The sequence below is a fragment of the Leisingera sp. ABM4_103 genome (assembly GCF_056158685.1).
On sequence record NZ_JBSWTU010000003.1, the window covers coordinates 57,672 to 102,558 of the forward strand.

A 44,887-nucleotide genomic window follows, 5' to 3' on the forward strand; every position below is an offset into this window, starting at 1 on the left:
GAAATAGGAGCAATGCTCGAAGTAGATGTCCCAGAAGGCGCCTTCCTGCAGCACCCGCTGCACATCCGGGGTTTCGAAAAAGATGCCCGCAGCGGCGTCCCCGTCCACGACCTGCGCGATGTCCTGCATGAAGCGGCCGACCTCGGGGATATGCTCCAGCGTGTGGCGGCAGACGACGAAATCGGGCGGCTCGGAGATGGTGCCGGGATCGAAGAATTCCCGCTGGAACCTGATCTCCTGGCCCTGCGCCCCGGGCAGGCGCTCGGGGATGAACCCGGGGTCGATCCCCAGCCCGATGGTGCCGGTCTGGCGGGCAAGCTCCTGCAGGAACTCCCCCTTGCCGCAGCCGATTTCCAGGGTCCGCTTGCCCTTCAGGTCGTAAAGGGACGCCACTTCCGCCGCCAGATCCCGGGCAAACCGGTTGAAGGTGCCGGAGAAATGCTGGCTCTCCTCGGTGGCGGAAGCATAGTCGACAAGCGGCAGGTCGAACACGGAATTGAAGATGAAGCCGCAGCTTTCGCAGAACATCAGCACCAGCGGATGGCGCGGAAACTGCCGCGCCTCCTCCGCGCTCTCCAGCAGGATGCAGCTTTGCACCGGGATGGCGTCCAGCCGGTAGATCTCTGTCAGGTCCCGGCTGCTGCAGGCCGGGCAGGCGCTCTTGCCGCTCATCTGCCGCTGTCCTGTTCCGGGGCGCTGACAATTTCGAGGTCGGGGATCGGGACGACGAATTTCCCGCCCGCCTCCAGAAAGGCGCGCTGCTGGCGGATGATTTCATCGCGGAAATTCCACGGCAGGATCATCACGTAATCCGGCTTGTCCTCCATCAGCTTCTCCGGCTCGTCGATCCGGATCCGGACACCGGGCATGTATTTGCCCTGCTTGTGGACGTTCTTGTCCACCGCATATTCGATGGCGCGGTCGTTCAGGTTCAGGAAGTTGAGCATGATGGTGCCCTTGGCGGCGGCGCCATAGGCCGCGATGCGCTTGCCGTCGGCCTTCAGGGTGCCCACCAGCTTGCGGGCCTGGTCGCGGAAGGCGCGCACCCGGGCGCCGAAGGTCTTGTAGTACTCGAACCGGTCGAGCCCAAGCGCGTGCTCTTCCGCCAGAATGCCCTGCACCGCGTCCGTGACCGCGGCGCATTTGCTGAAATAGAGCCGCAGCGAGCCGCCGTGGATCGGCAGGCGGCGGACGTCGTTCAGGTAGAGCCCGTGCCGCTCGAACAGCGCCTTGGCGGAGCCCACCGAGAAGTAGCACAGATGCTCGTGGTAGATGGTGTCGAATTCGATGAAGTCGATCATGTCGCGGACATAGGGAAACTCGACGACAACGGTGCCGTTGTCGGCCAGCAGGTCCGCCATCCCGGCCACCAGGTCGTTCTGGTCGGCGACATGGGCCACCACGTTGTTGGCGATGATCACATCCGCCCGCTTGCCCTGCGCGCGCAGGCCGGCGGCAACACGGGTGCCGAAGAAGTCGACGACCGTCTCGATCCCCTTTTCGCGCGCCGCCCTGGCAGGCTGGCTGGCCGGGTCGATCCCCAGGACCTGGATGCCCTGCGCCTGGAAATTCTGCAGCATGTAGCCGTCATTGGAAGCGATCTCGGCCACCAGGCTGTCCGGCCCCAGGCCGCGCATCCTGATCAGCTCCTCCGCGTTCTTGCGGGAATGCTTCAGCAAATCCTCGGAATAGGAGGAGAAATAGACATAGTCGTCGCCGAACATCTCTTCGGCCGGGCGGGTTTCCAGCAGCTGCACCAGCGTGCAGCCCGGGCAATAGCCCAGCCGCAGCGGCACCAGGGTTTCCTGCTGCGGCGGCCCGGCGGCCTCCAGCAGCCCGTCCGAGCGCGGCATCCGCCCCAGATCGAGGATCGGCTCCAGCCCCTGATGGCCGCAGGAGATGCACTGCGCCCGGGTGCTGTCGGAGGAAAACTCCGATTGCTCTGCGTCCGGGGCCTCCTGGCTGCGGGCGGCTTCGCCCGACGGAGTATGCTTCAGGGTGACATCAATGATGTTTTCGGAAATCAGCTTCTTGATATGGCCGATGCGCTGATAGCGCGGCCCCTCGAACTCCTCCAGCGTCAGCTTCCGGGCCTGGTAGGCGTCAAAAAGCGACTGCGCCCCGCGGCGCGCATCCCACTGCGGCTTGAACTGCGGCATGACGCGCTGGATCTTGTCGCAGTTCACCCGGTAGGACCGCTTGTCCGGCCCGGCGCCCTCGGCAAAGGTGACCTTGCAGCCCGGCACCACATCCGCGACGATCTCCGCCAGCTCGCGGATCTGGTAATTGTGCCCGGTCACGCCGACATTGAACGCCTCGTTGCGGATTTTCTCAGGCGCCGTTTCGAGGGTGGCCAGGAAGGCGCGGCTGATGTCCTCGATATGGGTGATCGGCCGCCACGGCGTGCCGTCCGACTTCATGTGGATATTGCCGGTTGTCACCGCCCAGGCGACAAGGTTGTTCAGCACCAGATCGAACCGGATGCGCGGGCTGACGCCATAGGCCGTGGCAGAGCGCATGAAGGTCGGGCAGAAGCCGTCATCGGCCAGCTCCGCCAGCGCCAGCTCCGATTTCACCTTGCTTTCGCCGTAGGGCGTCACCGGGTTGAAGGCGCCGTTTTCGTCGATGAAGTCCTCCCCCGATGCGCCGTAGTTGGAGCAGGAGGAGGAAAACACAAACCGCTGCACGCCCGCTGCCTTGGCAGCGCGGGCCACTTTCATGGTGCCTTCGAAATTGATGTCATAGGTGGTTTCCGGGCGGAAATCGCCCAGCGGATCGTTCGAGAGCGCCGCCAGATGCAGAACCGCATCGAACCCCAGCAGATCCGCGGCCTCGACATCGCGGATGTCCTTGAGGATCGCCGGCACATGCGGCATCTCCCCGCCCGGCTCAAAGGTGCAGCGCTCATAAAGATCGCTGTCAAGGCCGGTCACCTCATGCCCCGCCGCCATCAGCATCGGGGTCAGCACGGTTCCGATATAGCCCCGGTGGCCTGTCACCAATACGCGCATGTTCACTTCTCCCAAACCGCCCAGGGGCGCTGACCGGAATTCCAGAGTTTCTGCAGGATGTGCTTGTCGCGCAGCGTGTCCATCGCCGCCCAGAAGCCGTCGTGGCGGTAGGCCATCAGCTGGCCGTCCCTGGCCAGGTTTTCCAAAGGCGCATGCTCGAACATCACCATGTCGCCTTCGATGTAGTCGAACACCTGCGGCTCCAGCACGAAGAAGGCGCCGTTGATCCAGCCCTCGGCGGTCTGCGGCTTTTCCTCGAAGGCGGTGACCTGGTCGCCTTCAAACCGCATGTGGCCATAGCGGGCGGGCGGGCGCACCGCGGTGATGGTCGCCAGCTTGCCGTGATAGCGGTGGAAGGCCAGCAGCTTGTCCAGATCCACATCGGACACCCCGTCGCCCCAGGTCAGCATGAAGGTTTCGTTGCCCAGGTGCGGCTGCAGCCGCTTGACCCGGCCGCCGGTCAGCGTCTCATCGCCGGTTTCGATCAGGTCGACGGTCCAGGGGGCATGCTCCTGGTCATGGCGCACAACCGGATCGGGGCGCCCCATATTGACGGTGATACTGCCCGCCAGCGTCCCGTATTCGGCAAAGTAGCGTTTGATGTAATCGCCCTTGTAGCCCAGAGCGACAGAGAAATCGTTATACCCGTAGTGGGAGTATATCATCATAATATGCCAGAGGATGGGCATCCCGCCGATTTCGACCATCGGCTTCGGCCTGACTGAAGTCTCTTCCGCCAGACGGGTCCCCTTGCCTCCGGCAAGAATAGCCACTTTCATAAAACTTCTCCTTTGATGGAGTTACTGGAAACACTGGTATCCTGGCCGGGCACGGGCCGGGCAGTTTCTGCAGGGGCTCCCCGCAAGGCGAAGGCACGACGGCATGGCGCCCCCCTCCCCTTTTCGTGGAAGGCGGCGAGACAGGAACGCTGGCAGCGGGCTGAGCCGGAACAAATTCTTCCGGCATTTCGCAACACAGCATACGGATCAATCTCGACCTTGGCAGAACCACTTAGACCCCCGGCGGGGGCAGAATATTTACCCCCTTGACGGAACGGTAATCCGAAACCTTCACAAGTAAAGGCCCGCACAGGTTCCCGGGCTTTCCGGCCGCAGCCTGCGGGGGGCCGAAACCCGTCATGCAGGCGGCCCGCCAGCAGCAGGCGCCGCTGAGGAAAGCGCTTGCGGCAGTCTCAGAACAGAAAATCATCCGCGTCCAGCTGGCCGGGGCGCAGGTCCTCCAGAAAGATCCAGCCCGACCCGGTGCCGATCAGCGTGCCGCCGTCCGCCCGGCTGATCTCCAGGCTATCAAATCCATCCGCCGCCGCCCCGCCCAGGCCGATCAGATCCGTGCCCGGCACGAAATCCGTGACCGTGTCGCGGCCGTGGCCGCCGGCAAAGACAAAGACATCGGCGCCGCCCTGCCCGGTCAGCTTGTCCTTGCCGCCGCCGCCCTCCAGCCGGTCATCGCCGCTGCCGCCCTTGAGGGTGTCACGGCCGCCGCCGCCCTTGAGGCTGTCGCTGCCGCTGCCGCCGATCAGCCGGCCGCCGCCGCTGCCGCCTTTCAGCAGGTCGCTGCCGCCGCCGCCCTTGAGGGTGTCGCGGCCGCCGCCGCCCATCAGCCGGTCATCGCTGCTGCCGCCCTTCAGCAGGTCGCTGCCGCCGTTGCCCTTGAGGGTGTCGGCGCCGCCGCCGCCCATCAGCCGGTCATCGCCGCTGCGGCCTTTCAGCAGGTCATTGCTGCTGCCGCCCCTGAGGGTGTCGGTGCCGCTGCCGCCGTCCAGCCGGTCGTTGCCGCTGCCGCCCTTCAGCAGGTCATTGCCGCTGCCGCCCTTGAGGGTGTCGGTGCCGCGGCCGCCCTTCAGCTGGTCGCCGCCCGCCAGCCCGTCCAGCAGGTCGTTGCCGCCGGTGCCCGCGATCCGGTCGCTGCCGCGGCCGCCGTAAAACCCGCCGCCGGGCAGGGTCACGCCGGGCTCCTGCCGCTCCGGGAAGGCAAACTGCAGGGCCGGGCCGAACACCTCCTCCAGCTCCATCCGGCCGCCGCCCTCCTGCACCAGCAGGATCCGGGTCTCCCCCGCTTCGATCTCGATGCCGAAGCTGCGCCCGCGGGCGTCCAGCTGGGCGGCGCTGCGGAGGTCCTCGAACAGTGACAGGTCGAGCCGGTCCTCGCCGGGGGTGAAGCCGCGCACCGTCACCGCTCCGGCCGCCGGGTTGATGACAAAGACATCGGCGCCGCTGCCGCCGTCCAGTTCGCCGCCGCGGGCGCCTGCCACCAGCACGTCGTCGCCGGCCCCGCCAGAAATGTCCGCGCCGCTCTCACCGCCGTCCAGCACGTCATTGCCGGCGCTGCCGCCCAGCCGGGCGGTGCCCGCCGCCGCCAGCCGCACCTCCCCCAGATCCGCCAGCGGCAGGGTGAACTGGCTGATGCCGCCTGTCGCGCCGGAGGCGGCAAAGACCTGCAGCGCGCCGCCCGCAACCGCCGCTTTCAGCGCGGTCACGTTCTGCAGCCCCAGCCCGGGCAAATGCTCCAGGCTCTGCAGGTGAATGAGCCCCGCGCCCGGCGCCAGGGTGAACAGGCTCAGGCCGCCGTCATTGCCCGCCGCCAGCACCAGGAGATGGCCCTCCGCCTCCACCACCTCCAGCGCCGCGACGCCGCCAAAGCGGGTCATTGCCGTGTCCATCAGCTGGGCCTCGAGGCGCAGGTCCCCGTCCGCCGCCACCTGCACCAGGGTGAGCGAGCTGCTGCCCGCGGCACCGATCAGCGCCCAGGATTTGCCGCCGGCCTCAAAGCTTTCCAGCGCGGTGATGCCGGAGACGGACAGCCCCTGCGCCGCGCCCAGATCATCTGCCGGGCTCAAGGCGCCGGTGGCGGCATCGGCGCGGTAGCTGTGCAGCCCTTGCGCATCCGCCGCCAGCAGCACCGGGCCGCCCGGCGCCTGCACCGTGGCCAAGAGCGCCGCCGGATCCAGCCGGTATGCACTGCTGCCGCCCGCTGCGGCGGTCTGGCCCTGCACACCGCCTGCCGCATCCAGCTGCCAGCCCTGCAGCCCGCCGCTGGCGGCCCCCACCGCGTAAAACGCCGATTTGCCGCCCGCCAGCTCCAGCAGCGCCACCGCGCCAAAGCCGCCCGCATCGGCGCCTGCCAGCGCGTCGCGCTGCTGGCCGCCCAGGCTGCCGCCGCCCGACAGCTCATAATAGGTCAGTTCGCCCTGGCTGGTCTGGCCCTGCACCAGCCGCACCGCACCGCCCGCCCCGGCCAGCTGGAACGGGCCGGTGCGCAAGGATGCCTCGCTATGCAGCAGCTGGCCCGCCAGCTGCGGCAGGCTGCCATCGGCTGCCAGCCGCCAGCGGCTGATGCCGCCGTTCAGGCCGGTGATGGCATAAAGCGTGGCCTGGCCGTCCTGCACCGCGATTTCCAGATCACGCAGACCGGTGCCGAAAATCAGATCCTCCGTGCCGAACCGTCCGGTGAATGCCAGTGCCATGACCCGCTCCTTTGCGCTTGCGATCCGGGGCTGAACGTGACCGGGCCGCCGGGCGCAAAGCGGGAAGCAAAACGGGCGAAATCAGGGACATTGTTTACAGATTGACGACAATTGCGCGAACAGGCCGGGAACGGGGCAGGAACAGGCGCCCCCGCCTGCAGCCGTTGCGTCCCCGGCGCACGCCCCGTTAGCCTGCGCTTGACCCGGCTCTGGCACTCTGGCGCGGATCCCGTTTCCCGCCACTGCCGGAGCCCGCTTCCCATGACCCAGTCCTCGCCGATCCTTGCCCTGCCCTATCTGATGCCGTCCCAGGCGCAGAAACATGTGACCCACAACGAAGCGCTGCAGCTTTTGGATGCGCTGGTGCAGCTCAGCGTCGAAGGATTCGATGCCGCCACCCCGCCCGCCACCCCGGCCCCGGGCGAGACCCATGCGCTGGGGGCGGCGCCGCAGGCGGCCTGGGCCGGCCATGCCGGCAGGATCGCGGTCTGGCAGGGCGAGGGCTGGCTGTTCCTTGCCCCCCTGCCCGGCTGGCGCGCCTGGAGCCTGGCGGATGCGGAGCTGCGGGTGTGGGACGGCAGCGCCTGGGTGCTGCCGCCTGCCGAAACCCAGAATCTGGCCCGGGTCGGGGTGGGCACCGCGGCCGATGCCGCCAACCCGCTGTCGGTGTCCGGCCCGGCGACACTGCTGACCCATGCCGGGGCCGGCCATCAGCTCAAGGTGAACAAGGCCGCCGGCAGCGACACCGCCTCCCTGCTGTTCCAATCGGGCTGGAGCGGCCGCGCCGAGATGGGGCTGGCGGGCAATGATGACTTCTCGGTGAAACTCTCCGCCGATGGCAGCAGCTGGAGCACCGCGCTGGCCTTGACGCCAAACGGGCGCGCGGGCCTTGGCACCGCCAGCCCGGCGGCGCAGCTGGAGATCCAGGGCAGCAGCGGCGACTACCTGCTGGCAGGCGGCGGCAGCGCCGGTTTCCGGCTTGGGGCAGACGGCAACGGCAGCTGCTCCGGCGCCTGGTCCGGCGGCGGGGCCGATTACGCGGAATGGTTCGAATGGGCCGACGGCAACCCGGACGCCGAGGACCGCCGCGGCCTCAGCGTGGTGCTGGAAGGCGCCAAAATCCGCCCCGCTGAAACCGGCGAGACGCCCATCGGCGTGATCAGCGCCAGCCCGGCAGTGATTGGCGACGGCGACCTGGGGGAATGGAAACACCGCTGGCAGCGCGACGCCTATGGCGGCCTGCTGCGCGGCGCCGCAGGACAGCCGCAGGAAAACCCCGCCTATGACCCGTCACAGCCTTACGTGCCGCGCAGCCAGCGCCCGGAATGGGCGCTGGCGGGCCTTCTGGGCAAGCTCCGGCTGCGCCGGGGCCAGCCCGCGGCGCCGGGCTGGATCCGGATGCGCGCGGTGTCGGAACAGGTGGAGGAATGGCTGATCCGCTGAGGCCCCGGCCGGTGCCTTGGCCCGCGGTGCCTTGGCCCTCGGCACCGCCCCCTGTGCATCCGGCCCCGCTTGCCGCAACTTGAAAACCGTGCGGAGTTTTCCGGACTCAGGCACCGGCATCTGCGCCGTGCTCCCCTGTGCGGATCTGCTCCCGGAACAGGCGTACTTCCGCCGCTGCACCGGACCGGTGCGGATATCTGCAGGGCCGCTTCGCCCTTTCAGGTTTCATAGATTTTCCCTAAAGGCTATGACGCAATAAAATCGGGATCACAAAACGGAAGGCCGCAGTTGTATGCCCCTGTACCGGAATGGCAGCAAAGTCATACTTTTCATTCATATTCCCAAGACCGGCGGTTCTACAGTCGAAGAAGTGCTGAAAGCCTCTGGAGCCCCGCAAGCCCTGAAGTACCACAAGCGGCTGGGCTATTCGAACGCCACACCGCAGCATATGCATTGGGAGGTGCTCAAGCATTGGGTGCCGGTCAGCTTTTGCGACTATATCTTTGCGGTCATCCGCCATCCGGTGGCCCGGATCGCCAGCGAATACCGCTGGCGCAAGGAGATCAGCGAGCAGGAGCTGCCGGAATTCGACACCTGGATCAGCCGGCAAATGGCCCGGTACCAGAACAACCCCTTTATTCTGGACAACCACATCCGCCCGCAGAGTGAATTCACCGGCCCGAAAACCAGGATCTTCCGCCTGGAAGACGGCATTGAAGATCCAATCCGCGCAGCACTGCAGCAGCTCGGCCTGCCGGCGGACAATCTCAGCATTCACCATGCCCGCAAATCCGAACGCAGCACGCTCACCCTGACAGAGCCTACATTGCAGAACATACGCAGTTTCTACGCTGCCGACTTCGAACGCTTCGGCTATGACCCGAACACCCTCCCGAAGGGGCTGCAAGTCCTGTAGCCTGCCTGACACTATCCGCTCCCGGGTGGTCATTTTACCTGGAGATATCCAATGCCCATGAAATCCCTCCTGCGCCTGGCCTATAACAGGCTTTACTGGACCAGCGGCTATATGCCGGCAGGACTCCGGCGCAGGATCGGGGCCTTCTACCGTTCCACGACCGAAACGCCCAAATCGCGCAAGGCTCCGGAAACCCTTTTCATCCGGGCTCTGGAACAGGAGCCTCTCCGCTCCGGTGTCATTCTTTACGAAAGCTTTCACGGCAGTTCGATGAATTGCAGCCCGCGGGCCATCTTCGATGCGCTGCTGGCGGACCCGGAACGGCAGGATCTGGAGCATGTCTGGTCGCTGAAGACGCCCGGCGCGGCGCCGGAGTTTCTGCAGAATCTGCCGAATGTGCGCTTTGTGAAACCCGGCTCCGCCGGGTATGCGCAGCTGCTGGCCACTGCCGGCACGATCATTTCGAACAGCACCCTGCCGACCTGGTACCTGCGCCGGGACGGGCAATCCTATGTGAACACGTGGCACGGCGTGCCGTTGAAGCGGATGTTCAAGCATGAGGACGCCCTGCACCCGACCGTGCACCGCAACAGCCAGCGCAATTTCCTGCAGGCCACGCATGTGCTCTTGCAAAACAGCTTTACCGCCGAGGCCTTGCTCGGCGCCGCCGATGTGGCTGAAGCGGTGGCAGGGCGGCTCATCTGCACCGGCGCCCCCCGGGTGGACGAAACACTGAATACAGACCGCGCCGCGCTGCGTGCCGAACTGGGGGTGGCTGACAGCCAGAAGCTGATTTTCATCGCGCCCACATGGCGCGGCAAACTGGGCAAGGTGGAAAAGACAGCCCCCATGCTGGAGGCTCTTCTGGACGCCTTGAACGAGCTGCCTTGCGAAGAATATGCCGTGTTTGTCCAGATGCATGACTTCACCGGCACCCGGCTGCCGAACGCCCGTCCCCTGCCTGAAGGGATGTCCACCAACCGCTTCATGGCTGCCGTGGACGTGCTGGTCAGCGATTATTCCAGCATCATGTTCGACTACATGGCCACCGGGCGGCAACTGATCCTCTATGTGTATGACCGCACGGAATACGAGGAGCTGCGCGGCCTGAACGCCCCTCTGGAGACGCTGCCCGCGCAGCTGTGCATCCGGCCGCAGGACGTGATCGAAGCCATCCGCGGCGGCCAGCGCGGCGATGCTCTGCCGCAGTATGCCGCAGCCCGGGAGCGGTTTTTCCCGCTGGAGGACGGCCAGGCCACCGCCCGCGCCGTGGCGGCGATTGCTGAAGTGCCGCAACGGCAGCGCTTGCGCCCCCGGATCGCGTTCTTTGGCGGCGGCTGGAAGAACAACGGCATCACCTCCTCCCTGCTGAACCTTCTGGCTGCCCTGCAGCAATATGATCTCGACATCTATGTGCTGACCGAAGGCAAGCCGCTGGAAGCCACCGAAGAGCTGCGGTCGAACCTGCTGCGGGCCGGACCGCGGGTGCGGCTGCTGCACCGGGCCGGCGCCATGCCCCGCACCCCGGAGGAGAACAGGGCCCTGGAGCGGTTTTACGCCCAAAACGGATTTGACGGCCCGGACCATGAAGCTGCGGTCACCGCCCTGTTCCGGCGGGAGGCACGGCGCCTGACCGGGGATCTGGAATTCGACGCCGCCATCGACTTCAGCGGCTACGCCCGCTATTGGAGCATGCTGCTGGCCATGCTGCCTGCCAAAAGGCACGCGATCTACCAGCACAATGATATGCGCTCGGAAGCGGACAAGCGCTTTGACGTTCTGAACGGCGTCTTTGCCACCTACAAATGGTATGATGCGGTGGCCAGCGTTTCCGATGAAACCCGGCAGGTGAATGCCGCCAGCCTGAGCGCCTGCTACGCATCTCCCGGGGCCGCTGTCACCGTACGCAATGTGATCCTGCCGGACCGTATCCGGGAACAGGCCGCAGCCCCGATGCCCGCAGATCTGGTCCTGCCCAAGGACAAGCCGGTCTTCGTGATGGCGGGGCGGCTGTCGCCGGAGAAGGCCCAGGACCGGGCAATCCGGGCCTTGGCCGAACTGCGGGCCGGCGGCCATGAAGCGGCGCTGGTTCTGATGGGCACCGGGCCGCTTGAGGAGCAGCTGAAAGCCGAGGCCCGCGCTTGCGGCGTTGAGGATCTCGTCATTTTTGCAGGCCATGTCAGCAATCCCTTCCCGGTCATTGCCCAAGGCAGCTGCTTCCTGCTCAGCTCCGATTATGAAGGCCAGCCGATGGTGCTTCTGGAAGCGCTCACCCTTGGCAAACCAGTCATCGCCACAGACATTCCCGGCGCCCGCAGCGTCCTGGGAGACACCCATGGCCACCTGGTTCCCCCCAGCGATGCCGGGGTCGCCGCAGGCATGCGACACTTTATCGGCAAAAAAATTCCGAAGGCGGAATTCGACACCGAGCGCTATTGTGAAGACGCTTTGCAGGATTTTTTCAAACAGGTGCTTGGGTTTACACCGGACCGCCTGCCGCAGCCGCCGCAATGACCGGGACAGGGGAAGCCGCAAACAGGTGACTTTTCGATAATTGCTGCCCGAACAGTCTACCCAAAAGGCACTCAAGCCGTTATGGACTCAACTACAATAACTGAACCTTCCCGGCCGAGCAGCCACTTCAGGAAAGATACGGAAATGCGGTTGCACGAAGCCGGGTGCAGGTTTTTGGCCTGATCGGCGTAGAACATGGAGTTTTTGATGCGGCGTGTGATTACCTACGGCACTTTTGACACTCTTCACTTCGGGCACATCCGCCTGCTTCGCAGGGCCCGGGCATTGGGTGACTATCTGGTCGTCGCGCTCTCCACTGATGACTTCAACGCGCTCAAGGGCAAGACCTCGAAATTCTCCTGGGAAGAACGCAAGCGCGACCTCGAGGCCATCCGCTATGTGGATCTGGTGGTCCCGGAGAACAACTGGGAACAGAAACGCCAGGACGTGATCGAGAACAAGATCGACGTCTTCACCATGGGCGATGACTGGACCGGGAAATTCGACTTCCTGTCGGACCTGTGCCAAGTCATTTACATGCCGCGCACCCCGGAGATTTCGAGCACGATGATCCGCAGCAAGATGCAGGATTTGAGCACCGCTGCCGAATAACCCCGCGCTGGGGTTCTCCAGGCGGCAGCCTAGCGTGCCTGCCTTGCTTATGAGCCGCCAGAGGGGCCTGATCCCGCCGCTGGCGGTTCTTGGCATTTTGCACCGCCCGCATTCCGGTGTGCCGCTCATCCTTGCTCTCCGTACGACAAAAACCGCAACCGCAACCCTGCAACTGCGCGTGCAGTTAACCGGAAAACCACAACAGAAACATGACAAACATGCCGTCTCTCGAAGCCCGCCAGCCGCAGCATGAGAACGCCCCCGCCGTTTCCGGACAGGACCGTGTTGCCCCTTCCCGCCCCCTCCTGACGGATCCCCTGGCCGCCCCCGCCCCCCAGCTGCCAATCGAAGGCGGCGCCGGCTCTGTGACCATCCGCCCGGCAGAAACAGGCACCCCGTTCAAGGCAGCCCTGGGGGCCCAGCTCTGGGCCGCCCTGTCGGCAGCGGCGGCCGCCCCGGCTGAACATGCCCCGGAACTGAGCCTCTCTTTCTTCCGCGAGGCCCAGGCCGATGTCTTGCTGCCGCACGCGCTGTCCGACAGGGGCTACCATTTCGGCCGCGACGGCAGCACCCGCTATTACAGCCGCTTCCGCCATCTCTTCCTGCCCGGCAACTGGCACCGCCGCCGGGTGTTCGAAATGCAGCAGGTCTGCAAAAGCGTCGACAGCATTCAGACGGTCGGTTCCGTCCGGGTCGATATCCTGCGGGAGCTGCGCCGCAGCCATGTCAGGGAACGGCGCGGCGGGCATCAGCTGACGGTGCTGATTGCGCCGGGCAACGGGCGCTGGAAAAGTACCGCCGGGCAGCCGCTTGGCCTCAGCAAGCCCGGCCTGCAAGCGCTGAAGGAGCTGCTGGCGCCGCATTGCGATCTGCGGATCAGCCTCCATCCGAACAACCGCCGCAACAAGACCCCGGTGACCGGCGACCTGCTGGATGCGGATCTGGTGATTTCCGATTACAGCTCTGTCCTCTACGAAGCCTGGGCGATCGGCAAGCCGGTGGTCTTCCCGCGCTGGCTGTTCGGTGAGGAGCTCATCACCCATGCGCCGCAGTCTGCCGAAGGCCATATTATGCAGCACCGGATCGGGCTGCACCCGGACACGCCTGAGGATCTGCTCGCCCTGCTGCAGGCGCCGCCTGTGATGCCTGGCAGCGACGTCGACAGTTTCATGGAAGACTATCTGGACAACTACCGCGGCGGATCCGCTGTCCAGCGCGTGCTGTCATTGCTCGGGCTCTTGGGCGATCCCGCAGCCGCCGCCTATGCGGAAGATCAGAAGCAGCAACTGGCACAGCTGACCGGGGCACGCGATTGGGAACAGACTGAAGAATGCGCCCGGCACATGATCCAGCTGCTGGGCGATGTCCCGGAAGCCCATGATGCGCTGGCTGCCAGCCTGCACGGCCGGGGCAAATGGTGGCAGGAAGCTGCCGCACTGGAAACGCTGATCAGCCTCACCCCCCGGCCCAAGGCAGATTACTGGCTGCGCCTCGGCAAGGCACAGGAGACCATGCGCCGCCCGGCAGAGGCGGCTGTCTCCTACCGGAACGCCATCGCCCGCGCAGGCAGGACCGCGCCCGCGGAGTGGCATTACCGGCTGGGGCACGCCCTTGAGACCGCGGCCCGCGAGGCCGGCAGCAGCAGGCCGGCGGACGCCGCCCAAAGCGCCTATGCGCAGGCTATTGCCGCTGACGGGAGACTGTCCGCCAAACGGTTCGGGATTGGCGTCTTCCATGCCGCCCGCGGCAATTGGCCGGCCGCAGCCGCGGCCTATCTCGACAGGCTCGCCGCCGCCCCCGGCGATGCCGAGCTGTGCTACCGCACCGGCATGGCCCATGACCGCTGCTATGACTGGGCCGCCGCCGAACGGTTCTATTGCATGGCCATCGCCGCCAATCCACAGGTGGCAAGCTGGCATTTCCGCCTTGGCTTCGTGCGGGAACGGCAGCAGAAGTTTCAGGAGGCCGCCGCCGCCTATGAGGCCGCGGTGCAGCGAACTGCCAAACACATCCCCTATTGGAACTACCGGCTGGGCTATGTGCTGGAAAAAGCCGGCGATCCGGAAGCGGCCTGCCAGGCCTTCCTTGGCCTGATGCCCGCGCCCGAAGCGGAGCAGGAGCAGCCGGAGCAGCCGGAGGCGCAGGACAGTGCCTATGCGCGCGCCATCCTGCGAAGCGCCGAAGAGGACTGCCGCAGCTTCCTGCAACAGAATGTTGCCCAGTCCGGCCCCTGGCAGGCCCTGGCCGCGCAGTTCCTGGAGCCGGCCGGGAAATGGGAAGAGGCGGCCCAGGCCTATGCCGCCGCCATCGCCCGCAGCAGCCGCCACGACCCGGCCCTCTATCACGGGCTGGGCCGGGCGCTGACCCGTCTGGGGCGCCATGCGGAAGCCTGTGACGCCTTCCGCAGCTTCCGTATCCTGCAGCGCCCGCACGGGCTGAACGAGGCCGCAATGCTCGACGGTGTAGGCCGCCGCCGGCTGAACAGCTATATCGAATACTGTGAAGTGCTGCCGCTGGCGCCGCGGACCATTCTGTATGAAACCTTTCACGGCGCCTCGGTGTCCTGCAGCCCCTATGCCATCTGCCTGCATCTGCTGAGCCTGCCGGAATTTGCCGATTACACCCACATCTGGACGGTCACCGATCATACCCGCATTCCCGACAGCCTGCGCGGCCTGGACAATGTGGTTTTTGTCAAACGCTACAGCGACGGCTACATGCGGGCCCTGGCGACGGCCGGCCATCTGCTGAGCAACGTCTCCTTCGCGCAGTTCTTCTGCCGCCGCGAAGGCCAGAAATACCTCAACACCTGGCATGGCACCCCGATCAAATATCTGGGGGAGGACATCAAGGAAGGCATGTTCGCGCACCGCAACGTCGCCCGCAACTTCCTGCAAGCGACCCATATCACCAGCCAGAACAGCCATACGAACGATATTCTTCTGGACCGCTACGGGGTGTCGCATCTCTTTGACGGGGAGGCCCGGGTGTTCGGCTACCCGCGCACCGATCTCACCCTGAACCTGCCGGCGGACAGGCAGGCCGCGCTGCGCAGCACGCTTGGCCTGTCCGAAGACGACCCGCGGAAACTGGTCCTTTATGCACCGACCTGGCGCGGCACCCATGGCGACCCGGGGATTGACCTGCACCAGCTGCTGTCCGATCTGAAAAAAATGCGCGAGGCAGGCCATTTCGTGGTCTTCCGGGCCCACCACATGGTGGAGCAGATGGCCGCAAGCATGGCTGGCCCGGACCTCTGCATCGCGCCCTCCAGCCTGGATACAAATGAGCTGCTGGCCGTCACCGATATCCTGGTCACCGACTATTCCAGCATCTGCTTCGACTTTTTCCCGCTGCAGCGCCCGGTCATCTATTACGCCTATGACGAGGCCCGCTACCAAAAGGAACGCGGGCTCTACATGGAGCTGTCCGGCCTGCCCGGCACGGTCTGCCGCACAGCGGCGGAACTGGGGAAGGTGCTGTCAGACACCGGCCAGCTGGCCGCAGCCTGCCCCTCGGCAGAGGATGTCCGCCAGTTTCTGCCGGCCGACAACGGGCGCAGTGCCGCCCGGGTTTCCGACTGGTTCTTCAACGGCGTTCAGCCCGCGGATGCGCCGCTGCCTGCGGAAACCGCCAAACGCCCCAAGGCGCTGGTCTTCAGCGGGCCGCTGCTGGCCAACGGGATCGGCACATCCTTCGTCAATCTGATGCGGGAGTTCGACCCGGGCCTTTACGATATCTCCCTGCTGCTGCCGGACCGGGCAGCGCAGGAAGCCGACCCTGGCATCCTGCAGCGCCTGCCGGACACGCTGAAGCATGTCAGCATCGGCAATGAATACATGCAGACGCTGGAAGAAGCCTGGATCCGTGAGAAGTTCCGCAACTGGGGCATGCTGCCCTCCAAAGAGATGCAGCAGATCCTGGAGCGCCAGGCCGATCGGGATTTCGCCACTTACCTGGGCCGGGCGCCAATTGATCTGGCTTTGAACTTTGAAGCCTATGATGGCCGTTTCACCGCCTTGTTCGCGAAGTCCCCGGGGCGCCCGATCCGCCGGAACAGCATTATCCTGCATAACAATATGAAAGAGGAAACCGCGCAGCGCTTCCCCTATCTGATCCGCAACCTGCAGTATTTGCACAATTTCGACACCGTCCTGTCGGTCTCCCGCGCGACCGCGGATCTGAACGCAGAGTTCCTGCAGCAGCAGTTTGCGGTACCGCAAGAGAAGCTTGGCCATTTCGACAACCTGCAGGACCCGGATGCGGTCCGCGCCCAGGCCGGCAAGCCGCTGCCGGAAGAGATGGCGCCGCTCTTTGACGGCCCGGGGCCGGTCTTCATCACCCTGGGGCGGCTGTCGGTGGAGAAGGATCACGCCAAGCTGATCCGCGCCTTCCGCGGGATTCTGAAGGACGCCCCCGGCGCCCAGCTGGTGATCCTCGGCGAAGGGCCGCTGCGCAGCAGCCTGGAGCAGCAGGTGCGCCGCCTCGGCCTGACCGGCCATGTGCATCTGCCCGGCCATACCGCCAACCCCTTCCCGCTGCTGAAACAAGCGGATTGCTTTGTGCTGTCTTCCAACCACGAAGGCCAGCCGATGGTGCTGTTTGAGGCGATGATCCTGCAGAAACCGATCGTCGCCACCGATATCACCGGCAACCGCGGCGTGCTGGACGGCCGCGCAGGCCTGCTGATCCCCAATTCGGCCGAGGGGCTGGAAGAAGGGATGCGGGCTTTCCTGAACGGGAAGCTGCCGCCCGCGGAATTTGATGCCGCCAGCTATCAGGCCCAGGCGCTGGAAGCGTTCTACCGCAAGGTCTGCGGCCTGCAATCCGGGCCGGCAGCATGAAACTCATCTGGCCCCGGCAGCCGGCAGCTGGCAAACAGGGAACCGGTGACAGGCCGGACCGCAGCCAGTCAGCCCTACCAGTCAGTCAGCAAGGGAACAGCATGCCTGAAAACAAATCACGCTCAGACGGTTTTGCCCTGGTGCATGTCGGCAAGACCGGCGGCACCAGCCTGCGGCTGCTGATCAAGGAGCTTCGCTCGGCCGGCTTCAAGCTGCCCTTGAACAAGCTGCGGCACAGGGTGACCGCCGGCGAGGCTCTGGAAGAGCAGCCCGGCCTGCAGCTGGGCTTTGTCTACCGGGATCCCGCCGCCCGGTTCGTGTCGGGCTTCAACAGCCGCCTGCGCAATGGGCGCCCGACCCATAACAGCCTGTGGACACCCGCCGAAGCTGCCGCCTTTTCCTGGTTTGCCGACGCCAACAGCCTTGCCGAAGCCCTCTATGCGGAAGATCCGCGCTTGCAGTCTGCCGCGCATTTCGCGATGGACAGCATCCGCCATCTTGCCCGCGGGTATGCTTTCTACTTTCAGTCCCCGGCCTATTTCCAAAGCCTCCAGGAGCAGATCTACTGCCTCTGCGAACTGAGCGACCTCAACACCCGTGCCGCAGAGTTCTTTGCGCCTTTCGGCGTGCCGGAGGAAGCCGTGCTCAGCCGCATGAAGCAGAGCCACAGCGCCCCCAGCGCCCCTCAGCCTCTGTCGCCGCTGGCCCTGGAGAATCTGCGCCGGTTCTGGGACATGGAATACCAGCTTTACGACTGTTTCCGGGAAACCGACGCGAAACGCCGCCAGCACGGGGCCGCGTGACAGGCGGCCCCTGTTCAGGCGGCCGGTCCCGGGGAGAACTGCGATGAATATTCTATGCGTGGGCGCCGGGCTTTCCGGCGCCGTGATCGGACGGCATCTGGCGGAAGCGGGCCATCAGATCACCGTGGTGGACAGCCGCCCCCACATCGGCGGCAACTGCCATACCGAGCGCGACGCCGGGACCGGCGTGATGGTGCATGTCTACGGGCCGCATATCTTCCACACCGACGACGAAGAGGTCTGGGACTATGTGAACCGGTTTGCGGCCTTCAAGCCCTACAGGAACCGGGTGAAATCGACCACCCGCGGGCTTTCGGGCGCTAGGGAAGTGTTCTCGCTGCCGGTGAACCTGCACACCATCAACCAGTTCTTCCGCAAGACGATGCGCCCGGAAGAGGCGCACCGCTTCATCACAGAGGAACAGGCCGACACCTCGATCGAAAACCCGCAAACCTTCGAAGAGCAGGCGATGCGCTTTGTCGGCAAGGATCTCTATGAAGCCTTCTTCAAGGGCTACACCATCAAGCAGTGGGGCATGCACCCGTCCGAACTGCCCGCCTCGATCCTCAAGCGGCTGCCGGTCCGCTTCAACTACGACGACAACTATTTCTTCCACCGGTTCCAGGGGATGCCGGCAGACGGCTACACGGCGATGATCGAAAAGATCCTCGAACATGAAAACATCACCGTGAAGCTGGAGACCGGATTCACCCCGGAGACGGGCGCATCTTATGACCACGTGTTCTACTCCGGGCCGCTGGACGGCTATTTCGGCTACCGGCTCGGCCGCCTCGGCTACCGGACGCTGGATTTCGAGCGGTTCACCCACCAGGGCGACTACCAGGGCTGCGCGGTGATGAACTACGGCGAGGAAGAGGTGCCGTACACCCGCATCACCGAGCACAAGCATTTCGCGCCCTGGGAAGAGCATGAAGGCTCGGTCTTGTACCGCGAGTTCTCCCGCCTGGCCGGGCCCGGCGACATTCCCTATTACCCGATCCGCCAGGTGAAGGAGAAGGCGCTGCTGGCCGGTTACGTCAAGCTGGCCGAACAGACCGCGGGCGTCACTTTCGTGGGCCGCCTGGCGACCTACCGCTATCTCGACATGGACGTGACCATCCGGGAAGGCCTGGACGCGGCGCGCGGCTTTGCCGCCTGCCTGGAAAAAGGCGAGACCCCGCCTGCGTTTTTCACCGCGCCGCTGTAATCCCCTGGCGGGGTTACAGAAAAGCATTCCAGCATATACTGCTGCACTTGCTCCTCCACACTGCATGAGGCCAATTTGGAACATCAAAACACTGCAACCGTGAAGCATGTCGGATTCCCGATGCCGGTTTCTGATTTGAAGCGGCTTCTCGATGATGAGCCCCGGATCAATTTCATCCACATTCACCACGGCAGCAGCGGCCAGCCGGGCACCCCGAACATCATCGACCTGGCCCGCAAAGATGCTGCTGCCAAGGACATGCTGGTTCTCCTCGCCAATGCAGGCTTTCATTTATATGTCCTGCGCGACGGTGTTTCCTCGATGGTCCGGCACCGGCGGATTGCAACCCTGTGGCGGAAAGTTGAGCGGGGCGAGGTGCAGGCCGACAGCAACGGCATCTTCTACGAGCATCAGCCCGCCGCGGGGGCCGGTGCCCCGAAGCTGCTGGTTGTCTTCTCATCCGTTGCAGGGAAGATGTATCAGGCGAGCCTGATGCGGCATTTCGAACGGAACTTTTCCTCTATCGGAAAATACGTCCCTCACAACACCCATATCCTGCGCATTGCAGATTTTGGCAGTGTCCTCGGCTCTTTTTACCTGAACTCCCATGCCCTGCCGCACAATGAAGCCAATATCTGGAACCGGATCCGGGAGACCGCGGCCAGCATTGGCGCAGACCGGAACAGCACCGTGCTTTACGGTGTCTCCAAAGGCGGAACCGCCGCCGCCTTTTACGCGCTGCGCCATGGCCTCAGGGCTGTTGCCGTCGACCCGATCCTGTCTGACGAGCATTACATCACGGAACACGGCGACTTGCATTTCACGCAGGGCACGTTTCCCGCAACCAAGCAGGAGCGCTTTGCCAGCCTGCTTCAGGACGTGCATCCGGATGCCCGGCTGTCACTGATTTGCTCATCCCGCTCGCCGCAGTACAAGTATATCGAACCCGCGCTGATCCGCCCCTTCCAGGACCGTTTCACGATCCTGAACTCAGAGAACCCGGCGATCAAAAGCCACCCGGATGTCGGTCCGCGAACCATTTCCCATATGACGGCACAATTGAACCTGCATCTTGCAGGCCTGACGCTCCCCGGCGGGTTTCATACGGTCTGGTAACCGCAGCCCGGCCCTGGCGGGCCGGGGCTGATCCGCCAGGCGGGAGCCGGGGTCCGGCGCTCTCGGTCAGGCCGTCAGCTGTTCCGCCAAGCGGATCAGGGTCCGCGGCGCCACCTCGGGCTGCGGCGCGGAGACATCGAAGGCGCTCCAGTCGACCTCCAGCGCCTCTGGACAGCTGGCAAAATAGCGGGCCGTCACCCAATCGTTAGAGCTGGCAAAGCTCTTCTGGAAGGCGCGCGCGGTTTCCGGATCCGGGCGCACCTTGCCGGGCGGCACTTCCTCGCGCAGCCAGCGGCGCAGCAGCTTCCGGGACTCCGGAGCAAGGCTGCAGCCTTCGGTTTCGCTGTTCAGAAGCCGCAGCACTTCAGCGGCCCAGCTGCCCATGCTGCTGTTTTCCCGTTCCGGGAACTGCAGCTCCGGCTCTGTCATCTGCAGCCCAAGCACTGGCCCGAAATCTGACAGCACCCCGTGCGGCAGCCCTTTCACGGCCGAAAACGGCCGCACGTCCAGCGCCTCCTCGCCGAACTCCCGGGCCCACATGCGCAGGATCTTGCGGAAATCGAAATAGCGGCGCTTGGCGCCCCGCGCCATGCGCCGTTTCAGGAAACTGTTGATATCCTCATCCAGCCCATGCCGCAGCATCGTCGAATACAGGGCAATGGCATGATGTATCTGCGGCCGCAAGTAGACCACGACACGGACCTCCCGCCCCTGCAGGGCAGGCGCCAGCAGCTCCTTGAGCCGCGCGAACTGCTCAGGCTCCGCGCAGCGCGAGTGCATATGCTCGCTGGAAATCACAATCTGCTCCGCCGGAGCAGTCCCGATTTCCGCCGCCAGCGCGGCTGGCAGCTGCTGTTCGAAGGCCGCGTAATCCTGCTCTGTGCGGATGCCGTGCTTGCGCTGCATCTGGGACTGCGTCAGCCGTCCCTGCAGATAGGCTGGTATCTTGTTATGCGAAACCTCCCCCAGCGCTTCCGGGTAGCAGATCCCCTTCTCCGCCAGCAGTTTCCGGTTGCCCGAGAGAAATTTCTGGATACTCGTCGAACCGGTTTTGGTTGTCCCGATGTGCAAGATCGTCCGTTTCATTACGCGCTTTCATCACTGGTTCAGATGTACAGGCCGCCCCAAATTTACGATGCTCTAACGACGGCCCGGAGATACTAGGGGCACTTTCCGGGAGATGCCACAGAGGTTTTCGCTGCGCTCCGGGAAAATGGCTACCCAACCCGGCGGGAGTCGGCTATCTACCCCCCGCAACGCAGTATTCGCCACTGCCCCCGCGAACGAACGGAGCTCCATGCGGCCTAAGATCCCCTACCGCCCTTTCCGCCCGGCTTGCCCGCCGCAAAACGGCAGGGGAACCGCCTGATGCCATCCCACAGCGCCCTGACCGGCCTCCCTGCCCGCCTTGCGGCCCGGACGGCAAGAAAGCTGCTGCCCGGCCGCGTCCTAACCCGCAAGCACAATGCCGTGACCCGCCATGCCGCGGCCTTTGCCGGCGCGGCCCTGGCCCTGGCGCTCACCTTCTCGCCAGTGCTGGCGCGCGAGATGTTCCGGCGGCTGCTCAGCGGCCAGTTCCTCACCGGGATGCGGAGACTGTCCTGGTACATGCGCCGCGGCTGGCCCGGCATTGATATTTCCCGGGATCCGGTTCCGGTCTTCTTTCAGGATCTGACGCTGCCGGAACTGTCGGCCCAGCGGCGCTTCCTGCACCGCCGCGCCAGCAGGCTGGCCCCTGGCACGCTGGCCGGCGAACTGTGTTTCATCTCCGCTTGCGAAACCCTGTCGGCCTTTGACACCCCGGACTATGACAGCTGCCTGGACCGCTTCCGCAGCGACGCCGCAGCCGCGTTGCAGCACGCGCTGCAAACACCGCCGCCGGCAGCGCCCCCGGCGGCAGCCGCACCGCCGCCGATCCGCCAGGAGTTCAGCCGCCCGGCCGCAGAGCTGGCACTGCGGGACACCCTGGCCCTGCTGGAACGCAACGGCATCCAAGCGTTCATCCTGTCCGGCACCTTCCTTGGCGCGGTCCGGGAGCAGGCCATCCTGGAGCATGATTACGACATTGACCTTGGCGTGATGGCCGATGGCGTCTGCGCCCGGACCCTGGAGGCGCTGCTGCGCAGCTCACCGCCCTTCCACTGCATTGCAGCGGTCCGCCAGATCCGGCTGGAACGGACCCCCGGCGGCCGGCTGGAGCAGCGCAGCATCCCGGTGCTCTACAAGCTGCGCCACGAAAACGGCATCGTGGCGGACATCTTTCTGCACTACCGTGAAAACGGCGTGTTGTGGCATGGCTCTTCGCAATACCGCTGGGACAACGCCGAATTCGCGCTTGCCCCCTGCCGGCTGGCCGGGCTGCAAGTCCTGGGCCCGGATGACCCGGACCGCTATCTGACCGAAAACTATGGCAACTGGCGTGTGCCGAAACACGATTTCCACTGCGGCACGGATACGCCGAACCTGCAGTTGCTGCCCAACCCCCACTCCCTGGCCCTGTCGCTGTGGCAGCTGCGGCTGTTCGCCGGCCCTGCCGCCGCCGCCGCCCGCGCGGACCTGCTGGAGCGGATGCACCGTGCCGGGCATCTTGAACAGCCCGCTGCAGGAGAATGGCGCATCCGCGAGGGTCTTTTCGCTCGTTGAGCGGGCTGAGCAGGCTGAAGTTCCGCTACTCCAGCATCGCCTCATGCACGGCGATCGCGGCTTCCAGGTCTTCGAAATAGCGGATCCTGCCGCGCTCCAGCACCAGGCCTGCATTGCAGAACTGGCGCACCTGGTTCATCGAGTGATTGACCATGATGGCGCTGGAATGCTTCATCCGGTCGGCAAAGACCGCGCGGCTCTTGCGCTTGAAGGCACGGTCGCCCACCGCGGTCACCTCATCGACCAGATAGGTGTCGAAACGGATCCCCATCGAGGCGCCGAAGGTGAGCCGCGACTTCATGCCGGAGGAATAGCTGCGCACCGGCATGTGGTAGAATTTGCCCAGCTCGGCAAAGTCTTCGACGAAATTCACCAGGTCATCGGTGTCCACCCCGTAGATCCGGGCGATGAAGCGGACATTCTCCGCCCCGGTCAGCTCGCGGTGGAAGGAGCCGCCCAGCCCCACCGGCCAGGAAATGGTGCCATCGCTGACCACCCGGCCGTGGTCGGGGCGCAGGGTGCCGGCGATGATCTGCAGCAGCGTCGACTTGCCGGCGCCGTTGCGGCCCAGAAGCGCCAGCGACTTGCCCGCGGGCAGCGTCAGGTTCAGGTTGTCGATCACCACCTTGCGCTCGCCCTTGAGCCGGAAGCTCTTGGTCAGGTTCTCGAACCGGATCATGGCCCGCCCCTCAGCTGCGGTCGCGGATCGAATAATAGATCAGCGCCCCGATCGACCAGGCGAGCAGCAGGAACAGCCCGGCCAGCGCGCTGAGCACGAAGCGGCGCGGGTATTCCGCCTCCTCGGCCAGGGCCGGCTTGATATAGGTGGCCAGATAACGGCTCTGGCGGGCGGCATCGTCGCGCGCCACCTCCAGCGCCGCCAGCGCCGCGCGGTAGGTTTCCTCGGCAAACTCCCGGTCCACCGTCAGCCGCTCGAATTCCGAGATCAGCGTCGGGTAATCCTCGCCGACGCCGCCGGTGTCGGTGTTGCTGGAGGCAAAGGTCTGGCGTTCGATGTTGATGCGCTCGCGGATCACATCGATCTGCTGCTGCGCCTGCTTCAGCCGCACGTCGCCCGGCGCCACCGTGCCGGCCAGCAGATCGTATTCAATGAGCGCCTCGGCCAGCTGCTGCTGCAGGTTGTTCATCACCCCCATGCGGCCCTGGATATCGGCCTCGGGGTCGACGATGCGGGTGCGGGTGCGGAACCGGGTCAGCTCCTCGCGCGCCGCCTTCAGCCGCTCCACCGCCTCCGCCAGGTCCGCCTCGGCATAGCGCATCGCGTCAGTACGGGCCTGATCGTTGAGCGCGTTGATGCGGATCTGGCTTTCCTCGATGATGGCCTGGGCAATGGCCTGGGCGGTCTGCGCATCAAAGGCGGTGACCTGCACCTCGGTCAGCCCCGAGCCGCTGTCATAGGAGATGCGGGCGATGCGCTGCCAGAACCAGACCAGCTCCTCCAGGGTGGCATCCGGCCACAGCGCAAACACCCAGTCGCCGGGCCAGTGCCGGCTGTAATGGGCGCGCAGATCCACCCGCTTGCTGACCGCCGCGGCCATCTCCTTGCTCTGGATGAACTCATAGAGGATGTCGCTGTCCGAGGCGGTGGTGTTGCCGGCGAAACTGGCCAGCCCGCCCAGCAGGTCATTGGCGCCGGAGCTCTCCTGGCTGCGCACGGTGAAGCCGGTGGTGGAGGCATACTGATCCTCGGCCACCGCGAACAGATAGAACACCGCCGCCGCCAGCGGCAGCAGCACCAGGGCTGCGAAACTGGCGATCAGCCCGCGGTGGCGCCCCTTGATACTGGCCGGCCGGGCCACCGGATAGGCCGGGGTTTCGGCCATCTGCGCCTCCAGCGCCGCATGGGCCGCCTGGGCCTCCTGCATCTTGCGGCGCAGTTTCCTGAGCTTCTTGCCGCCGCCCTTGCCGCCTTTGCCGCCCTGACGGTCCGGCGTGCCGGGCAGCTGTTCCACATTGGCCGCCTCCTGGCCGGGCGCGGCGGGTTGGGTCCGGCCGCTGCCGTCCGCCTCTTCCGGGATGGGGGAGCCAGAGCTTTTCCGGCCGGTGCGGAATTGGGCGGCAGCCTTCCGGCGCGCCGCCGGGCGATCCTGTGTCATAATCTGCTTATCCCGGCTTGCAGCCGTTTGTAATTGCCTCGTCTTTCTTTCATATTATCGCCTGCACAGCGCATATTCACAATGGGTATTCATGACCAGCACCCCGCCCGCAGCGGCCCCTGCCCTGCCCTCCGCCCAGCCGCCTGCCCAGATACCTGCCCTGCGGCCTGCCTCTGGCCGCGCGCGCCGCTTTGCCAGCCTGCGCACGGTGGCGGCGCTGGTGCTGCGCGAGATGTCGACCCGCTACGGCCGCACCCCCGGCGGTTATCTGTGGGCGGTGCTGGAGCCGCTGGCAGCGATCCTGTTCCTCTCCATCGGCTTCTCGCTGGTGATCCGCAGCCCGTCGCTGGGCACCAGCTTCCTGCTGTTCTACGCCACCGGCTATCTGGCCTTCGATCTCTACAACGCGGTTGCCAACACCACCGCCCGGGCGCTGAATTTCTCCAAGCCGCTGCTGCAATTCCCGGCGGTGACCTGGGTGGACGCGATTCTGGCGCGGTTTATCCTCAACAGCCTGACCGGCAGCCTGGTGGCGATCCTGCTGCTCACCGGCATTCTCTCGGCCATCGACAGCCGCACGGTGCTGGACCTGCCGCCGGCGGTGCTGGCGATGGCGCTGACGATGCTGCTGGGCCTCGGGATGGGGACACTCAACTGCGTGCTGATGGGGCTCTATCCCTTGTGGGAGGTGGCCTGGTCGGTGATCACCCGGCCCTTATTCCTCGCCTCGGGGATCTTCTTCCTCTATGAGGACCTGCCGCCCCTGGCGCAGGAGATCCTGTGGTACAACCCGCTGATGCATATCACCGGGCTGATGCGCACCGGCTTCTACCCCACTTATGCCGCCTCTTATGCCAGCGTGACCTATGTGCTGCTCACCAGCCTGATCCTGCTGGCGCTGGGGCTGGTGCTGATGGGCCGCTACCACCGCGATCTGCTGAACCGCTGAGCCCGGCGCGGGCCTTGCGCCGGCTCAGTCTTCGCCCGCCAGCTCCAGCACCCTGGCATGGCTCACCGCAGTGCGCCGCAGCAGCCCGTCGCGGATGGCATGCGCCATCAGCCGGGCAAAGGCGCGCCGGTCGCCGCGGTGGTGGCGCAGCTTCATCAGCCACTTCGGCACGATCACCAGGAGCACCGGCCAGAACAGCCAGCCCGCCGCCATCCGGTACAGAAGCAGCAGGTTGCGGTGGTAGTAATAGGCCTTCCACAGCGGCACGAAGCGGCCGCGCTGCGCCGCATCCGGCTTGCCCCCGGATTTGCCCTGCGCCTCTGACGTGCCCTGGAAGGTGGAGAGGTCATGCTCGAACCGCACGGAGGGCTCAAAGCCGATCCGGCCGCCCGATTTGGTCAGCCCCAGCGTATAAAGCCCGTCATCGCCATAGATGAACAGCTCCGGATCCGGATAGCCGATGCGCCGCACCGCCGCTGCCGAGATGAAGAAGCCGACAAAAGACGTGACATCGATCTGCATCCCCGGCCCCTCGTAATCCGAAGGCTGCACGTGAAAGCCGGAGCGGCCGCCGCCAAAGAGGGTGCGCAGGAACTCGCGCCCATGCCAGAACGGGTTGCGCGAGGGGCGGTTCATCTCGCAGATGCGGCCGTCGGGGAAATAGACCGCCGCCGCCACCGCGTCCCATTTGCCGCCCGCCGCCGTGCCCGCCTGCTGATGCATGGGCAGCGCATGGAAGGCCGCCAGCCCGCCCGGGGCGGGCCGCCCGTCGTCATCCATCACCGCCAGCCAGCCGGGGGCGTGATGCTCCATCGCCCGGCGCATGCCCATCTCGAACCCGCCGGCGCCGCCGCGGTTGGTTTCGCTGGTGCAGATGTCGAGCCGCGGATCATCCTGCGCCGCCAGCCAGGCGCCGGTGCCGTCCGAGGAGGCGTTGTCGGCCACCACCACCGCCGCCAGCTCCGCCTCCGGGCTCTCCAGGAGCCGCGCCAGCGTTGCCTTCAGCTTGTCCAGCCGGTTGTGGGTCACCACCACCGCCACCAGCCGCCCTGCCCCTGCCGGGGCCGCTGCCGGTGTTCCGGTGCCGATTGCCTGTGCCGTGTTCACCGCCGGGTGCTCCTTCGCCTGTCCTGTGAATCCTGTGCCGCATCTGCGGCCCCGAAAGCTCATAAATCCCCGGCACTGTCAAACCCTTTACCGCCGCCGCGGCGGGACCGGGCGGATTTCCGGCCCGGCCCCGGCGCGCCCGCCTCCGGGCTGCGGCCTGCAGATCCGCCGGCCGCGAAAAAGGTCAGCATTTATGACCAAATGTTTCGCGCGCGAAACATTTGGTCCGGACCGGACCTATTTTCCCCTCCCCCAGCGAGCCCCCGGCCAGCCCTGCGGCCTCTGCCCCGGAGACCGCAAAAAAGCCGGGCTCCGCCCTGTCCGGCGCGGTTTATTCCGCTAATCTCATCACAAGGGCTGCGGCACAGCAGCCGTAAAGGGATTGAGAAAAGGGTATTCCATGCGCATTGCGATGATTGGCACCGGCTATGTCGGACTGGTGTCCGGCGTCTGTTTTTCGGATTTCGGCCATGACGTGATCTGCGTCGACAAGGACGCGGGGAAGATCGCCCGGCTGAACCAGGGCGAGGTGCCGATCTACGAGCCGGGCCTTGATCAGCTGATGGAAAAGAACGTGAAGGCGGGCCGCCTCAGCTTTACCGATGATCTGGCGGCGGCGGTGGACGGGGCCGAAGCGGTGTTCATTGCGGTGGGCACCCCGACCCGGCGCGGCGACGGCCATGCGGATCTGACCTATGTGATGGCCGCCGCCGAGGAGATTGCCGCGGCGCTGACGGATTACGCGGTGGTGGTGACCAAATCCACCGTGCCGGTGGGCACCAACCGCCAGGTGCAGCAGGTGATCGCCAAGGCAAATCCGCAGGCAGACTTCGACGTCGCCTCCAACCCCGAGTTCCTGCGCGAAGGCGCGGCGATCGAGGATTTCATGAAACCCGACCGGGTGGTGGTCGGCGTCCAGAATGAGCGCGCGGCGGAGGTGATGGCGGAGATCTACCGCCCCCTCTACCTGCGCGACTTCCCGATCCTGACCACCGACCTGGAATCGGCGGAGCTGATCAAATACGCGGCCAATGCGTTTCTGGCCGCCAAGATCACCTTCATCAATGAAATCGCCGGCCTCTGCGAGCGGGTGGGGGCGGACGTCAAGGAAGTCTCCCGCGGCATCGGGTTCGACGGGCGCATCGGCAACAAGTTTCTGCACGCAGGCCCGGGCTACGGCGGGTCCTGTTTCCCCAAGGACACCGCGGCGCTGGCGCGGATCGGCCAGGACCATGCCTTTCCCTTGCGGATCACCGAGACGGTGATGCGGGTCAATGACGAGGTGAAAAACCGCATGGTCGAAAAGCTGCGCGATGCCTGCGAAGGCTCGTTCAACGGCAAGACCGTGGCGGTGCTGGGCGTCACCTTCAAGCCCAACACCGATGACATGCGCGAGGCGCCGAGCCTGACCATCGTGCCCGCCCTGATCGGCGGCGGCGCCAGGGTGCGGGTGGTGGACCCGCAAGGCAAGGCCGAGGGCGAGGCGCTGCTGCCCGGGGCCGCCTGGATGGACGACCCCTATGAGGCGGCGCAGAACGCCGACCTGGTGGTGCTTCTGACCGAGTGGAACGAGTTCCGCGCCCTGGATCTCAAGAAACTGGCCCGCCTGATGGCAGTGCCGCGGATGGCGGACCTGCGCAACATCTACTCTCCCAAAACCGCCAAACAGGCCGGGTTTGAGACCTATACGGCAGTGGGGCGGGGCGCTTGAGCGGCCCCGGAAACGGCGCTGCAGAATAGGTCCGGACCGGACCAAATGTTTCGCGCGCGAAACATTTGGTCAAACGTACTGACCTAATCAGAACTCTCCCGCGCGGTCAGATATCAGACACTAAAAAGGGCTTCTCCGAAGAAAAGCCCTTTGCCTCCGGCGCGGAGCGAGAAAGCTTCCTGGCAACCGTCCGGGGGACGGTTTCGCTTTCGAACGGGCGGAGCCCTCGGGGAAAGATGAAAGGCGGCAGGCTCTGGTCAGAGCTTTTTCAGCCAGGCCTCCAGCGTCTTGGCCAGGGATGCGCCAACAGCCTCGCCGCTGATTTCGATCTTCTTTTCGCTGGGCGTGTAGGTCAGCCGCACGCCGCGGGGCGCGTTCAGAACGATCCGCTCGCCGGGCTGGTGCGCCGCGTCCCAGTCATCGGCGCCGCGCACCCGCGGGCCCTTGACCAGCGGCGGCACCGGGGGCGGGGACTGTTCCGCATCCCGGCCTGCATTCCGCTCCTTAGCCTGTGCCGCCAGTTGTTCCAGGGAGGGCGGGGCAGGGGGCACATCAGGCTCTGACTTGGGCATTTGGGGCGCATCCCCCTCGACCAGCCGGGTCAGCACCGCCAATTCCGCCTCCGGTGTGCTGCGGTCGGCGGCCTGCAGTGCCTGTTTCGCACGCTCCGCAAAGCCCTCATCCGCCTCGATCCCGCGCACCAGCGCCAGGCCCAGTTTCTCGCTGATGGCAGTGGGGTAGAACAGCACCGCATCCAGCGCCTCGACCAGGGTGACGAAGCTGCCGATCTTGGAGCGCTTGGCGCGGGTGGCGTTGCCGAACAGCGCCTGCAGCGCGTATTTGCGGCGGGTGAAGACGCCTTCCTTATACGCGCGCACGGCAATGCGGGCGCGCTCGTAATGGGAGAGATTCACCCGGATCTCGTTTTCCTCGACCATCGCCACATAAGACGCCTCGGCGCTGCCGGGCTTGATCACCAGCGCCTTCAATGTGGCGAACTGCGGGTCTGATGTCTCTTCATAGAGCCGCTTGAGCGCGGTCAGGCGGCGCCAGCCGGAGATCAGCCCGTGGGTGCGGCCGCCAAAAGTATCCTCCAGCGGCACCACTTCCGCCGGGGTCTGCTGGCCGCGGGCGCGGATCGAGGCGATCAGCGATTGCAGCTCTTCTTCATCCTGTTCGATGCGGTCGCGCACCAGGTGGTTCTCGTCGATGGCCGCCAGCGGCAGCTCCTCGATCATCAGCCCCTTGGCGCGGGCGTTTTCCAGAACGCCGGACAATTCCTGCAGCGCCGCCTGGGCAGAGGCGTCGGAGGCCACCTGGGCAATCGGCGCAGCACCGACGCTGGAGGGGCCGCCAAGCGCCGGTTTGGCCGCGGGCGCCGCCGTCAGGTAACCGGCCTGTGCCGGGGAAAGCCGTTTGCGTTTTGCCATGTCCTGTCCTTCGTGCCTCAGTTGCAGGATGCGTCTGTCCTGGACGGGGCCGCATCCTGCCCCAAATTTCTTGCCGGGGCCTTATTCGGCCGCACGCTGCTCCTGCAACGCCTCGCGCCGCCAGACCCCGATCAGGAGCTTCTTGAAGGCCGCGTAGGTCTCGTCGAAGGTCTCGCGCCCGCGGGCATAGGTCTCGCGGTTGAAGTCGCGGTAGTCGGCCTCGTAGATGCCGCTCACCTGCTCCCCGGCCTGGCCGATCAGCGCGGTGTAATCCTGTTTGTGGGGGGAGAGCACCCGGCCCATGTAGGCCTGCATCAGCGCCGCCAGCTCGCCCTGCTGGGCGCCGTCATAGCGGGTGATGACGGTGCGCACCGCGTCCCATTCAAACGCCAGCCCGGGGCGGCCCAGGGCGCGGGCGGCGAGGTTCTCGCCCTCCTCGATCGAGGCGAAGGTGGAATGCAGCATGTCAAAGAAGCGGCCCGTCGAGTTGAACTCCAGGAACGACGCCCCCATCGGCACCAGCAGGATGTCGGCAGCTGACAGCCCGTTGATGGTCAGGTAGCCAAGCGCCGGCGGGGTGTCGATGAAGATCACGTCGTAGGCGTCCAGCACCCCGTCGGCCTCCAGCCGCTCGGTGAGCGCATCCCACAGCTTCCAGGACCGCGCCGCCATCCGCCAGACCGGGATCTGGAATTCCGCCCAGTAGAGGTTCAGCTGGGCGCCGATCAGGTCGATGCTGGGCCAGTGGGTGTTCTGAATGACATCCTGGGCGGTCATCTCCATCGCCGCATCCAGCGCCTCGTCCAGCGGCTGCGGGGCGTCGCCGCGGTCGAGCCGGCGCTGGTTCTCCAGCCGCAGATGCTCGCCGTAGTGGCGCGCCAGCAGCGGGAAGGCGGTCTGCCATTCATCCTCGGCGCGGCCGCCGAAGATCGAGGTCATCGAGCCCTGGCTGTCCAGATCAATCACCAGCACCTTGTAGCCGTCGAGCGCCGCCGACATCGCCAGATGCGCCGCGGTCGAGGTCTTGCCGACGCCGCCCTTGAAGTTGGCAACCGCGACCATCTTGGCGGGCAGGCCTTCGGGGCGGTAGGGCTGGTAGTCCTTGGCCTTGGAGCCTTGCGCCGCGAAGAAGGCGCGCAGACGCAAGACCTCATCGAGGGTGAACCACTTGGCGCCGCCCTCGGTCTCACTGCGGCCCTGGGGCAGATCGGGGTTGGCTTTCAGCACCCGGCGGAAATGGGCCTGGGCGACCGGGATCAGGTAGCGGGTGATCTCCCAGGTGGAGAACAGGCGCAGCTCCTTCCTGCCCTCCTCGTTCATGCCGCGGCTGGCCAGGTCGGCCCGGCCCTGCGCGCAGGCCGCGGCAATCTCGGCAAAGCCTGCGGTGCTGGTGGGGGCATCAAGCTCCGCCAAAGCGGCGTCGGGGTCGATGCTGAAATAGGGGGGAAGGCTGCTGCCTGCCCTAGGAGATTCTTTCCTGTGGATATCTCGCGCCATGAGGTCTGCCTGCTGTCCTTGGGCCGTTGCGGCCCTGCCCGTGTGTGAGGCTGCTGTTCTGCTGCTCCGCAGCCTGATGTGCTGCCTTTTCGACAGAATACGCAAAAACGCAGCACATGGAAGCAAAATGCGCATCCCTCCTGGTTTTTCTAAGCAAATCCGGCAGTTGCGGCAGGGGAAAGCGGGAGGGATGCAGAGCGTCCAAAAAAATCTGCTCTGTTATAAATGAGTTATTTATTAGTTACAGGGGGAAGGGCGCCTGCGCAAAGCCCTTTTTTTATTGGCGATCGGGGCGGATTTTCCGCAGGCAGTGACTCTGAAACCCCGATCAAATGACTCCAAACCCCCGACGAAACGATTCCGAACCCCCGTTGCCGGGGCATGTGGATAACCCTAGGGTGGGCGTAATCAAAACCACGATAAAACGAGTCGCCAAACAGGGGCAGCAGATCCCGGCGGGCGGCAGAGCAGACGGCGGACAGGCATATGGCAGCAGAGCTGACGGCGGGGGGACTCCCTCCGGAAGGGCAGGGGGATTTCTTCCTCTGCGATATCTTCGGGGCGATCCCCAAGAACGACCTGGCGTCGATGGAGCATCCGCTGTTCAGCTTGGGCACAAGGCCGGACCGGCGGATCCTGAACTACCAGCACAACGGCGCCGAGATCACCGTGACGCCCTCGGTCAAGGGGCTGGCGACGATCCACGACAAGGACATCCTGATCTTCTGCATCAGCCAGCTGATGGCGGCGCTGAATGCCGGGCGGCAGGTGAGCCGGGTGCTGCACCTGAAGGCGCATGACCTGCTGGTCGCCTGCAACCGCGAGACCTCGGGCGATGCCTACCGGCGCCTGCGCGAGGCGTTCGAGCGGCTGGCGGGCACCCGCATCACCACCAATATCGTGACCGGGGGCCAGGAGGTGACCACCGGCTTCGGCCTCATCGAGAAATGGGAGATCGTCCGCAAGGCCCGCGGCGGCAAGATGGTCAGCGTGGCGGTGACGCTGTCGGACTGGCTCTACCGGGCGGTCTTGTCGAAATCGGTGCTGACGCTCAGCCGCGATTACTTCCGGCTCCGGAAACCGCTGGAGCGGCGGATCTATGAGCTGGCGCGCAAGCACTGCGGGCGGCAGAACAGCTGGCAGGTCTCGGTGGAAACCCTCTTGAAGAAATCCGGTTCCGCCTCGCCGCGCCGGGTGTTCCGCAAGATGATCCGCGACATGATTGAGGCGCAGCCCTTGCCCGATTACGCGCTGGAGGAGCTGGAGGGCGATGTGATCCGCTTCAGCCAGAAGGCCGCCGTCACCGAGGCGGTGCTGAACGCGCCCAGCCTGAAGCCCGCAACGCTGGAGGAGGCCCGCGCCCTGATCCCCGGCGCCGACGCCTATGCGCTGGAGGCGGAGTGGCGCGCCATGTGGGTGCGTTCCGGCAGCCCCAGATTGCGGATGCCGGATGCGGCCTTCCTCGGCTGGGTCAGGAAACGCGCCGCGGAGTAGGCGCCCCCTTTCATCTTTCCCCAAATACTCACAGGCCGCAGGCCTCCGCCTTTGCGGGCAAAGGCGGATCTCAAACCTCTCCAAAAAAAGGTCAGCATGATTGACCAAATGTTTCGCGCGCGAAACATTTGGTCCGGACCGGACCTACTTTCCGGCGGGCCGGCACCCGGGCTGAACAGGGCCGGGGCCAGCAGCGGCGGGGCGGCAAAACTAACAGGCCCGCCTCAGCCTTGTGCGGCTGAAGCGGGCCCGGACAGGCTGCGGCCCTCCCCCCGGACCCGCGGCCTTCCTGACTGGAGCGGCGTTATCCGCTGCCTTCCTTCAAGGCCTGCGACATGCTGGAGAGCACCGGGCTGATCAGGTAGTCGGCCAGGCTTTGGCGGCCGGTTTCGATCATCGCCTGGGCCGGCATGCCGGGCAGGGTCTTCACATTGGGCAGGGCAGCCAGATCGGCCTCCTGGATGCGGATATGCACCGGGTAATAGGGCTGGCCGGTCATCTGGTCGATGCTGCTGCCGGCCGCCACCATCACCACTTCGCCCTTGACCGGCGGGGTGGAGCGGAAGCTGTAGGCGGTCAATTGCACCCGCGCCTGGCTGCCCTCGGCCACCTCGTCGATATCCTCCACTGCCACCTGGGTCTCCACCAGCAGGCCTGCATCCTCGGGCATCAGCTCCAGGATGGTCTGGCCGGGATCCACCACCTGGCCCAGGGTGTTGATGCTGAGCCCGACCACCCGGCCGTCGCGCGGGGCGCGGATGGTCTGGCGTTCGGCCACGTCCCAAGTGGCGTCCAGGCGCTGGTGCAGATCCAGCAGCTGCTCCTGCACGTCCTGGCTTTCGGCGGCAATCCGCGCCGCCCGGTCGCGGCCGGCCTGCAGCCGCCGCTCTTCCATCTCGCCGATCTGCTCCAGCACGCTGCCGCGGTCGCTTTCCAGCGCGCCGATGGTGCCCAGCAGGCTGCTTTGCTGCATCTGCCGCTGGCTGATGCGGGTTTTCGGCACCAGCCCCTTTTCGAACAGCTGGGTCAGCCCGGCCAGATCCTCCTGCACCAGCGCCAGCTGTTCCTCGGTGGCCCGGATGCGGGCATCGCGGCCCTCAAGCTGATCGCCGAGCTGGCTGATGCGGACCTGGATGATTTCCATCTGCCCCTGATAGAGCGCCCGGTTGGAGTGCAGCAGGTCGCGCTGCACCGCCACCAGCTGCGCCAGTTCCGGCATCCGGGCGATGAGCTGCTGCAGCTCCGGCCCCGGCTGCAGGCTGTCTGTCCCCTTCAGTTCCGCGTTCAGCCGGGCCTGCTGCGCCAGCAGGCTGGCCCGCTGGCCGTTCAGGATTGCCAGCTGCGCTTGGATGCGGCGGCCGTCGAGCCGGGCGATCACCTGGCCCTTGGAGACCCGGCTGCCCTCGGAGATGTTCAGCTCGCGCAGGATGCCGCCTTCGAAATGCTGCACCGCCAGCCGGTCGCCGGCCACGTTGAAGGCGCCCGGCGCCACCACTGCGCTGGTCAGCTCTGCCTGGGTCGACCAGAACACCAGCCCGCCGAACAGGCCGAAGCCGCAGACCGCCATCCACAGCACCAGCTGGCGCACCCGGGTCGGCGGCCGCTTGGGCAGCGGCACATCCGGGCTTTCCCCGGCAGGCATCAGGTCGCGGAAGCCGCCTGTGGCCGGAGCACGGCCTGTCTCTGCGGGGCTGCGGCTGTCATGTTCCACCAGGCTCATGCGCTTTCTCCTTCATTCCGGGGCGCGTCCGCGGTCTGTCCGGCGCCGCCCCCTTCCGCGTTGCGGTGGCGGAAGGGGGCGATTTTGGGATCGTCCTGATGCGCCCGGGCGGCGGCCATCGGCTGGGCGGCCGCCTCGATCACCTGGCGCGCCTCGCCGAAGCGGGCGATGCGGCCCTGCTGCAGGAGCGCCGCATGGCTGACCCGGCGCAAGAGGCTGAGCCGGTGGGTCACCGCCACCACCGCGGCGCCGCGGGCGCAGGCTTCTTCGATGGCCCTGGCCAGCGCCTCTTCGCCCTCGGGGTCGAGATTGGCGTTGGGCTCGTCCAGCACGATCAGCTTGCGGTCGCCGAAGAAGGCGCGCGCGAGACCGATGCGCTGGCGCTGGCCCGCCGACAGGAACTCGCCGCGCGGGCCGACCTCGGCGTTGTAGCCGCCGGGCAGCGCCAGGATCATCTCATGCACCTGCGCCAGCTTGGCGGCCGCCACCACATCCGAGGGCTTGGCCTCCGGGTCCATGAGCGCGATGTTTTCCGCCACCGTGCCCTGGAACAGCTCGACCCGCTGCGGCAGGAAGCCGATATGCTGGCCGATCTGCGCCGGGTCCCAGTCGGTGAGCGCGGCATCGTCGATGCGGATATGGCCGCGCACCAGCGGCTGCAGGCCTGCCAGCGCATGGGCCAGGGTGGTCTTGCCGGCGCCGGAGGGGCCGATCAGCCCCAGCGACTGGCCCGGCTTCAGCTCCAGCGTGATGTCCAGCAGCAGCGGATCCGGCCGCCCCGGCAGCACCACGGTGGCATTTTCCACCGACAGCCGGCCTTCGGGCGCGGGCAGCTCCAGCCGCTCCGGCGCGGCGCCGAGATGGGCCAGGAATTCATTCAGCCGCCCGTGCGCGCTGCGCGCCTTCAAAAAGCCGCGCCAGCCGGCGATCGACTGCTCCACCGGCGCCGCGGCGCGGCCCAGGAGGATCGAGGAGGCAATCATCAGCCCCGGCGTCAGCTGGCTGTTGATCACCAGCACCACGCCCACGCCCAGCACCGCGATCTGCAGCCCCATGCGCACGGCCTTGGCCAGCGAGGTCATCAGCGCCACCCGGTCGGTGGCCAGGGTGTTGAACACCAGCGCCGAAAACGCCTTGAGCTGCCAGCGCTTGATCAGCGGTGCGGTCTTGCCCATGGCATGGATGAGGCCTGCATTCTGCATCATCTCCGCCACCGCGGCATTGGTCTCGGCGGCCTGCTTGCCGGCCGCCTCCAGGGGTTTGCGGGCCATCATCTCGCTGAGCAGCCCGAGGGTGAACAGCAGCGTGATGCCAATCAGCGCCACCAGGCCCAGCACCGGGCTGAACATGAAGATCAGCGCCAGGAAAATCAGCGACCAGGGCGCGTCCAGCAGCGCCAGGAACACCGGGCTGGTGACAAAGCCGCGCAGCTCCTGGATGTCGCGGATGGGTTCGGCGCGGGCCAGGGCGGGCGGCAGGCGGCCGCTGATCATGCCGTCCAGCACCACCGGGCTGAGCCGCGCCTCGAGCCGCGATCCGAGCCGCGCCACCAGGCGCTGGCGGATCATGTCGAACAGAAAAAAGAACACCAGTGCAATAGCTGCACCGGTGGTCAAAGCAATCAAAGTGGGAATGCTGCCCGAGGCCATGACCCGGGCAAACAGTTGCAGCATGTAGAGCGGCGCTGTCAGGACAAGGAGGTTCACAAAGATGCTTGCCATGAAGATGGCGGCAAGCACGCCCCGCTGACCATCAAATACCCGTCTTACCTTCATTGTCGTAGCCCCCCGGCTGCACGAAGTGAAGTTATGAAATCTGGAGAACAGCGCCCTGGTCCAAGGATGCAATCCTTGGCCGGGGACCAAATCGCTGTCCTGAACCAGGGCTGGACGGGCCCGGGGACAACCCCGGGCCCGCCGTTCCTATGGCTCAGACGGCAGTGGGACCCCAAATGTTGTCGTAGCTGTCGTCAAAGCCAGTGTCAGAGGTCAGCACCCGGATCGCTTCATACGAGCCGGCATCGCCGGTGGTCACGGCGTTGATGCCGACGCCGCCGATCGGGATGGCGTCCTGGCCCAGCGAGGTGAACGGTGCTTCGCGGCCGGTCAGGCCGAGGATGTTCACCGTGGCGCCGCCGGCGCTGATCAGGGTGTCGGTGCCATTGTCGGCAACGGTGGCGCCGCCGCCGTCCAGCGCCGCAAAGGCATCCTGCGCCGAGGTGCCCGCGCCTGCGCCAACCGTGGTGACACGGAACAGCAGCACGTCGTGGTCCTGGTCGATGTCGAAGTCATGGATGGTGTCGTTGCCGTCGTTGGACGAGAACATGGCGCCATCCCATTCGAGATCGATGATGAAGACATCCTTGCCGTCGCCGCCATACAGACGGTCGCGGCCGAGGCCCCCTTTCAGGAAGTCGTTGTAGTCGCCGGCGCCGCCGAACAGGGTGTCGTTGCCGTTGCCGCCGTCCAGGAAGTCGCCGCCGGTGCCGCCGTCCAGGCGGTCGTTGCCGGCTTCGCCATAGAGGCAGTCGCGGTCGGCGCCGCCGTACAGGGTGTCGTCGTCGTTGCCGCCCTGCAGCACGTCCTTGCCGTTGCCGCCCTTGAGCTTGTCGTCGCCGTCGTTGCCGTCGAGGAAGTCATTGCCATCGTTGCCTTTGACAGTGTCCTTGCCGTCGCCGCCATGGGCCACGTCATTGCCGTCTCCGCCTTTGATCTTGTCGTTGCCTTCCTCGCCGTAGAGGAAGTCATCGCCTTCATCGCCGTAGATCTTGTCGTTGCCGGTGCCGCCCCAGGCTTTGTCGGAATCTTCGCCGCCTTTGATGGTGTCATTGCCGGCGTCGCCATAGAGACGGTCATGGCCTTCATTGCCGAGCACCCAGTCGTCGCCATCGTTGCCGTGCAGCAGATCGCCGCCCTTGCGGCCATAGAGCCGGTCATTGCCGTCGCCGCCATAGCCCTCGTCATTGCCGCGGCCGCCGATGATGACGTCATTGCCGCCTTCACCGAACATGGTGTCGTTGCCGGAGCCGCCGCGGATGCGGTCATTGCCGTCCGGGCCTTCGTCGATCGGCGTGTAGTGCTCCGGGGCGGCGACCTCTTTCAGCCCGTCTCCCGTCTGGGCATGGGTCTCCACCGTGTCCTGGGACTTGTCGTCGCAGCTCCAGTCGATCTCGTAGCCGTTGACGTCGGCGCCAAGGTTGTTGCCGCTGTCGCCGAAGATCAGGTCGCCCTGGGCGCCGCCTTCCAGCACGTCGTTGTTGGAGCCGCCGCGCATGGTGTCGTGGCCGGCGCCGCCGTTGACGTCATCGCGGCCTGCGCCGCCATCCATCAGGTCGTCGCCGCGGCCGCCCTGCATCAGGTCGTCGTCATCTTCACCGAACATGGTGTCGTTGCCGCCCTGGCCGTCCATGGTGTCGTTGCCGTCACCGCCCAGCATGCAGTCGTCGCCGTCGACCTGCTCGTCCTTGTTGCCGGTGCCGTTGTCGGCGCCGAAATCAAGGTCGTCATTCTGCGACTGGCGCTCGTCGCCGAACATCTCGTCATCGCCGGAGCCGCCGATCACCAGGTCGTCGCCGATGCCGCCTGCCATGCGGTCATTGCCGCCCTGGCCGTTCATGCGGTCGTCGCCGTCGCGGCCGTACATGGTGTCGTCGCCGTCCTTGGCGGTTTCGCCGGACTGGCCCATGTCGCCCCACATCCAGTCGTTGCCGCCTTCCCCGTCGATGCAGTCGTCGCCAAGCTCGCCATAGAGGAAATCGGCGCGGTCGCCGTCGGCATAGCTGTAGTTGCCGTCGGCATCATCGCCGAAGATGTGGTCATCGCCCTTGCCGCCGAAGACGCTGTCGCTTTCCTCGCCGCCCAGCAGGGTGTCGTTGCCGGTTTCGCCGTCGATGTAATCCCAGCCTTCCTCGCCGTCGATCCAGTCGTCGCCGTCATCGATGTATTTCCGGCCGTAGATCGGCACCTGGTATTCTTCCCAGGTCTCCTGGTTGACCTTGGTCTCATAGCCGGTGATCACGGTTTCATAGTGGCCCTTGCCGTCGGCATTGCCGCCGAACAGGTAGTCGTTGCCGGTGCCGCCTTCGATCAGGTCGTCGCCATCCTGGCCTTCGACGTAATCCTGGCCGGCTTCGCCGTCGATGCGGTTGTTGCGCTCGTTGCCGTAGACCGCGTCATCGCCGGCCCCGGCCTTGGCGTTGTCGCCGGCGTCGTGGTCGTTCAGGTCGATCACATTGCCGTCGGTGCCGCCGCGCTCGGTGGTGCCGTCGTTGTAATTCGGATCGAACTTGTTGTCGCTGAAGATGATTTCGCAATCCGGATTACAGACTTCCCAATCCGGGGTTCTGTCTTTGATACCCATGGTAAACGTCCTCCTCGTTAACTGTAACTGTGCGGGGCAGGGCAGCCTGTGCCGCCCGGGTCCTTGCCCCTGCCGCCGCTGTCTGCCGCGGGTGCGGCTGCTGCGGCGGCGGTGTGAAAAAGGCGCGTGATGCCTTCCGGTGGTATTGCAGCGCAGATGCGGGCGCTGCGATGCCCCCAAATGGGGACAAAATCAGGGCTTTAGCCGGTGCTGCCCAGCCAGCCGGCCAGGGCCTGCGCGGCGGTGTCCGCCAGTGCCAGCAGCGGCGCGTGCCACCAGGCGCCCGCCGCCAGCGCGGCGGCTGCCGCCAGCGCGGCGGCCAGGGTCCGCGGCCAGCGGCGGCGCGGCTTTGGCGCGGCCTGCGCCAGCGCCTCGGCCACCGCGGCCTTCAGCACCGGCTCAAGCTCGATCCTGAGCGCGCCTTCCATCCGGTTCACCGCGGTCTCCAGCTGGTCGATGCGGGCGCTCAGCGCGGCGCGGTCGGCCGCCGCCTTCTGCGCCGCCTGCGCGCCCAGCCCCTCGTTCAGGGTGGTGAACATCTCCGCGATGCGCTTGTGCAGCGCCACCAGGTCGGCCTGCGCCGCCAGCGGCGGCGCGTCCGGCCCGCCCTGGCGCAGGGCCGTGGCGATCTGCGCCAGCACCGCGGCGCTCAGCCGCGGCGGCTGCGCCGGTTTGTCCTGCCGGGCCGCCGGGGCCGGCTGATCCGCAGCGGCTTGCGCCTGTGCAGGCTGAGACTGCGAAGGCTGAGACTGTGCGGCTTGAGACTGTGCGGCTTGAGACTGTGCGGTCTGAGACTGTGGGGATTGCGCCTGTACGGCTTGCGCCTGGGCGGGCTGGCCCGGCTGCGCCGCCGCATCCTGTGCCGGGCGGGCGGGGCTGCCGGCCGGGGCGGGCGGGCCCTGCACCGGCGCATCGAGCGTCAGCTTGTTCATGACGCTCTCCCCAGCGAGGCCTGCCAGGTCAGCCGCTGCGCCATCTCGGCGCGGCCCGCCGACTGCAGCTTGGCCAGCACCCGCTTGGCATAGGTGTTGAAAGTCTGCTCCTTGAGGCCCGCGATATGCGCCGCCTCGCGGTTGCTGAGCCCCAGCTGGATGAGCGCCGCCACCCGCGCCTCAGCAGGCGACAGCCCCATCTTCTGGGCCAGCATCTCGATGCGGGTGCGGTCGGGCTGGCGCGGCAGGATCGCCACCACCAGCGGCTGATCGGCGCCGGCGCAGCGGTAGCGGGTCAGCGACACCGGCAGCCGCATGCCGCTTTGGCGGTCCTCCAGGAACAGGATCAGCTCGCGCGGGCCGCGGGCGCTGCCACGGCGCGAGCGGGCGCATTCGGCCACCGCCGCGTAAAACCCCGCGGTCTCGCCCGGGCGGGCGCAGCTGAGGCGGCCGCCCTGGTCGCTGAGCAGATCGCCGCCATCCAGCATGTCGCGCCCCGATTCATTGCAATGCAGCAGGCGGCCCTCGCCGTCGAGCACCAGCACCGCAGAGTCGGTCTTCTTGGAAATGGTCCACAACAGCGCGCTGGTCACCGCCGCCTGGGTCTCGCCCGCCAGCTCGCGCAAGCTGTCCTCGCGCAGCACCGGCCAGATCGCCTGCAGGATGTCGCCGCAATGGGCATCATGCGGGCCGCCGTCCAGCTTCAGCGCGATCAGATCCTCGCTGCCGTCCTCGAAACCGCAGGAAAACAGCGCCCAGCCGCGGCCTGCGGCCAGGTCCGCCGCCAGCTCTGCGGGCAGCCGCGCCGCCAGATCCCGCGCCGCCGCCCCCCCCGGGCGGCGCGGGCGGAAGCTGTTGGCGGTGCCGGGCTGCAGCTGGCGCCGCAGCGCCGCTGCGGCGGTGTCCGGGCAGGCCTCGCCCTGCGCTCCGGCACTGGTCAGCACCGGGGCGCGGCGGTGCCCTGGCTGCACCAGGGCCAGTTTTGTCAGAGAAGAGATTTGCCTTTGAAGAGACCGCGAAAATACCAACCTGCCCGCTTGTGCAGCGGACGCACTCAACACAACCATGTTGCCCCCCGGCATGACATAATGAATGTCTTGAAGGTAGCACAGTGCCCGGCACGGCAAACCGGGCAGAGGGCGTACGCCAAAGGCCGGGACAGCGCGGCCGGGCGGCGCAAAATACCACCATGGGGGTAGCCGCAGGGGGCAGGGCGGGCAAATCAAGAAAACCCTGGGTTGATTAATGTGCAAAGTAAAATGTCTTAAAATTGTAGAATGCTGCCGGGAAACAAATCGTTTCCCTTTTGGAGACAATACCAAGGGCGTAAAGCGCCCTGAGCAGATCCTGTGGAAAAACAGCCCGGTAAGGCGGAAACCCGGGCGCAGGGCAGGGCCGCCTGGCCAAAAAGCACTGCTCCGGGAGGGGAAGCTCCTTAACAAAAACGGCTGGATTCGCTACGGTTTATCCACAGCAATGCGCATCAGAAGTGTTTGAACGCCCGGTTGCGCTGCCAGGCCCAGGAAGTTTTTTCCGGGCATGTTCTGTATTTATCACGATCCGGAAACGGCAGCGCAGAAGCGCCGCCGGGGCCAAGATGGCAGCAGGCGGGTGAATTGTGTTTCAGGGAGCGGCCGCGCATTGCAGCACCGGCAGCCTGCGGGGGCAGGCGGTCTAAAAAAGGGCGCTCCTGGAGGGACGGGCCGGAGGCAGGATCCGGTTCTGGTTACGAGTAAAGGAGTTTTCGATGCCTGTGCACATTGTGGGGGAAAGCAGGCTTCTCAGGGACATGTTTCTGAACATCTGTGAAGCACATGATTACGAGACCGGCGGCTGCTGCAGCAGCCTGGCGGAACTGCCGCCGCTGCCGGCCAGGGACCTGGTGCTGTTTTACAGCCACTGCACCGGCGCGGCGCTGGAGGAGGAGCTGCGCAGCTTCCGGGCCCGCAAGGGCGGCGCGCATCTGATCCTGGTCACCGGCGACGATTGCCCGCCCGACGCCCAGGCCCGTCTCAGCACCTATGCCGAGGCGGTGATCCCGGAGCGCAAATCGGCGGATGCGCTGATTGCGGCGCTGCAGCTGGTGCAGAACGGCTACCGGATCGTGCTGCCGGAGGCCGCCGCCGCCGCGGCCGCAGAGGCGCCGCGGCCTGCGGTTGTGCCCTGCCCGCCGCACGGCCGGGCCAGGCACGGGCTGTCGGACCGCGAGCAGCTGATCCTGGCCAAGCTGACCGAAGGCGCCACCAACAAGAGCATCGCCAATGAGCTGGGCATCTGCGAGGCCACGGTGAAAGTGCATCTGCGCACCTGCTTCCGCAAGATCGGCGCCAAGAACCGCACCCAGGCGGCCCTCTGGGCCTCCGAGCAGCTGCCGCCGCAGACCGCGGAGCAGCGCCCGCACTGACAGGGGCCGGCAGGCGGCGCGGCCGCAGGCCCGCAGCCGGCCCGCAACAGGCGCGCCTGGCCTTGAGGGCCGGGACGCCGCTTGCCGGATGCAGGCGGAACCGGGGTCCGCCGCATCCGGCGGGTGCGTGCAACGGGGTGCAAAAGCCTTTTGAAAACGTTTGCCAAGGCTGTGCTGAGGGGGAAGGGGCCGCCTGTGAGCGGGCGGCGGCCAAGGGCGCCGCTGCGCGGCGCTTGTTTTGCTGAGACGCGCTTGAGAGGCTGCTCCGGCAGAAACGGCCTGAATAGAGCCTGATTTTCCGTGCCTGCGGCTGGATTTTTATATGCCGTGCCTCCGGCTCAGATTTTAATTCTCCGTGCCTCCGGCACGAGGGCATTGATCTGCGCGATATGCTCCGGCAGGCAGCGGGTCAGGAAATCATATTTCTCCACCGCATGGGCGCGGGCGGCGGGGCCGATATGGGCGTACCCGGCGGGGTTGGCCAGCACGTCCGCCACCTGATCGGCCAGCTTCTCCGGGGAGAAGAAATCCACCAGCAGGCCGGTCTCGCCATGGGTGATGGCCTCGCGCACCGGCGCCACATCTCCGGCCACCACCGTGGCCTGCATCGCCATCGCCTCCAGCAAGGACCAGCTGAGCACGAAAGGCATGGTCAGATAGATATGGCAGCGGCTGATCTGGATGATCCGGGTGAGGTCGTCATAGGGAACCTTGCCGAGAAAATGCACCCGGCTCCAGTCGACGCTATCGCCCAGCTCATCCTCCATCTCGCCGCGCAGGCCGCCGGGATGCTGGCTTTCGGCGCCGTAAGAGGTCTCGCTGCCGCCGATCATCAGGATGCGGGCATTGGGGCGCTGCGCCTGGATCCGGGGCAGGGCGCGCATCATGATGTGAAAGCCGCGGGCGCGCTCCATGTTGCGGGCGATATAGGTGACCACCTCATCCTCGCGGCTGAGCGGCTTCTCCAGCCGCCCGAGGCTGACCGAGGCGTCCGGATCGGGGCCCAGCTTGTCGGTGCGGATGCCGTCATGGCACAGATACATGCGGTCGTGGAAACTGGCCGGAAACCGGTCGCGCTGCCAGGCGGTGGGCACATGGCCCTGATCCACCAGCTCGATGCTGGCATAAGGCACGGTGTTGCGCGCCTCGGCAAAGAAATAGGCCTGGTCGTTGGGCGGGTTTTCCGGATCGAACCCGACCAGCCCGCCCGAGGTGCGGTAGAAATACTCGAAGAAGCCGATGATGGGCACATCCGGGTAGGGGTCCTTCATGAACAGAAGTTCGCCCCAGCCGGTGTGGCCGATGATGATGTCGGGGGTGAAGCCCGCGTCCCGCAGCTGGCGCGCCGCCAGCGCCGCGCCGAGGCCCGCGCCGGACGCCGCCTCCCAGTCCCGGGAGAGGCCGAAGGCGTCCTTGTCCGGGGTGCGGAAGGGTTTGTAGGTGACGGTCCTGATCCCCGGCAGCTGCACATCCCGCCGCTGTGTCAGGAAGACGATCTCATGATGCCCTTGCGCCGCCAGCCAGGGCGCCAGCTCCCGGTACTGGCCGGGCATGTTCTGATGCACAAACAAAATCTTCATGGGCTTATGCTTGCCGGGCAGAGGGCCGTGATGCAAGCACAGGCTGTCCGCTTGGCCCGCGCCTGTTGCAGCCCTGCCGGCGCCTGAAGCTGGCGCTATGCCCTCCTAGGGGCTAGATATAATCAAACGGAGGCAATCAGGGGCCCGGGCCAGGGGCCGGACAGGGATCGGACAGAGACCGGGCCGGAACCACGCCAGGGAGCGGGGCAGAGGCAATGCAGATAGAAGAAACCGGACTGCCGGGGCTGAAAGTGCTGACGCCTGCCCGCTTTGGCGATGCCCGCGGCTTTTTCAGCGAAAGCTGGAACCGGCGGCGGATGCAGGACGCGGGCCTTGATCTGGATTTCGTGCAGGACAACCATTCGCTGTCGGTGCAGGCGGGCACCCTGCGCGGCCTGCATTTCCAGGCGCCTCCCGCTGCCCAGGACAAGCTGGTGCGCTGCGGCCGCGGCGCGCTGTTTGATGTGGCGGTGGATATCCGCAAGGGCTCGCCCGCCTATGGGAAATGGTTCGGGATTGAGCTGACGGCGGAGAACGGCAAGCAGCTGCTGGTGCCCAAGGGGTTCCTGCACGGCTTCCTCACCCGGGTGCCGGAGACCGAGGTGATCTACAAATGCACCGATTATTATGCGCCGGAGTGCGACGGCGCGGTGGCCTGGGACAGCTGCGGCATCGACTGGGGATTTGAGGGCAGCCCCATCCTGTCGGAGAAGGACGCCGCGGCGCCTGCCCTGGCGGATTTCGGCAGCCCGTTCAGCTGGGAGGGATAAGCCATGAAGCTGCTGGTCACAGGCGGGGCGGGGTTCATCGGCTCTGCGGTGGTGCGGCTGGCGGTCGCCCGCGGCCATCAGGTGGTGAACCTGGATGCGCTGACCTATGCCGCCTGCCTGGACAATGTGGCCAGCGTGGCGGAAAGCCCGGCCTATGCCTTTGAGCAGGCCGATATCCGCGACCGGGCCGCATTAGACACTGTTTTTGCCCGCCACCGCCCGGA

Annotated in this window: 31 protein-coding genes (1 of these 31 running past the window's edge); 15 read left to right on the plus strand and 16 right to left on the minus strand. The window is 66.1% G+C overall.

Annotated features, from left to right (window positions below; translation table 11 throughout):
• The 4 genes from ACXAED_RS00810 to ACXAED_RS00825 form a co-directional block, all read right to left on the minus strand.
• On the minus strand, positions 1-672 hold the 5' portion of the coding sequence (locus tag ACXAED_RS00810; RefSeq protein WP_475046143.1) for a class I SAM-dependent methyltransferase. Its footprint begins 504 nt before the window's first position; only the first 672 of its 1,176 coding nucleotides appear in the window; it begins with the start codon at positions 670-672; the stop codon falls past the left edge of the window.
• Positions 669-3,011, minus strand: a complete 2,343-nt coding sequence (locus ACXAED_RS00815) for an NAD-dependent epimerase/dehydratase family protein (protein WP_475046145.1) — start codon at positions 3,009-3,011, stop codon at positions 669-671. Before ACXAED_RS00815 ends, ACXAED_RS00810 begins: the two co-directional genes overlap by 4 nt.
• Before the next feature lie 2 nt (positions 3,012-3,013).
• A complete protein-coding gene (rfbF, locus tag ACXAED_RS00820) occupies positions 3,014-3,790 on the minus strand; it encodes a glucose-1-phosphate cytidylyltransferase (protein WP_475046146.1) in 777 nt (258 codons plus the stop codon).
• A gap of 413 nt (positions 3,791-4,203) precedes the next feature.
• Entirely contained in the window at positions 4,204-6,495 is a 2,292-nt protein-coding gene (locus ACXAED_RS00825; protein ID WP_475046147.1) for a calcium-binding protein, read from the minus strand.
• A gap of 261 nt (positions 6,496-6,756) precedes the next feature.
• Between ACXAED_RS00825 and ACXAED_RS00830 the strand changes: the two genes are divergently transcribed.
• The 8 genes from ACXAED_RS00830 to ACXAED_RS00865 all read left to right on the plus strand — a co-directional run bounded on the left by ACXAED_RS00830 (position 6,757) and on the right by ACXAED_RS00865 (position 19,950).
• On the plus strand, positions 6,757-7,938 hold the full coding sequence (locus ACXAED_RS00830; protein WP_475046149.1) for a DUF2793 domain-containing protein: 1,182 nt from the start codon (positions 6,757-6,759) through the stop codon (positions 7,936-7,938).
• 292 nt (positions 7,939-8,230) lie between these two features.
• The gene (locus tag ACXAED_RS00835; protein WP_475046151.1) at positions 8,231-8,854 is read left to right on the plus strand and encodes a sulfotransferase family 2 domain-containing protein; all 624 of its coding nucleotides are present in this window, start codon (positions 8,231-8,233) and stop codon (positions 8,852-8,854) included.
• Positions 8,855-8,905: 51 nt separating this feature from the next.
• Positions 8,906-11,368, plus strand: coding sequence for a CDP-glycerol glycerophosphotransferase family protein (locus ACXAED_RS00840; RefSeq protein WP_475046153.1), 2,463 nt, complete (start codon positions 8,906-8,908; stop codon positions 11,366-11,368).
• 207 nt (positions 11,369-11,575) lie between these two features.
• Positions 11,576-11,980 carry a glycerol-3-phosphate cytidylyltransferase gene (gene tagD, locus ACXAED_RS00845; protein WP_475046155.1) on the plus strand — a complete coding sequence of 135 codons (405 nt, stop codon included), beginning with the start codon at positions 11,576-11,578 and terminating at the stop codon, positions 11,978-11,980.
• Positions 11,981-12,198: 218 nt separating this feature from the next.
• The gene (locus ACXAED_RS00850) at positions 12,199-16,824 is read left to right on the plus strand and encodes a CDP-glycerol glycerophosphotransferase family protein (protein ID WP_475046157.1); all 4,626 of its coding nucleotides are present in this window, start codon (positions 12,199-12,201) and stop codon (positions 16,822-16,824) included.
• A gap of 101 nt (positions 16,825-16,925) precedes the next feature.
• Positions 16,926-17,627, plus strand: coding sequence for a sulfotransferase family 2 domain-containing protein (locus ACXAED_RS00855; RefSeq protein ID WP_475046159.1), 702 nt, complete (start codon positions 16,926-16,928; stop codon positions 17,625-17,627).
• A 43-nt stretch (positions 17,628-17,670) separates the two neighbouring features.
• Positions 17,671-18,834, plus strand: coding sequence for a UDP-galactopyranose mutase (glf, locus tag ACXAED_RS00860; protein ID WP_475046161.1), 1,164 nt, complete (start codon positions 17,671-17,673; stop codon positions 18,832-18,834).
• A gap of 75 nt (positions 18,835-18,909) precedes the next feature.
• Entirely contained in the window at positions 18,910-19,950 is a 1,041-nt protein-coding gene (locus tag ACXAED_RS00865; protein ID WP_475046163.1) for an XcbB/CpsF family capsular polysaccharide biosynthesis protein, read from the plus strand.
• 66 nt (positions 19,951-20,016) lie between these two features.
• Here the strand turns inward: ACXAED_RS00865 and ACXAED_RS00870 are convergent, their stop codons facing one another.
• Positions 20,017-21,036: a hypothetical protein gene (locus ACXAED_RS00870; protein WP_475046165.1), complete on the minus strand. Its 1,020-nt coding sequence runs from the start codon at positions 21,034-21,036 to the stop codon at positions 20,017-20,019.
• A 282-nt stretch (positions 21,037-21,318) separates the two neighbouring features.
• On the opposite strand from ACXAED_RS00870, the gene ACXAED_RS00875 reads away from it, so the two are divergent.
• Positions 21,319-22,593: a hypothetical protein gene (locus ACXAED_RS00875; protein ID WP_475046166.1), complete on the plus strand. Its 1,275-nt coding sequence runs from the start codon at positions 21,319-21,321 to the stop codon at positions 22,591-22,593.
• Positions 22,594-22,618: 25 nt separating this feature from the next.
• On the opposite strand, the gene ACXAED_RS00880 is transcribed toward ACXAED_RS00875, so the two are convergent.
• Together ACXAED_RS00880 and ACXAED_RS00885 are read right to left on the minus strand one after the other, a co-directional pair.
• Positions 22,619-23,272: an ABC transporter ATP-binding protein gene (locus tag ACXAED_RS00880; protein WP_475046168.1), complete on the minus strand. Its 654-nt coding sequence runs from the start codon at positions 23,270-23,272 to the stop codon at positions 22,619-22,621.
• A gap of 10 nt (positions 23,273-23,282) precedes the next feature.
• Complete coding sequence (locus ACXAED_RS00885; RefSeq protein WP_475046170.1) at positions 23,283-24,710, minus strand: KpsE/RkpR family capsule polysaccharide export protein; 1,428 nt, start codon at positions 24,708-24,710, stop codon at positions 23,283-23,285.
• 91 nt (positions 24,711-24,801) lie between these two features.
• On the opposite strand from ACXAED_RS00885, the gene ACXAED_RS00890 reads away from it, so the two are divergent.
• On the plus strand, positions 24,802-25,659 hold the full coding sequence (locus ACXAED_RS00890; RefSeq protein ID WP_475046171.1) for an ABC transporter permease: 858 nt from the start codon (positions 24,802-24,804) through the stop codon (positions 25,657-25,659).
• A gap of 24 nt (positions 25,660-25,683) precedes the next feature.
• Here the strand turns inward: ACXAED_RS00890 and ACXAED_RS00895 are convergent, their stop codons facing one another.
• Positions 25,684-26,766, minus strand: a complete 1,083-nt coding sequence (locus ACXAED_RS00895) for a glycosyltransferase (protein ID WP_475046173.1) — start codon at positions 26,764-26,766, stop codon at positions 25,684-25,686.
• 400 nt (positions 26,767-27,166) lie between these two features.
• On the opposite strand from ACXAED_RS00895, the gene ACXAED_RS00900 reads away from it, so the two are divergent.
• Positions 27,167-28,477 (plus strand): UDP-glucose dehydrogenase family protein, encoded by a 1,311-nt coding sequence (locus tag ACXAED_RS00900; RefSeq protein WP_475046174.1) that lies wholly within the window; start codon positions 27,167-27,169, stop codon positions 28,475-28,477.
• 257 nt (positions 28,478-28,734) lie between these two features.
• Here the strand turns inward: ACXAED_RS00900 and ACXAED_RS00905 are convergent, their stop codons facing one another.
• Positions 28,735-29,907 (minus strand): ParB/RepB/Spo0J family partition protein, encoded by a 1,173-nt coding sequence (locus ACXAED_RS00905; RefSeq protein ID WP_475046176.1) that lies wholly within the window; start codon positions 29,905-29,907, stop codon positions 28,735-28,737.
• Between the two features lie 81 nt (positions 29,908-29,988).
• Positions 29,989-31,404, minus strand: coding sequence for an AAA family ATPase (locus tag ACXAED_RS00910; protein ID WP_475046178.1), 1,416 nt, complete (start codon positions 31,402-31,404; stop codon positions 29,989-29,991).
• A 486-nt stretch (positions 31,405-31,890) separates the two neighbouring features.
• Between ACXAED_RS00910 and ACXAED_RS00915 the strand changes: the two genes are divergently transcribed.
• Positions 31,891-32,898, plus strand: coding sequence for a replication initiator protein A (locus ACXAED_RS00915; RefSeq protein WP_475046179.1), 1,008 nt, complete (start codon positions 31,891-31,893; stop codon positions 32,896-32,898).
• Positions 32,899-33,202: 304 nt separating this feature from the next.
• Here ACXAED_RS00915 and ACXAED_RS00920 read toward each other — a convergent pair whose 3' ends face one another.
• The 5 genes from ACXAED_RS00920 to ACXAED_RS00940 form a co-directional block, all read right to left on the minus strand.
• A complete protein-coding gene (locus ACXAED_RS00920; RefSeq protein WP_475046181.1) occupies positions 33,203-34,618 on the minus strand; it encodes an HlyD family type I secretion periplasmic adaptor subunit in 1,416 nt (471 codons plus the stop codon).
• Positions 34,615-36,393: a type I secretion system permease/ATPase gene (locus ACXAED_RS00925; RefSeq protein ID WP_475046182.1), complete on the minus strand. Its 1,779-nt coding sequence runs from the start codon at positions 36,391-36,393 to the stop codon at positions 34,615-34,617. Before ACXAED_RS00925 ends, ACXAED_RS00920 begins: the two co-directional genes overlap by 4 nt.
• A gap of 154 nt (positions 36,394-36,547) precedes the next feature.
• Positions 36,548-38,977: a calcium-binding protein gene (locus ACXAED_RS00930; RefSeq protein WP_475046184.1), complete on the minus strand. Its 2,430-nt coding sequence runs from the start codon at positions 38,975-38,977 to the stop codon at positions 36,548-36,550.
• 200 nt (positions 38,978-39,177) lie between these two features.
• On the minus strand, positions 39,178-39,909 hold the full coding sequence (locus tag ACXAED_RS00935) for a hypothetical protein (RefSeq protein WP_475046185.1): 732 nt from the start codon (positions 39,907-39,909) through the stop codon (positions 39,178-39,180).
• On the minus strand, positions 39,906-40,880 hold the full coding sequence (locus ACXAED_RS00940) for a helix-turn-helix transcriptional regulator (protein ID WP_475046187.1): 975 nt from the start codon (positions 40,878-40,880) through the stop codon (positions 39,906-39,908). The genes ACXAED_RS00935 and ACXAED_RS00940 overlap by 4 nt, the downstream gene beginning before the upstream one ends.
• A gap of 776 nt (positions 40,881-41,656) precedes the next feature.
• Here ACXAED_RS00940 and ACXAED_RS00945 point away from each other — a divergent pair.
• Positions 41,657-42,313 carry a response regulator transcription factor gene (locus ACXAED_RS00945; protein ID WP_475046188.1) on the plus strand — a complete coding sequence of 219 codons (657 nt, stop codon included), beginning with the start codon at positions 41,657-41,659 and terminating at the stop codon, positions 42,311-42,313.
• 338 nt (positions 42,314-42,651) lie between these two features.
• On the opposite strand, the gene ACXAED_RS00950 is transcribed toward ACXAED_RS00945, so the two are convergent.
• Positions 42,652-43,893 (minus strand): glycosyltransferase family 4 protein, encoded by a 1,242-nt coding sequence (locus ACXAED_RS00950; protein ID WP_475046189.1) that lies wholly within the window; start codon positions 43,891-43,893, stop codon positions 42,652-42,654.
• Between the two features lie 215 nt (positions 43,894-44,108).
• Here ACXAED_RS00950 and rfbC point away from each other — a divergent pair, with 215 nt between their 5' ends.
• On the plus strand, positions 44,109-44,663 hold the full coding sequence (rfbC, locus tag ACXAED_RS00955; protein WP_475046191.1) for a dTDP-4-dehydrorhamnose 3,5-epimerase: 555 nt from the start codon (positions 44,109-44,111) through the stop codon (positions 44,661-44,663).
• Positions 44,664-44,666: 3 nt separating this feature from the next.
• Positions 44,667-44,887 (plus strand): NAD-dependent epimerase/dehydratase family protein (locus ACXAED_RS00960; RefSeq protein WP_475046192.1); only part of this gene is annotated, 221 nt, incomplete at its 3' end.

Coding starts and splice junctions, on each gene's coding strand:
- ACXAED_RS00870 (WP_475046165.1), bottom strand. CDS start 21,036: ATGAAACGGACGATCTTGCACATCGGGACAACCAAAACCGGTTCGACG.
- ACXAED_RS00910 (WP_475046178.1), bottom strand. CDS start 31,404: ATGGCGCGAGATATCCACAGGAAAGAATCTCCTAGGGCAGGCAGCAGC.
- rfbF (WP_475046146.1), bottom strand. CDS start 3,790: ATGAAAGTGGCTATTCTTGCCGGAGGCAAGGGGACCCGTCTGGCGGAA.
- ACXAED_RS00890 (WP_475046171.1), top strand. CDS start 24,802: ATGACCAGCACCCCGCCCGCAGCGGCCCCTGCCCTGCCCTCCGCCCAG.
- ACXAED_RS00830 (WP_475046149.1), top strand. CDS start 6,757: ATGACCCAGTCCTCGCCGATCCTTGCCCTGCCCTATCTGATGCCGTCC.
- ACXAED_RS00875 (WP_475046166.1), top strand. CDS start 21,319: ATGCCATCCCACAGCGCCCTGACCGGCCTCCCTGCCCGCCTTGCGGCC.
- ACXAED_RS00850 (WP_475046157.1), top strand. CDS start 12,199: ATGCCGTCTCTCGAAGCCCGCCAGCCGCAGCATGAGAACGCCCCCGCC.
- ACXAED_RS00840 (WP_475046153.1), top strand. CDS start 8,906: ATGCCCATGAAATCCCTCCTGCGCCTGGCCTATAACAGGCTTTACTGG.
- ACXAED_RS00930 (WP_475046184.1), bottom strand. CDS start 38,977: ATGGGTATCAAAGACAGAACCCCGGATTGGGAAGTCTGTAATCCGGAT.
- ACXAED_RS00935 (WP_475046185.1), bottom strand. CDS start 39,909: ATGAACAAGCTGACGCTCGATGCGCCGGTGCAGGGCCCGCCCGCCCCG.
- ACXAED_RS00900 (WP_475046174.1), top strand. CDS start 27,167: ATGCGCATTGCGATGATTGGCACCGGCTATGTCGGACTGGTGTCCGGC.
- ACXAED_RS00920 (WP_475046181.1), bottom strand. CDS start 34,618: ATGAGCCTGGTGGAACATGACAGCCGCAGCCCCGCAGAGACAGGCCGT.
- tagD (WP_475046155.1), top strand. CDS start 11,576: ATGCGGCGTGTGATTACCTACGGCACTTTTGACACTCTTCACTTCGGG.
- ACXAED_RS00835 (WP_475046151.1), top strand. CDS start 8,231: ATGCCCCTGTACCGGAATGGCAGCAAAGTCATACTTTTCATTCATATT.
- ACXAED_RS00950 (WP_475046189.1), bottom strand. CDS start 43,893: ATGAAGATTTTGTTTGTGCATCAGAACATGCCCGGCCAGTACCGGGAG.
- ACXAED_RS00945 (WP_475046188.1), top strand. CDS start 41,657: ATGCCTGTGCACATTGTGGGGGAAAGCAGGCTTCTCAGGGACATGTTT.
- ACXAED_RS00825 (WP_475046147.1), bottom strand. CDS start 6,495: ATGGCACTGGCATTCACCGGACGGTTCGGCACGGAGGATCTGATTTTC.
- ACXAED_RS00905 (WP_475046176.1), bottom strand. CDS start 29,907: ATGGCAAAACGCAAACGGCTTTCCCCGGCACAGGCCGGTTACCTGACG.
- ACXAED_RS00815 (WP_475046145.1), bottom strand. CDS start 3,011: ATGCGCGTATTGGTGACAGGCCACCGGGGCTATATCGGAACCGTGCTG.
- ACXAED_RS00915 (WP_475046179.1), top strand. CDS start 31,891: ATGGCAGCAGAGCTGACGGCGGGGGGACTCCCTCCGGAAGGGCAGGGG.
- ACXAED_RS00855 (WP_475046159.1), top strand. CDS start 16,926: ATGCCTGAAAACAAATCACGCTCAGACGGTTTTGCCCTGGTGCATGTC.
- rfbC (WP_475046191.1), top strand. CDS start 44,109: ATGCAGATAGAAGAAACCGGACTGCCGGGGCTGAAAGTGCTGACGCCT.
- ACXAED_RS00880 (WP_475046168.1), bottom strand. CDS start 23,272: ATGATCCGGTTCGAGAACCTGACCAAGAGCTTCCGGCTCAAGGGCGAG.
- glf (WP_475046161.1), top strand. CDS start 17,671: ATGAATATTCTATGCGTGGGCGCCGGGCTTTCCGGCGCCGTGATCGGA.
- ACXAED_RS00885 (WP_475046170.1), bottom strand. CDS start 24,710: ATGACACAGGATCGCCCGGCGGCGCGCCGGAAGGCTGCCGCCCAATTC.
- ACXAED_RS00925 (WP_475046182.1), bottom strand. CDS start 36,393: ATGAAGGTAAGACGGGTATTTGATGGTCAGCGGGGCGTGCTTGCCGCC.